This is a genomic window from Effusibacillus pohliae DSM 22757, from assembly GCF_000376225.1.
GTDB classification, from domain to species: Bacteria; Bacillota; Bacilli; order Tumebacillales; family Effusibacillaceae; genus Effusibacillus; species Effusibacillus pohliae.
The window spans coordinates 1-57671 of sequence record NZ_AQXL01000122.1; the positions used below are offsets into that span (position 1 = coordinate 1).

General features: G+C 57.3%; 58 protein-coding genes, 2 tRNA genes and 1 rRNA gene (1 of these 61 running past the window's edge). 56 read left to right on the forward strand and 5 right to left on the reverse strand.

Annotation, left to right across the window (positions count from 1 at the left end):
* The 27 genes from rrf to C230_RS22990 all read left to right on the forward strand — a co-directional run bounded on the left by rrf (window position 1) and on the right by C230_RS22990 (window position 23680).
* Window positions 1–115: ribosomal RNA gene (rrf, locus tag C230_RS0110340) — 5S ribosomal RNA — on the forward strand.
* Between the two features lie 11 nt (window positions 116–126).
* Window positions 127–201: transfer RNA gene (locus tag C230_RS0110345), tRNA-Gln, on the forward strand.
* 70 nt (window positions 202–271) lie between these two features.
* Window positions 272–346 (forward strand) — tRNA-Cys (locus tag C230_RS0110350).
* 586 nt (window positions 347–932) lie between these two features.
* Complete coding sequence (gene acnA / locus C230_RS0110355; RefSeq protein WP_018131966.1) at window positions 933–3641, forward strand: aconitate hydratase AcnA; 2709 nt, start codon at window positions 933–935, stop codon at window positions 3639–3641.
* A gap of 508 nt (window positions 3642–4149) precedes the next feature.
* Window positions 4150–5214 carry a pyruvate dehydrogenase (acetyl-transferring) E1 component subunit alpha gene (pdhA, locus tag C230_RS0110360; protein WP_026174255.1) on the forward strand — a complete coding sequence of 355 codons (1065 nt, stop codon included), beginning with the start codon at window positions 4150–4152 and terminating at the stop codon, window positions 5212–5214.
* Window positions 5211–6194 (forward strand): alpha-ketoacid dehydrogenase subunit beta, encoded by a 984-nt coding sequence (locus tag C230_RS0110365; protein WP_018131968.1) that lies wholly within the window; start codon window positions 5211–5213, stop codon window positions 6192–6194. Before pdhA ends, C230_RS0110365 begins: the two co-directional genes overlap by 4 nt.
* A 41-nt stretch (window positions 6195–6235) precedes the next feature.
* Window positions 6236–7639: a dihydrolipoamide acetyltransferase family protein gene (locus tag C230_RS0110370; RefSeq protein WP_018131969.1), complete on the forward strand. Its 1404-nt coding sequence runs from the start codon at window positions 6236–6238 to the stop codon at window positions 7637–7639.
* A gap of 284 nt (window positions 7640–7923) precedes the next feature.
* Window positions 7924–8919, forward strand: coding sequence for an NADPH:quinone oxidoreductase family protein (locus C230_RS0110375; protein ID WP_018131970.1), 996 nt, complete (start codon window positions 7924–7926; stop codon window positions 8917–8919).
* 186 nt (window positions 8920–9105) lie between these two features.
* Window positions 9106–9258, forward strand: a complete 153-nt coding sequence (locus tag C230_RS22985; protein WP_018131971.1) for a hypothetical protein — start codon at window positions 9106–9108, stop codon at window positions 9256–9258.
* 536 nt (window positions 9259–9794) lie between these two features.
* A complete protein-coding gene (locus tag C230_RS0110385) occupies window positions 9795–10094 on the forward strand; it encodes an EthD family reductase (RefSeq protein ID WP_018131972.1) in 300 nt (99 codons plus the stop codon).
* A 9-nt stretch (window positions 10095–10103) separates the two neighbouring features.
* On the forward strand, window positions 10104–10577 hold the full coding sequence (locus tag C230_RS0110390) for a hotdog fold thioesterase (RefSeq protein WP_026174256.1): 474 nt from the start codon (window positions 10104–10106) through the stop codon (window positions 10575–10577).
* Between the two features lie 67 nt (window positions 10578–10644).
* The gene (locus C230_RS0110395; RefSeq protein WP_026174257.1) at window positions 10645–11037 is read left to right on the forward strand and encodes a PaaI family thioesterase; all 393 of its coding nucleotides are present in this window, start codon (window positions 10645–10647) and stop codon (window positions 11035–11037) included.
* Between the two features lie 44 nt (window positions 11038–11081).
* Window positions 11082–11867 carry an enoyl-CoA hydratase-related protein gene (locus tag C230_RS0110400; RefSeq protein ID WP_018131975.1) on the forward strand — a complete coding sequence of 262 codons (786 nt, stop codon included), beginning with the start codon at window positions 11082–11084 and terminating at the stop codon, window positions 11865–11867.
* 30 nt (window positions 11868–11897) lie between these two features.
* Window positions 11898–13229, forward strand: coding sequence for a phenylacetate--CoA ligase PaaK (gene paaK / locus C230_RS0110405; protein ID WP_018131976.1), 1332 nt, complete (start codon window positions 11898–11900; stop codon window positions 13227–13229).
* Window positions 13230–13256: 27 nt separating this feature from the next.
* Entirely contained in the window at window positions 13257–14030 is a 774-nt protein-coding gene (locus C230_RS0110410) for an enoyl-CoA hydratase (RefSeq protein WP_018131977.1), read from the forward strand.
* A gap of 12 nt (window positions 14031–14042) precedes the next feature.
* Entirely contained in the window at window positions 14043–14819 is a 777-nt protein-coding gene (locus C230_RS0110415) for an enoyl-CoA hydratase-related protein (RefSeq protein WP_018131978.1), read from the forward strand.
* A 59-nt stretch (window positions 14820–14878) separates the two neighbouring features.
* Entirely contained in the window at window positions 14879–15697 is an 819-nt protein-coding gene (locus C230_RS0110420) for a 3-hydroxyacyl-CoA dehydrogenase NAD-binding domain-containing protein (RefSeq protein ID WP_407635578.1), read from the forward strand.
* Window positions 15681–16430, forward strand: a complete 750-nt coding sequence (locus tag C230_RS0110425; protein WP_026174258.1) for a 3-hydroxyacyl-CoA dehydrogenase family protein — start codon at window positions 15681–15683, stop codon at window positions 16428–16430. The genes C230_RS0110420 and C230_RS0110425 overlap by 17 nt, the downstream gene beginning before the upstream one ends.
* Before the next feature lie 12 nt (window positions 16431–16442).
* A complete protein-coding gene (pcaF, locus tag C230_RS0110430) occupies window positions 16443–17642 on the forward strand; it encodes a 3-oxoadipyl-CoA thiolase (protein WP_018131981.1) in 1200 nt (399 codons plus the stop codon).
* A 15-nt stretch (window positions 17643–17657) separates the two neighbouring features.
* Window positions 17658–18077, forward strand: a complete 420-nt coding sequence (locus C230_RS0110435; RefSeq protein WP_026174259.1) for a thioesterase family protein — start codon at window positions 17658–17660, stop codon at window positions 18075–18077.
* A gap of 118 nt (window positions 18078–18195) precedes the next feature.
* On the forward strand, window positions 18196–19026 hold the full coding sequence (gene paaX / locus C230_RS0110440; RefSeq protein WP_018131983.1) for a phenylacetic acid degradation operon negative regulatory protein PaaX: 831 nt from the start codon (window positions 18196–18198) through the stop codon (window positions 19024–19026).
* A gap of 163 nt (window positions 19027–19189) precedes the next feature.
* Window positions 19190–20158 (forward strand): 1,2-phenylacetyl-CoA epoxidase subunit PaaA, encoded by a 969-nt coding sequence (gene paaA, locus C230_RS0110445; RefSeq protein ID WP_018131984.1) that lies wholly within the window; start codon window positions 19190–19192, stop codon window positions 20156–20158.
* Window positions 20159–20169: 11 nt separating this feature from the next.
* Complete coding sequence (paaB, locus tag C230_RS0110450; protein WP_018131985.1) at window positions 20170–20508, forward strand: 1,2-phenylacetyl-CoA epoxidase subunit PaaB; 339 nt, start codon at window positions 20170–20172, stop codon at window positions 20506–20508.
* A 14-nt stretch (window positions 20509–20522) separates the two neighbouring features.
* Complete coding sequence (gene paaC / locus C230_RS0110455; protein ID WP_018131986.1) at window positions 20523–21356, forward strand: 1,2-phenylacetyl-CoA epoxidase subunit PaaC; 834 nt, start codon at window positions 20523–20525, stop codon at window positions 21354–21356.
* A 13-nt stretch (window positions 21357–21369) separates the two neighbouring features.
* Window positions 21370–21855, forward strand: coding sequence for a 1,2-phenylacetyl-CoA epoxidase subunit PaaD (paaD, locus tag C230_RS0110460; protein ID WP_018131987.1), 486 nt, complete (start codon window positions 21370–21372; stop codon window positions 21853–21855).
* Between the two features lie 16 nt (window positions 21856–21871).
* Window positions 21872–23350, forward strand: coding sequence for an aldehyde dehydrogenase family protein (locus tag C230_RS0110465; RefSeq protein ID WP_018131988.1), 1479 nt, complete (start codon window positions 21872–21874; stop codon window positions 23348–23350).
* 174 nt (window positions 23351–23524) lie between these two features.
* Entirely contained in the window at window positions 23525–23680 is a 156-nt protein-coding gene (locus C230_RS22990; protein WP_018131989.1) for a hypothetical protein, read from the forward strand.
* 67 nt (window positions 23681–23747) lie between these two features.
* Here the strand turns inward: C230_RS22990 and C230_RS0110475 are convergent, their stop codons facing one another.
* Together C230_RS0110475 and C230_RS0110480 are read right to left on the reverse strand one after the other, a co-directional pair.
* Window positions 23748–24542, reverse strand: coding sequence for a DUF169 domain-containing protein (locus tag C230_RS0110475; protein WP_018131990.1), 795 nt, complete (start codon window positions 24540–24542; stop codon window positions 23748–23750).
* A gap of 61 nt (window positions 24543–24603) precedes the next feature.
* The gene (locus C230_RS0110480) at window positions 24604–25503 is read right to left on the reverse strand and encodes a DMT family transporter (RefSeq protein ID WP_018131991.1); all 900 of its coding nucleotides are present in this window, start codon (window positions 25501–25503) and stop codon (window positions 24604–24606) included.
* Window positions 25504–25809: 306 nt separating this feature from the next.
* On the opposite strand from C230_RS0110480, the gene C230_RS23605 reads away from it, so the two are divergent.
* The 5 genes from C230_RS23605 to C230_RS0110505 all read left to right on the forward strand — a co-directional run bounded on the left by C230_RS23605 (window position 25810) and on the right by C230_RS0110505 (window position 30175).
* The gene (locus tag C230_RS23605) at window positions 25810–25935 is read left to right on the forward strand and encodes a hypothetical protein (protein WP_018131992.1); all 126 of its coding nucleotides are present in this window, start codon (window positions 25810–25812) and stop codon (window positions 25933–25935) included.
* A 131-nt stretch (window positions 25936–26066) separates the two neighbouring features.
* Complete coding sequence (locus C230_RS0110490) at window positions 26067–26780, forward strand: ABC transporter ATP-binding protein (RefSeq protein ID WP_018131993.1); 714 nt, start codon at window positions 26067–26069, stop codon at window positions 26778–26780.
* Window positions 26774–28018 carry an ABC transporter permease gene (locus C230_RS0110495; RefSeq protein ID WP_018131994.1) on the forward strand — a complete coding sequence of 415 codons (1245 nt, stop codon included), beginning with the start codon at window positions 26774–26776 and terminating at the stop codon, window positions 28016–28018. The genes C230_RS0110490 and C230_RS0110495 overlap by 7 nt, the downstream gene beginning before the upstream one ends.
* Before the next feature lie 293 nt (window positions 28019–28311).
* Window positions 28312–29460, forward strand: coding sequence for a DUF445 family protein (locus tag C230_RS0110500; RefSeq protein WP_018131995.1), 1149 nt, complete (start codon window positions 28312–28314; stop codon window positions 29458–29460).
* A gap of 28 nt (window positions 29461–29488) precedes the next feature.
* Window positions 29489–30175, forward strand: coding sequence for a metal-dependent hydrolase (locus C230_RS0110505; RefSeq protein WP_018131996.1), 687 nt, complete (start codon window positions 29489–29491; stop codon window positions 30173–30175).
* A gap of 91 nt (window positions 30176–30266) precedes the next feature.
* On the opposite strand, the gene C230_RS0110510 is transcribed toward C230_RS0110505, so the two are convergent.
* Window positions 30267–31715, reverse strand: coding sequence for an aminotransferase-like domain-containing protein (locus tag C230_RS0110510; RefSeq protein WP_018131997.1), 1449 nt, complete (start codon window positions 31713–31715; stop codon window positions 30267–30269).
* 130 nt (window positions 31716–31845) lie between these two features.
* On the opposite strand from C230_RS0110510, the gene C230_RS0110515 reads away from it, so the two are divergent.
* The 5 genes from C230_RS0110515 to C230_RS0110535 all read left to right on the forward strand — a co-directional run bounded on the left by C230_RS0110515 (window position 31846) and on the right by C230_RS0110535 (window position 34210).
* Window positions 31846–32757 carry a DMT family transporter gene (locus C230_RS0110515; RefSeq protein ID WP_026174261.1) on the forward strand — a complete coding sequence of 304 codons (912 nt, stop codon included), beginning with the start codon at window positions 31846–31848 and terminating at the stop codon, window positions 32755–32757.
* Window positions 32758–32820: 63 nt separating this feature from the next.
* The gene (locus C230_RS20105; RefSeq protein ID WP_018131999.1) at window positions 32821–33081 is read left to right on the forward strand and encodes a hypothetical protein; all 261 of its coding nucleotides are present in this window, start codon (window positions 32821–32823) and stop codon (window positions 33079–33081) included.
* A gap of 15 nt (window positions 33082–33096) precedes the next feature.
* Complete coding sequence (locus C230_RS0110525; protein WP_018132000.1) at window positions 33097–33714, forward strand: FMN-binding negative transcriptional regulator; 618 nt, start codon at window positions 33097–33099, stop codon at window positions 33712–33714.
* Between the two features lie 96 nt (window positions 33715–33810).
* Window positions 33811–34041: a hypothetical protein gene (locus C230_RS0110530; protein ID WP_156807426.1), complete on the forward strand. Its 231-nt coding sequence runs from the start codon at window positions 33811–33813 to the stop codon at window positions 34039–34041.
* Entirely contained in the window at window positions 34022–34210 is a 189-nt protein-coding gene (locus tag C230_RS0110535) for a hypothetical protein (RefSeq protein WP_018132002.1), read from the forward strand. Before C230_RS0110530 ends, C230_RS0110535 begins: the two co-directional genes overlap by 20 nt.
* A 72-nt stretch (window positions 34211–34282) precedes the next feature.
* Here the strand turns inward: C230_RS0110535 and C230_RS0110540 are convergent, their stop codons facing one another.
* Complete coding sequence (locus C230_RS0110540) at window positions 34283–34528, reverse strand: DUF3243 domain-containing protein (protein WP_018132003.1); 246 nt, start codon at window positions 34526–34528, stop codon at window positions 34283–34285.
* Between the two features lie 340 nt (window positions 34529–34868).
* On the opposite strand from C230_RS0110540, the gene C230_RS20110 reads away from it, so the two are divergent.
* From C230_RS20110 to C230_RS0110560, 4 genes are all read left to right on the forward strand, one after another.
* Window positions 34869–35162 carry a hypothetical protein gene (locus tag C230_RS20110; protein ID WP_018132004.1) on the forward strand — a complete coding sequence of 98 codons (294 nt, stop codon included), beginning with the start codon at window positions 34869–34871 and terminating at the stop codon, window positions 35160–35162.
* Window positions 35163–35303: 141 nt separating this feature from the next.
* Entirely contained in the window at window positions 35304–36905 is a 1602-nt protein-coding gene (locus C230_RS0110550) for a spore germination protein (RefSeq protein WP_018132005.1), read from the forward strand.
* Window positions 36874–38010, forward strand: a complete 1137-nt coding sequence (locus C230_RS0110555) for a GerAB/ArcD/ProY family transporter (RefSeq protein ID WP_018132006.1) — start codon at window positions 36874–36876, stop codon at window positions 38008–38010. Before C230_RS0110550 ends, C230_RS0110555 begins: the two co-directional genes overlap by 32 nt.
* Window positions 38007–39155 (forward strand): Ger(x)C family spore germination protein, encoded by a 1149-nt coding sequence (locus C230_RS0110560; RefSeq protein WP_018132007.1) that lies wholly within the window; start codon window positions 38007–38009, stop codon window positions 39153–39155. Before C230_RS0110555 ends, C230_RS0110560 begins: the two co-directional genes overlap by 4 nt.
* Before the next feature lie 60 nt (window positions 39156–39215).
* Here C230_RS0110560 and C230_RS0110565 read toward each other — a convergent pair whose 3' ends face one another.
* Window positions 39216–40550, reverse strand: a complete 1335-nt coding sequence (locus tag C230_RS0110565) for a phytoene desaturase family protein (protein WP_018132008.1) — start codon at window positions 40548–40550, stop codon at window positions 39216–39218.
* A 176-nt stretch (window positions 40551–40726) separates the two neighbouring features.
* Here C230_RS0110565 and C230_RS0110570 point away from each other — a divergent pair, with 176 nt between their 5' ends.
* The 15 genes from C230_RS0110570 to mdh all read left to right on the forward strand — a co-directional run.
* Window positions 40727–42040, forward strand: coding sequence for a DRTGG domain-containing protein (locus C230_RS0110570; protein ID WP_018132009.1), 1314 nt, complete (start codon window positions 40727–40729; stop codon window positions 42038–42040).
* 53 nt (window positions 42041–42093) lie between these two features.
* Window positions 42094–42906: a prolipoprotein diacylglyceryl transferase gene (gene lgt / locus C230_RS0110575; protein ID WP_018132010.1), complete on the forward strand. Its 813-nt coding sequence runs from the start codon at window positions 42094–42096 to the stop codon at window positions 42904–42906.
* 115 nt (window positions 42907–43021) lie between these two features.
* Complete coding sequence (locus tag C230_RS0110580; RefSeq protein ID WP_407635577.1) at window positions 43022–43606, forward strand: Uma2 family endonuclease; 585 nt, start codon at window positions 43022–43024, stop codon at window positions 43604–43606.
* A 741-nt stretch (window positions 43607–44347) separates the two neighbouring features.
* Window positions 44348–47824: a DNA polymerase III subunit alpha gene (locus C230_RS0110590; protein WP_018132013.1), complete on the forward strand. Its 3477-nt coding sequence runs from the start codon at window positions 44348–44350 to the stop codon at window positions 47822–47824.
* Window positions 47825–47940: 116 nt separating this feature from the next.
* Entirely contained in the window at window positions 47941–48405 is a 465-nt protein-coding gene (locus C230_RS0110595) for a phosphatidylglycerophosphatase A family protein (protein WP_018132014.1), read from the forward strand.
* Window positions 48406–48664: 259 nt separating this feature from the next.
* The gene (locus C230_RS0110600) at window positions 48665–49894 is read left to right on the forward strand and encodes an NAD(P)-dependent malic enzyme (RefSeq protein WP_018132015.1); all 1230 of its coding nucleotides are present in this window, start codon (window positions 48665–48667) and stop codon (window positions 49892–49894) included.
* Between the two features lie 96 nt (window positions 49895–49990).
* Window positions 49991–50188: a hypothetical protein gene (locus C230_RS0110605; RefSeq protein WP_018132016.1), complete on the forward strand. Its 198-nt coding sequence runs from the start codon at window positions 49991–49993 to the stop codon at window positions 50186–50188.
* Between the two features lie 17 nt (window positions 50189–50205).
* Window positions 50206–51078, forward strand: coding sequence for an acetyl-CoA carboxylase, carboxyltransferase subunit beta (gene accD, locus C230_RS0110610; protein ID WP_018132017.1), 873 nt, complete (start codon window positions 50206–50208; stop codon window positions 51076–51078).
* Window positions 51068–52102: an acetyl-CoA carboxylase carboxyltransferase subunit alpha gene (locus C230_RS0110615; RefSeq protein ID WP_018132018.1), complete on the forward strand. Its 1035-nt coding sequence runs from the start codon at window positions 51068–51070 to the stop codon at window positions 52100–52102. Before accD ends, C230_RS0110615 begins: the two co-directional genes overlap by 11 nt.
* 193 nt (window positions 52103–52295) lie before the next feature.
* Window positions 52296–53255 (forward strand): 6-phosphofructokinase, encoded by a 960-nt coding sequence (gene pfkA, locus C230_RS0110620; RefSeq protein ID WP_018132019.1) that lies wholly within the window; start codon window positions 52296–52298, stop codon window positions 53253–53255.
* Window positions 53256–53354: 99 nt separating this feature from the next.
* Complete coding sequence (gene pyk / locus C230_RS0110625; RefSeq protein ID WP_018132020.1) at window positions 53355–55109, forward strand: pyruvate kinase; 1755 nt, start codon at window positions 53355–53357, stop codon at window positions 55107–55109.
* Between the two features lie 136 nt (window positions 55110–55245).
* On the forward strand, window positions 55246–55686 hold the full coding sequence (locus C230_RS0110630; RefSeq protein WP_018132021.1) for an acyl-CoA thioesterase: 441 nt from the start codon (window positions 55246–55248) through the stop codon (window positions 55684–55686).
* A gap of 39 nt (window positions 55687–55725) precedes the next feature.
* Entirely contained in the window at window positions 55726–56118 is a 393-nt protein-coding gene (locus C230_RS0110635; RefSeq protein WP_018132022.1) for an FxsA family protein, read from the forward strand.
* A gap of 148 nt (window positions 56119–56266) precedes the next feature.
* Complete coding sequence (gene icd / locus C230_RS0110640; protein WP_018132023.1) at window positions 56267–57562, forward strand: NADP-dependent isocitrate dehydrogenase; 1296 nt, start codon at window positions 56267–56269, stop codon at window positions 57560–57562.
* 13 nt (window positions 57563–57575) lie between these two features.
* Window positions 57576–57671, forward strand: partial view of a malate dehydrogenase gene (gene mdh, locus C230_RS0110645; protein ID WP_018132024.1) — the start only. Its footprint extends 843 nt past the window's final position; the window shows 96 of its 939 coding nt (coding positions 1–96); its start codon is at window positions 57576–57578; the stop codon falls past the right edge of the window.

Sequence of the window (57671 nt, forward strand, 5' to 3'; positions counted from 1 at the left end):
CTAGTGACAATAGCGGAGAGGACACACCCGTTCCCATCCCGAACACGGAAGTTAAGCTCTCCAGCGCCGATGGTACTTGGGCAGGAAGCCCTGGGAGAGTAGGTCGTCGCTAGGCGAATGTGTCATTGGGGAGTCGCCAAGCGGTAAGGCAACGGACTTTGACTCCGTCATGCGTAGGTTCGATCCCTACCTCCCCAGCCACATTTGGACACGCAGGACTCATTTCCACATCTTGCAAACGCTGTGCATGAAAAGCTGCAGCCATCCATCCGGCGCCATAGCCAAGTGGTAAGGCAGAGGTCTGCAAAACCTTTATTCCCCGGTTCGAATCCGGGTGGCGCCTCCAGATACATTCATTACGGCCAATTGAAAAATCTTACTATTATAAGTCGGAATCGGATGCATTGCCGAAACAGATAAGGGGAGAGTACAATTCTCCGCGTTGCTTCGGTGTGCCGGCCGATATCCGTAGGTGAACTGAGACGGCACGCGAAAGCGTGCTTTTTTGATAGCGTCAGATCTAGGACACAGATTGATCTCAGGGGCACGCGGAAACGCGGGCGAATTGGCTGGCGAAAAAAGAAAGCTACAGCAGCCGCAGCTTCCCGTTCTCCGCTTATGCGGCAGGCATTTTGCGAAAAAATTCGGACCGGCTGCTCAACCGCTGTTCCGTGCATTTTTTTCCTGTGCGGTAGCATCTTAAAAAGGAGTTGACCGGACGGTCGCTCCTTTTTCGATGGGAGGGAGCGAAGCGGCAGGATTTTTTCCAAAAAGCCTATCGAAATTGACAAGAAAATCATCTATAATACAGATGTATACCATTAAATGAAACGTTGTTTCAGTAGATGAAACTATTGGGGTCCCATGAAGAACCGGGGGCGGCTGCATGGGACGACCGGTTCGTCTGCTGCATCAGTGAGGAGGTTGTTGCCGTGGCAAACCAAGACAAATTCTCAGCGCGTCGCACGTTGCAAGTGGGCGACAAAACGTATACCTACTATTCCTTGCCGGCGCTTGAGGAAAGCAAACTGGGGCCGGTCTCGAAACTGCCGTTTTCCATGAAGGTTCTGCTGGAGGCGGCTGTGCGCCAATTTGACGGCGTCGCCATCACCGAGGACCACGTTAAGAAAATCGCCAACTGGACGGAAGAACGCGATCTCAACCAGGAAATCCCATTCAAAATGGCGAGGATCGTGCTGCAAGACTTCACCGGCGTGCCGGCTGTCGTCGACCTGGCGGCGATGCGCGCTGCGATGGAGCGGATGGGAAAAGATCCGAAGAAAATCAATCCGCTGGTGCCGGTCGACCTGGTGATCGACCACTCGGTGATGGTCGACTTCTTCGGCAGCAAAGATTCGCTCGATCAAAATATGAAACTGGAATTTGAACGAAACCAGGAGCGCTACCGTTTCCTGCGCTGGGCGCAAACGGCCTTCAACAATTTCCGCGCCGTGCCGCCGGCTACCGGGATCGTACACCAGGTGAACCTGGAATATCTGGCGTCGGTTGCGATGACCAGCGAAGGGGATGGCGAAACGATCGTGTTTCCGGATTCGCTCGTCGGAACCGACTCGCATACGACAATGATCAATGGTCTCGGCGTCGTAGGCTGGGGGGTTGGCGGTATCGAAGCGGAAGCCGGCATGCTGGGGCAGCCTCTCTATTTTGTCACACCTGAAGTCGTCGGGTTTAAACTGACCGGAACGTTGGCGGAAGGAGCAACCGCGACCGACCTCGCGCTGACTGTCACCAACATCTTGCGCAAAAAAGGCGTGGTCGGCAAATTCGTCGAGTTCTTCGGACCTGGCGTAAGCAAAATGAGCCTGGCGGACCGGGCGACTGTCGCCAACATGGCGCCGGAATACGGAGCGACGATGGGCTTCTTCCCGGTTGACCAAGAAACGCTCAACTACCTCCGTTTGACGGGCCGCAACGAAGAACAGGTGGCGCTGGTGGAAGCCTACTACAAAGCGCAGGGCATGTTCCGCACGGACGACATGCCAGAGCCGGTCTATTCCGATGTGGTGGAACTCGATCTGTCGTCCGTCGTGCCGTCGCTGGCAGGTCCGCGCCGTCCGCAAGATCGGATCGAACTGTCGGCGATGAAGGAAGGGTTCAATTCGGCGATCCGCACGCCGATCGACAAAGGGGGGTTTGGCCTGTCGGATGAAGAAATCAAGAAAGAGGTCAAAGTCGAGCATCCGAACGGCAAAACATCCACCCTGCGCAACGGGTCTGTGGTGATCACGGCGATCACGAGCTGCACCAACACATCGAACCCGAGCGTCTTGATTGCGGCTGGCCTGCTCGCGAAAAAAGCGGTGGAAAAAGGCCTGACCAAACCAGCTTACGTGAAAACCAGCCTGACGCCCGGTTCCCGCGTTGTGACCGACTACCTGATCGAAGCGGGACTGATGGATTCGCTGGAAGCGCTCGGCTTCCATGTAGCCGGTTACGGTTGTGCGACCTGTATCGGGAACTCCGGTCCACTGCCGGAGGAAGTCGCCAATGCGATTTCCGAAAACGACCTGACGGTGGCAGCCGTTCTGTCTGGAAACCGGAACTTCGAAGGACGGATTCATCCGCTTGTGAAAGCGAACTATCTGGCATCGCCGCCGCTTGTCGTGGCATACGCGCTGGCGGGAACGGTCGACATCGACCTGACGAGCGAGCCGATCGGCTACGGCAAGGACAACGAACCGGTCTACCTGAGGGACATCTGGCCGTCTTCGGAAGAAATCAAGGAAGCGATCAACAAAGCGGTGCGACCCGATTTGTTCCGCAAGCGGTATGAAAATGTGTTTACCGGCAACGAAGTCTGGAACCAAATCGATGCGCCGACCGGAACGCTCTACAACTGGGACGAAAAATCGACTTACATCCAGGAACCGCCGTTCTTCAAGGATCTCAGCGAAGAACTCAAGGCAATCGAAGAGATTAAAGGCGCACGAACGTTGCTGCTGTTGGGCGACTCGGTGACCACCGACCATATCTCACCGGCGGGCAGCATTAAACCGGACAGCCCGGCAGGCCGTTATCTGCAAGAGCACGGAGTGGCACCGGCCGACTTCAACTCGTACGGTTCCCGCCGCGGCAACCACGAAGTGATGATGCGCGGAACGTTCGCCAACATCCGGATCCGCAACCAGGTGGTGCCGGGTACGGAAGGCGGCGTAACCAAATACTTCCCGACTGAGGAAATCATGTCGGTGTACGATGCATCGATGCGGTACCAAGAGCAAAACATTCCGCTGGTGGTGATCGCCGGCAAGGAGTACGGCACCGGCAGCTCCCGCGACTGGGCGGCAAAAGGCACCTACTTGCTGGGCGTGAAAGCGGTCATCGCGGAAAGCTTCGAGCGGATTCACCGCAGCAACCTGGTGGGCATGGGCGTACTGCCGCTGCAGTTCACCGAAGGGGTGAGCTGGAAGTCGCTCGGCATCACGGGTGAGGAAACGTTTGACATCCTCGGCCTGAATGACAAGATCCAGCCGGGGCAACAGGTGAAAGTCCGCGCTACCCGCCCGGATGGAAGTTCGTTTGAGTTCGACGCGATCGTCCGCCTGGACAGCATCGTCGACATCGATTATTACCGGAACGGCGGCATTCTGCAAAAAGTCCTGCGTGAGCTGGCGAAATGACATTTTTGTAAAAAATTCCCTCCCGATAGGGCGGGAATTTTTTTTGCGGATCGTAGTTTCGTGATTTAAAGCGGTTATGCGTTTATGCACATATTTGAAACACTTTTTCAAATGAAATTATAATTAGGGTGATTGGTTGAATTTCGATTTGTTGATGAATTCGTGTGAACCGCTCCGGTTTCACGGACGCCCACCGGCGGGACCGGGCGAAATGGCTACGGTCGGCGGGAGGGACTTGCAACCGCTCGCCGCTGGTGGCAACAGTATTTTGAAAGCGATTTCATAAATTTGGCTGAGCGTGAGGAAGCCGGTCATTCTGCAGGGAAGGCACGTTTTGGTGCTCAGCCGGCGCGAGGGTTGACTGACAAGCGCGCACGACGTAGGCAATGGTTTGTTCAACCGATCTGTTATTCCTGCAGGGGAGCGTGGGAACATGTTAATCGAGAAAGATGTGGTGCGGTCGTTCACCGGTATCGAGGAGGGTGCGACGGCGCCGGAAGTGGCGGACATGACGAAACTGTATCAAGTGTTGACGCCGGAGGGGGAACTGGCGGAGGACATCAGCGGGCGAATCACGCCGGATCTGATGATCGACATGTACAAAAAAATGGTGTTGGTGCGGACGTTTGACCGCAAGTGCATCATCTTGCAGCGGCAAGGCAGGTTGGGGACCTACGCCCCGTTTGAAGGACAGGAAGCTGCGCAAGTGGGAAGCGCGATGGCCTTGCGGGCAGGCGACTGGATGTTTCCGACCTACCGCGATCACGCGGCTGCTATTGTGCACGGGCACTCGCTTGTCCGAGTGTTTTTGTACTGGATGGGGCACTCGGATGCCTCCGTTTGTCCGGAGGACAAACGGATCCTGCCGCAGTGTGTGCCGATTGCCACGCAGATGCTGCATGCGATGGGGGCAGCCTGGGCAAGCAAGCTGAAAGGTGAGCAAACGGTCAGTATCGCCTATCTCGGCGATGGTGCCACTTCCGAAGGGGATTTTCACGAGGCGCTGAATTTTGCCGGCGTCTTCCGCGCGCCTGTCCTCTTTTTCTGTCAAAATAACGGGTATGCGATCAGCGTTCCGTTTTCCCGGCAATCGGCTTCGCGGACGATCGCCCAACGGGCGGCCGCGTATGACATTCACGGAGTCCGCGTCGACGGCAACGATGTTTTTGCGGTTTGGCTGACGGTGCAAGACGCCGTCCAGCGGGCGCGGGTGGGAGGCGGTCCGGCGTTGATCGAGGCGGTCACGTTCCGTTACGGGGCCCACACCACCGCTGACGATCCGAAAAAATACCGCGACCAGGAAGTGCTCGCACAGGAGTGGCGCCGCCGCGATCCGGTTGACCGGTTGCGCCGGTTTTTGGAAAAGCAGGGGCTGTGGAACGACGAACAGGAAGCGGCATGGCAACGGCAGGTTGGGGAGACGATCGAATCCGCGCTGGCGGAGGCGGAAGCCTTCCCAAAACCGCAGCCGGCTGACATGTTTGCGCATGTATATGCCGAGATGCCGTGGCACATTCGCGAGCAACAGCAGGAGCTGCAGCGAGTTTTGAACGAGGGTGGGATGCAAGCGTGAGCAGGAAATTGACGATGCTGCAAGCGATCAGGGAAGCGATGGACCAGAAGCTGACCGACGATCCCCGCGTGATGCTACTGGGCGAGGATATCGGTGTCAACGGCGGGGTGTTCCGGGCGACCGAAGGGTTAATCGAAAAATACGGTGCGGAACGGGTGGTTGACACGCCGCTGGCAGAGTCGGGCATTGTGGGGACGGCGATCGGGTTGGCGTTGAACGGGATGATTCCGGTCGTGGAAATCCAATTTTTGGCTTTTATCTATCCGGGATTTGAGCAGGTGGTGTCGCATGCGGCCCGCATGCGGTACCGGACGCGCGGCCAGTTCTCGGTTCCGATGGTCATCCGCACTCCGTACGGCGCCGGGATCCGGGGGCCGGAACTGCATTCCGAGAGCGTCGAGACTTTTTTTGCCCATACGCCCGGGTTGAAAGTGGTGGTGCCTGCCACTCCCTATGATGCAAAAGGGCTGCTGATCTCCGCGATCGAAGATCCGGATCCGGTGGTGTTTCTGGAACCGACCAAAATTTACCGGGCATTCAGTGAAGAGGTGCCGGAGGAGATGTACCGGGTGCCGATCGGCAAGGCGCGAGTGGTGCAGGAGGGAAGCGACCTGTCGATTTTCGCCTGGGGGGCGATGCTCCGTGTGGCGATGAAAGCGGCCGCTGACATCGAACGGGAAAAAGGCTGGTCCTGCGAAGTGATCGACCTGCGCACGCTGTATCCGCTCGACCGGGATTGCATCATCGGTTCCGTGAAAAAAACAGGCCGCGCGTTGATCGTCCACGAAGCGCACAAAACGGCCGGGATGGCGGCGGAAATCATCGCGTTGATCAATGACGAAGCGTTGCTCTATCTGAAGGCGCCGATCAGGCGGATCACCGGGTTCGACGTGCCGGTGCCGCAATTCTCGCTGGAAGATGACTACCTCCCGACGGAGGCGCGCGTCAAACTTGGAATCACGGAAACGATTTTGTTCTAGCGGGCGAAGCTGCAGACGATTGGCACAGGGAGGATCGGAAGATGGTCGAATTCAAGCTGGCCGATATTGGGGAAGGTATGCACGAAGGGGAGATCACCCGCTGGCTGGTGAAAGAGGGTGACCGGGTGGAACGGGACCAGCCGGTGGTGGAAGTGCAGACAGACAAAGTGAACGCCGAGTTGGCTTCGCCCGTAACGGGAACGATCCGCAAGATTTTGCATGCGGAAGGTGAGACGGTCGAGGTGGGTTCGACGCTGTTCATCATCGAGCCGGAATCGGAGGGGGCGGCTGTGGCGGTCCGTCCCGTTATCGAGCAGCCGGCCGGGTCGGCTGTGGCAGCGGGCCAGACAGCCGCCGGGCGGGAAGTTGCCGAGCTGGAGGCCGCGCCTCGTGCGGCCATGGCGGTACAGAGGGAGAGGCGGGTGCTGGCGACACCCCATGTGCGCCGCTTGGCAAGAGAAATGCAGATCGACATTGAACAGGTGCCAGGAACCGGACCGGTGGGCCGGGTGACGGAGGAGGATCTGCGCCGGTTTGTGCAGGCGCTGCAAAGCGGTGTGCAAAGCGGACGCAAAGCGGACGTGGGGCACGTGGGGCACGTGGGGCACGTGGGGCACCAGGGTGAAACGGATGCCGGCAGCGGCCGGGGAACAGCGACCAGCGGCGAAGCGAGCCGGCAGTCGGAGCAAACCGCAGGCCACGCGGTGCCGCCTGTCGCGACAGGCGGGCGCATGGCGGAAGAGCCGGAAGAGCGCATCCCGCTCCGCGGCATCCGCAAGAAAATCGCGGAGCATATGGTCAAATCGGTATCGATCATTCCGCATGTGACGCATGTCGATGAGGTCGAAATGGACGCGCTGATCGCGCTGCGCGACAGGTTGAAAGTATATGCGGAAGAGCGGCAGATCAGGCTGACGTTCCTGCCGTTTTTCATCAAGGCGCTGGTTATTGCACTGAAGGAGTTCGCGATGCTGAACGCTTCGATTGACGATGCAAGCGGCGAAATCGTCCTGAAACGCTACTATCACATCGGGATTGCCACCGACACGGAGGACGGCCTGATCGTTCCGGTGATCAAACATGCGGATCGCAAGACGATTTTTCAACTTGCGGAAGAGATCAGCCAACTGGCGGCCTTGGCGCGGCAAGGCAAGCTGAAGCTTGAACAGATTACCGGCGGTACGTTTACGATCAGCAACGTGGGACCGATCGGCGGGCTGTATGCAACCCCGATCATCAACCATCCGGAAGCGGCGATTTTGGGACTGCACAAGATGGAACCCAGGATGGTGGTTCGCGACGGACAAGGGGTGATCCGGACGATGATGCACATATCGTTGTCGTTTGACCACCGGTTGATCGACGGAGCCACTGCCGTCCGCTTCACCAACCGCATCAAGGAGTTGCTGGAAAATCCGGATCGGCTGTTCCTGGAAATGGCTTAGTATGGCCGCTTTTCCGCGGTCTGCCGTCTCTGTCGGGAAGGGTCCGGCGGTAGACGCGGACTGTCGCGATCGATGGAGGCATTGTGGATGGTACTCACCGCCGTTGAGAAACCACTGTGAATGGTACCCTCTGTCGTGTACGAGCAGGACGGGGCGACCCGCCACTTGATTCGCAGATTGAAAATTTAGTACGATGATCCTGGTTGGAACAGTTTGCCGGCGTAAAGCGAATTGGCGCGCGCCGGTCGAACCGTGAGACGGCGAAAAAAGTGAGGGGGATCGAGATGAGCGGGTTTCGCGCAGTCGTGGTGGACAAGACAGAGGATTCGTTTTCCGTGGGTGTGAAGGAACTCACCCCGGCCGATTTGCCGGCGGGGGACGTGACCATTCGGGTGGCCTATTCGAGTCTCAATTACAAGGACGGGCTTGCCTGCATTCCGAACGGCAAGATTGTGAAGACGTACCCATTTGTTCCGGGGATTGACCTGTCCGGCACGGTGGTGGAATCTCGCGATCCGCGGTTCCGCGAGGGAGACGAGGTGATCGTCACCGGTTACGAGTTGGGGGTGTCCCATTTTGGCGGATTCAGCGAATACGCCCGGGTGCCGGCCGACTGGGTGGTACCGCTGCCGCAGGGCCTGACGTTGAAAGAAGCGATGGCGATCGGCACCGCCGGATTCACGGCCGCCTTGTCGATCCAGCGGTTGGAGGAAAATGGGGTGCATCCCGGCCGGGGACCGGTCATTGTGACGGGAGCCACCGGCGGTGTAGGTAGCACCGCGGTCGCCATGCTGGCGAAGCTCGGCTATCATGTGGTGGCTAGCACCGGAAAAGCCGCGGAACACGACTATCTGCGTCAGCTTGGGGCAAAGGAAATCCTCGGCCGCGACGAGGTGACCGACACGAGCCGTCCGTTGCAAAAGGAGCGCTGGGCCGGTGCGGTCGATCCGGTGGGCGGTAAGACGCTTGCGTATCTGCTCTGCACCATCAAATACGGCGGATCGGTCGCAGTCAGCGGACTGACCGGCGGTTCAGAGGTGGTGACCACGGTGTTTCCGTTTATCCTGCGCGGCGTCAACTTGCTCGGGATCGATTCGGTGTATTGCCCGATGGACGTCCGGGTCAAATTATGGGAGCGCTTGGCGAGCGATTTAAAACCGCCACGTTTGCTTGACAGCATCGGACGCGAGATTACGCTCGACCAACTGCCGGCCGCCGCTGCCTCGATCCTGAATGGCGAGGTGCGCGGGCGCACAATTGTGCGGCTGCAGGATGCCTGATCGCAGTGAGTCACCTGCCAATATGCGTTACGCTCAGCAGAAACCATGGCAAAAGCTGTGGTTTCTTTTTTTTGGCGCTGTTTTTTTGCAGTTTGCAGATTTGTATTAATACAGATATTTACTTTTTCATACTGTTATAATACAATATCTGCAATAAGAACATTCAGATAACAGGAGGCGGTTCGGATGTCGATGGCGGAATTTTACGGATGGACGCACCAACCCTTGAACGGCGGTCAGGTGACGGCGCAATGCACATCGTGCGGAGCGGAATTAAACGATCAGCGGGAAGCGGTGATGTACGAATGTGAACGCTGCATGAATTCCCATGCCGAGTAATGCGTGCCGTATCCACGGTTACAACAGGTACAGCGCGAGCGGACGAAGGGGAGGAATCTGCCGGGAGGGCGGCTTCCACCCCTATTTTTTGGCTCACGGATGATCAACTCGGCGTTGCCCCGCGCATGGAAGCGCTAGTGCCGAACACACGCCGCACTTGGGTACCCATCAAAGTATTCGGAATCAGCTACATGGATCTTGTCACTTTGCGCCCATAGGGCACAAATCTCGCCGGGGCGCTGAAAGCGCCAGGCCTCACTTTGGTGGGAGGTTGTGGCGGCTGTTATGTTCGGCCCCGCACGGATGCGGGTCCCCGGCAAAGTACCAAGCAGGTGCGGAATCACAGCGTTATCTGTGTGGAATTTTTATCTAACCGTTGTCGGAAATGACTGATAAGTCTATTGACGAAAGCGAGTCGGGTAATATACTATTTTCAGTAACAACGTTAAAATAACGTTATATAGAAATTCCGTTATATTCTTTTGTCGACGAGATGGCAACGACTGATCCGGATGAAGCAAAGGGAGGAGACAAACATGGTAAAGTTGGTGGCGATTTACCGGAAACCGGAGAACATGGAGGAATTCGACCGGCATTACAATGAAGTGCATGCACCGCTTGCGGCCAAAATGCCCGGACTGCTGAAGCTGGAGGTGAGCAAAGTCTACGGGACTCCCATGGGCGAAAGCGACCTGCACCTGATCGCCGAGATGTATTTTGAAACGAAGGAAGCGTTGGCCAATGCGCTGTCTTCCCCGGAGGGACGAGCCGCAGGCAAAGATTTGATGGGGTTTGCCGGTAAACTCGTATCGATGCATTTTGCTGAAGTGTTGTAGGTGATCGGTTTGATTCACTTCCGGAATGAAGAGGCGCGGCCAGATGATTCGACAGTTCACGAGCGGTATTACGAACAGATCTGCGAGAAACTGAAGCAGGATCCATTTGGACGGTTGTTGGGCATCCGTTTGCTCGAGGTTGGCGAAGGTACCGCCACCGCCGAATTGGATGTGACGTATGACATGTTGAACGCGCACGGTACGACGCATGGCGGTGTGATTTTTTCCCTCGCCGATTTTGTGTTTGCGGTGGCGTCCAATTCGTACGGCAAGACGTCGGTCGCCCTGTCGATGAATATCGGTTATCTCGCGGCCAGCTCTGCAGGAACCCGGCTGCGGGCGACGGCGGTAGAGGAAAACAGAACACCCCGCACGGCGTGGTACCGCATCCGGGTGGAGAACGAACACGGCACGGTCGCGCTGCTGGATGCGCTGGCGTATCGCAAGAACCACTATTTTGTCCCGGTTGAACCGCACAAATGACAGCGCTTACAAACATGCGACTGACTGGGGGGCAACACAGCTTATGAAAAGTACGGGTGGCAGCGTGATGAGGTACGAAACGAAAAACCGGTTCAACAATTATTTGGGAATTGAGATTCAGCGGATCGATGAGAACGGTTGCACTGCAACCTTAAATATCCGTCCGGAATTTTACAACAGCATCGAGGGAGTCGTGCACGGCGGCGTTACCAGCACACTGGCCGATGTGGCGATGGGACACGGAGCTGCCCCGCATATCGACGGGGTTCAGCAGTGTGTGACGGTGGAAAGCAAAATCAACTACCTCGCCCCGGCAAAGGGGGATCTGCTGATCGCCGAGTCGCGGGTGTTGAAACGCGGCGCCAAGCTGATTGTGATGGAAGCTCGCGTCACGACGGGCGACGGGCAACTGGTGGCGATCGCTTTGGGGACGTACGCCCGCGCAAATCCCAAGCAATAGACTGCCGCAATGGATGCCGGGCACTGGAGGCGAGGGGGAAAGAAATGGAACGGGAGACTGTCTTGTTGGAACGATGGGGGCATATCGGAGTCATCCGGCTGAACCGGCCGGATGAGTTGAACGCGTTGGATTATCCGACTCTCGTGCGGCTGGGCGAAGTGATCGAGGAGCTGCAGCAGGACATCAAGCAAACCCGGGTGGTGCTCGTAACAGCCGCCGGCAAGGCGTTTTGCGCGGGCGCCGATCTGAAGGAGCGGAGAACGCTCAATGAGCAGCAGGTGCGCCGCAACGTGCGCAAGATCCGGGACGTGTTCTGTGCTTTGGAGCGGTTGCCGCAACCGACCATTGCGGCGATCAACGGCTACGCGTTCGGTGGCGGATTTGAGCTGGCGCTCGCATGCGATTTCCGCTTTGCGGTGCGGGAAGCCAAAATGGGCCTGACGGAGGTCAGCCTCGGCATCATTCCGGGAGCGGGCGGCACCCAGCGGCTTCCCCGCCTGATCGGTCCCTCGAAAGCGAAGGAACTGATTTTGACAGCGCGCAAAATTACGGCGGAGCAGGCTGCCGACTACGGGATCCTGAACGGGCTGGCGAATGATGCGGAGCAGTTGCGGGAGATGAGTTTCTCGCTGGCGGAGGAAATTATCGGAAACGCTCCGCTCGCCGTGTACCAGGCGAAATATGCGATCGACCGCGGGTACGGTACCGATTTGCAGAGCGGCCTGGATCTGGAAGCGAACGCGTACGAAGTGATCATTCCGACACGGGACCGGCGGGAAGCGTTGGAAGCGTTTCGCGAGAAAAGAAAACCGGTGTTTCTCGGGGAGTAACAGTTACGCAAAAACGGGGGTCTGGGAACGATGATCTTCAATCCGGAAATGGAAACGATGGCGCGCGGAGAGATGCAAAAACTGCAGTTGCAAAGGCTGCAGGAGGTCGTCAGGCGCTGCTATGAAAACGTGCCGTTTCACCGGCAGAATTTTGATCGGGCGGGCGTCAGGCCGGAGGACGTCCGCAGCCTGGAGGATTTGCAGCGGCTGCCGTTTATGAAAAAATCGGATTTGCGGGAAAATTACCCGTTTAAGCTGTTTGCGGTCGACATGAAAGAGGTCGTCCGCATCCACGGTTCCTCCGGCACCAAGGGCAAGCCGACGGTGGTCGGGTACACGAAAAAAGACATCGAAAACTGGGCGGAGGTGGTGGCCCGCGCAATTTGCTGCGCAGGCGGGCGGCCGGGCGACATTTTCCACAACGCCTACGGATACGGCCTGTTCACCGGCGGGCTCGGGCTGCACTATGGAATCGAATACCTGGGCGCAACGGCGGTGCCCGTTTCCGGCGGCAACACGCCCCGCCAAATCACGCTGATTCAGGATTTTCAGCCGCGCGGAATCGCCGGGACGCCTTCGTATATTCTCAATATTGTGGAAGAAATGGAACGGATGGGCTTGAATCCGCGGGAAACCAGCCTGGAATACGGGATTTTCGGCGCCGAACCGTGGTCGGAAGAAATGCGGGCGCAGCTGGAGGACAAGATGGGCATCAAGGCGGTCGACATTTACGGACTGAGCGAAGTGATCGGTCCGGGTGTGTCGATCGAGTGCCATGAGGCGCAAGACGGGCTGCATATCGCGGTAGACCATTTTTTGGCGGAGATTATCGATCCTGCCACCGGTGAAGCGCTTCCGTACGGGCAGGAAGGGGAACTGGTTTTCACTTCACTGACCAAAGAAGCGTTCCCGGTCATCCGCTACCGCACCGGCGATATCGCGTCTCTGAATCCGGAAACGTGCAAATGCGGGCGCACCACGATCCGCATGTCACGGATCAAGGGGCGCGTCGACGACATGTTAATCATCCGCGGGGTCAACGTATTCCCGACGGAAATCGAGTCGGTGCTGCTCAGCTTCAAACAGCTGGCCCCGCATTACCAGGTGGTGATCGACCGCGACGGCGCGCTGGACCGGTTTGAGGTGCATTGCGAACTGACGAACGAGTTCATGCGAGGCATTGACGATTTGGACAACAGCGAGAGCGTGGTCAACCTGCTGAAAGAGATCGGGCATATGATGAAAAATGCGCTCGGCGTCTCCGTGCAGCTGAAGCTGAACAAACCGAACACGCTCCCGCGCAGCGAAGGCAAAGCGGTACGGATCGTAGACTACCGGAACAAAGCGGGCGCTGTCAAATAAAACGGCAGCGGAAAGCGGGGGAGTCCGATGAACCAAAAATACATTCGGGTGTTACACGAGCCGCCGGTTGGCATCATTACGCTGCATCGGCCGGAGGTATTGAACGCGCTCAACCTGCAAATGGTGGACGAAATTGTGGAAGCGCTGGAACGCATGGACCGGGACGATTCGATCCGGGCGATCGTCCTCACCGGCAACGACAAAGCGTTTGCCGCCGGAGCCGACATTTCCGAAATGGCGGACGAAGCGGCGATTCCGATGCTTTTGAAAGACCAGTTTGCGGTCTGGGACCGCATCGCCAAAATCGCGACACCGCTGATTGCGGCGGTGAGCGGCTACGTGTTGGGCGGGGGCTGCGAGTTGATGATGAATTGCGACATGGTGATCGCCTCCGAAACGGCCCGCATCGGCCAGCCGGAAATTAGGCTCGGCGTGATGCCGGGGGCGGGCGGCACCCAGCGTTTGACGAAAGCGGTCGGCAAAGTGAAAGCGATGGAAATGCTGCTGACCGGGGAACCGATCACTGCCGATGAAGCGCTGCGGTACGGCATGGTGAACAAAGTGGTGCCGGTGGAACTGTACCTGCGGGAAGCGATCCGGCTGGCGCAAAAAATTGCAGAGCAGCCGCCGGTGGCCGTCCGGCTGATCAAGAAATCGGTGCTGAAAGCGCTGGACAATCCGTTGGACGAAGGCCTGGATTACGAGCGCAACTGCTTCTACCTGCTGTTTGCCAGCGAGGACAAGGCGGAAGGGATGCGGGCGTTCGCTGAAAAGCGAAAGCCGAATTTTACCGGACGGTAGGAGGGGATTGCGATGTATGAAACGATCTTGTATGAGGCGGCCGACGGAATCGCCAAAATTACGCTGAACCGCCCGGACAAATTCAATGCGTTCACCGAACAGATGCACCGGGAATTGATCGATGCCCTGAAGCGGGCCGGCAAGCAGGAAAATGTCCGCTGCATTGTGCTGACGGGCAATGGCAAAGCGTTTAACGCGGGGCAGGATCTGGGAGAGGTACAGGGAACGGAGATCGACTTCGGCGAGTTTTTGCGCAAACGCTACAATCCTCTGATCCTGCAAATGCGCAACACGGAAAAACCGGTGCTGGCGGCAGTCAACGGGGTGGCGGCCGGGGCCGGCATGAGCCTGGCGTTGGCCTGCGACATCCGGCTCGCCTCCGACAAAGCATCGTTTGCGAACGTATTCGTCAACATCGGATTGGTGCCGGATTCGGGAGGCTGTTATTTTCTGCCGCGAATCGTCGGCATCGGCAAAGCGCTGGAGCTGGCGTTCACCGGCGAAAAGGTATCGGCCGAGGAAGCGTACCGCATCGGTTTGGTCAACCGCATATTCCCGGCCGAGACATTTGCAACCGATGTGATGGAATATGCGGGCCGGTTGGCAAAGCTGCCGACCAAGGCGATCGGCCTGATCAAGCGCACGATGTACAAGGGACTTGCGTCGACGCTTGAGGAGACCCTTGAATATGAAGCGCTTGCACAGGAAATCGCCGGTTCCACAGAAGATCACAAGGAAGGTGTCGACGCCTTTTTTGCAAAACGGACTCCAGTATTTAAAGGAATATAGCGCAGAAAGAGGTGGAAACCGTGGCCGCGTATCAGATCGGCGTGATCGGGGCAGGCACGATGGGGGCCGGGATCGCCCTGGTTTGCGCGAGAAAAGGGCACCGCGTGCGGCTGCTCGACGCCAACCCGTCCGCGCTGGACAAGGCGCAGTCGTACCTGGCGTCCACCCTGTCGAAAGAGGTGGCCAAAGGCAGGCTGACGGAACAGGAAAAAGAGGAGATTTGCCAAGCGGTCGAACCGGTCCAGGAGATTCAGCGGCTGGCCAGCTGCGACATCGTGATCGAGGCGGTATCGGAGCGGCTGGATTTGAAAAAATCGATTTTCCGCACGCTCACCGAAATCTGCCGGCAGGACGCATTGCTCCTGACGAACACCTCTTCCCTGTCGGTGACCGAGATCGCTGGCGGGTTGGATCACCCTAAGCGGATTTTGGGCATGCATTTTTTCAATCCCGCTCCTGTCATGCCGCTGGTCGAGGTGATCCGGGGCAAACAGTCGGGCGAGCGGGAAGCGCAGCAGGTCTACGAATTTGCGAAGGAGCTCGGCAAAGTTCCGGTGTATGCCAATGATACGCCGGGGTTTATCGTCAACCGGGTGGCGCGCCCCTTCTATAACGAGGCGTTGCGGATTTTGCAGGACCGGATTGCGCCGGTGGAGACAATCGACCGCATCATGAAACAGGCGGGCGGGTTCAAAATGGGGCCGTTCGAGCTGCAGGACCTGATCGGGATCGATGTCAATTTTGCGGTGACCGAATCGGTGTACGAAAACTTTTTCCACGATGGCCGGTTCCGGCCCAGCCGCATTCAGCAACGGATGGTGCAAGCGGGAACGCTCGGCCGGAAGTCGGGGGAGGGGTACTATGAGTATGACAAATAAGACGGTGCTGCTGGTCGGTAAAAGCCCTCTTCACGATGAACTGAAAGAGCTGTTCGGGGAAAGCGGCTACCGGGTGGTGCCGGAACCGGTGCGGGAAGCGGCGGACGGCGTCCGCTTTGCCATCGAAGTGACCAATTACGATCTGGATCTGAAGCGGGCCACCATTGAAAAATTGGACTGCGAACTGCCGCCGGATGTGCCGATTCTGGCGACCTCCCTGGCGGTGACGGCGACCGAGGCGGCTTCCTGGGCGCGGTACCCCCAGCGGATCTGCGGTTTTGGCACGTTTGTACCGGTGGCGGAACGGGGCTTGCTGGAGATCGCTCCCGCTTTGCAGACAGCCCCTGCTGTCGTGGAACAGGCGGTCTGGCTGTTCGAATCGTTGGGCAAGGAGACGGCCGTCGTGGAGGATGAAGTGGGATTGGTGTTTCCGCGCATCCTTGCCTTGATTGTCAACGAAGCCGTATTTACCGTCATGGAAGGCACCGCCACACCGGAAGACATCGACATTGCGATGAAAAAAGGCACGAATTACCCGTATGGTCCCCTGGAATGGGCTGACCGGATCGGGCTGGACGAGGTGTATGCGGTGATTCGCGGCTTGCATCGGGATCTGGCGGAGGAACGCTACCGGCCCGCTCCGCTCTTGCGCAAGCTGGTGCTGGCTGGCCGGGTGGGCGTGCGCAGCGGACAGGGATTTTATTCGTATCAGCTGGCAGCGGCTGTCCGATAGGAGGGGGAAACTGTGAGAAAACCTGTGATTGTGGACGCGGTCCGGACGGCCATCGGCCGTTACGGCGGCGGTTTGAAAGACGTTCGCCCCGACGATCTGGGGGCGGTTGTGATTCGGAAACTGCTGGAACGGAACGCGTTGGATCCGGAACTGATCGATGATGTGGCGTTTGGCTGCGCCAACCAGGCCGGGGAGGACAACCGGAATGTGGCCAGAATGTCGGTGTTGTTGGCCGGGCTGCCGGTCTCGGTGCCGGGTGTCACGGTCAACCGTCTGTGCGGCTCCGGGCTGGAGGCGGTCAACCAGTGCGCCAATGCGATTGCAGCAGGCTGCGGGGACGTGTATATTGCCGGCGGCGTGGAAAGCATGACACGGGCGCCGTTCGTGATGGCAAAACCGGAAACCGGGTTTCCCCGCGGCAACATGGAGATGTACGACACCACGATTGGCTGGCGGTTTGTCAACAAAAAGCTGGCGGAAATGTACTACCCGTACAGCATGGGGGAAACGGCGGAAAACGTGGCCGAGCAATACGGTATCAGCCGCGAGGAGCAGGACCGGTTCGCATTGGCCAGCCAGCAAAAATACGCGAAAGCGTTGGCGGAAGGCAAGTTCAAGGATGAGATTGTGCCTGTGGAGATCCATGGCCGCAAAGGGGAGGTGGCGATTTTTCAGCAGGACGAACATCCCCGCCCCGATACGACACTCGAACAGCTGGCCAAGCTGAAACCGGCGTTCCGGCAAGGGGGAACGGTGACGGCGGGCAACTCTTCTGGCATCAATGACGGGGCGGCTGCTTTGCTGCTGATGGAACAGGCGACGGCCGAGCGGCTCGGCCTGAAACCGCGGGCCCGCATCGTCGCATCGGCGGTTGCCGGAGTGGATCCTTCCGTCATGGGAACCGGTCCCATCCCGGCCACCCGCAAGGTGTTGAAACTGGCCGGGCTGACGCTCGCGGACATCGACCTGATCGAGATCAACGAGGCGTTTGCCGCCCAAGTGTTGGCGTGTGTGCGGGAACTCGGCGTGGATCCGGAACGCTTGAACGTCAACGGCGGCGCCATTGCGCTCGGGCATCCGCTCGGATGCAGCGGCGCCCGGATTTTGACGACGCTTCTGTGCGAGATGGAACGGCGCGGCGCCCGTTACGGATTGGCCACCATGTGCATCGGAGTCGGCCAGGGAATCGCCACGATCATTGAACGGATCTGAAAGGGGGCGGCTGTCATCAAACCGGGGTTGCAGCCGGGCATCACAGAGGAATTCACGGTGACGGTGACGGAGGACATGCGGCCGTCTTTTAACGGCCAGGTCGTGCATGACGTGCTGTCAACGGTGACGATGATTTATTACATGGAATGGGCCGGACGCAAGATCATCCTTCCGTATTTGGAGGAGGGGGAAGAGGGAGCCGGTCTGGCGATCGACGTGAAACATGTCGGACCCGCCGTGCTCGGACAAAAGGTCACGTTCCGGGCGGTCTGCACGGAGGTCACGCCGAAGCGTGTGGTGTGCGAGGTGAGCGCCGAGACCGACCTGAATCTGGTGGGTAAAGGCACCTTCACGCAGGCGATCTTCCGGCAAAAGGACATGCTGCAGCGGATTCAGGAACTGGAAAATCGGGTCCGTGCACAGGTGAAACGATAGCGTTCGATTGTTCGATGTAACGGTTTCTGGCCACTCCGTTCTGCAACTGATATGGAATTTTTGCTATAATAATTCACTGTGTACAAGCAGTTGAACCACGGAGGAACGGAGTGAAAGAATGAAACCGCAATCGATGCTTTTCACAATATACGGTGAATATGTGCGCCGGTACGGTGGCGAAATCTGGGTGGGCAGCCTGACCCGCCTGCTCGGGGAGTTCGGGATGTCCGAGCAGGCGGTGCGGGTGGCCATTTCCCGGATGGTCAGTCAGGGGTGGCTGAAAGCCCGGAAGATCGGCAACCGCTCCTACTATTCCATGACCGCCCGCGGCAAAAAGCGGCTGAACGAGGCGGCCGCCCGCATCTACAAGGATCTGCCGGCAAAATGGGACGGCAAATGGTGTATTATCACCTACAACATTCCGGAAAAACGGCGGGGTATCCGCGACCAGCTGCGCAAGGAGCTGGGCTGGATGGGGTTTGGCATGCTTGCCAACAGCGTCTGGATCAGCCCGCACGATTTGGTGGAACGGGTCAAAGAGATCGCCGAAAATTACGAAATCACCGACTGCGTGGAAATTTTTACTGCCGACTACAAGGGGATTGACGATCCGCAACAATTGGTGGAAAAGTGTTGGAACCTGGATGAAATCAACCAGGCATACGCGGGGTTTATCGAACGATATCAGCCGCAATATGAGGAACTCAGACGGCAGGTCGAACGGTGCGAACCGATTTCCGACAGCGAGTGTTTTGTCAAAAAAACCGAGCTGGTGCACGAGTACCGCAAGTTTTTGTTTATCGACCCCAGTCTGCCGGATGAACTGCTGCCCGATTTTTGGGTGGGACGCGATGCCGACCGGTTGTTCCGGAATTACTACGCGCTGCTCGATCCGGGCGCCGTCCGTTTTTTCCTTAGCGTATTTGAAAGCGCGCCGGACAAGGAATAGTGGTTTTTCAATGGAGGCCCGGTCCAAGCGGACGGAGCCTTTTTTCATGTAACGAAAAAATCCGAAAAATCCTATTGATCGTTATATTACAATATGATACTATTACGTTAGATAAACGTTATACGATTATTTGGTGATGAAAGCACGGGGAGGAGGAGCATTGATGGGCAGCCAAGCGGCTATCAATCGGCACGCGGATTACGACCGGTTGCAGAAGTTTCTGGAACGGATCGACCGGGGGGAAAAAATAGAGGCGGACGATTGGATGCCGGACGATTACCGGCACCAGTTGATCAAATTGATCGCGATGCACGCCGTCAGCGAGATCATGGGCGCGCTCCCGGAAAAAGAGTGGGTGCCGAAAGCGCCAACCCTGCACCGGAAACTGGCGATCATGGCAAAGGTACAGGACGAAGTGGGGCATGGCCAGCTGCTGCTGCGGGTGGCAGAGGATCTCGCGGCGCCGCTCGGCAAAACGCGGGAGGATCTGTTGAACGACCTGTTCAGCGGGTCGCTGAAATTCCACAACGTGTTTCATATGTCGGCACCGACGTGGGCGGACGCCGGGATTATCGGCTGGCTGGTGGACGGAGCGGCGATCATCACGCAAACCATGTCGCTCGATTCGTCCTATGCGCCATACGCCCGTGCGCTGCTGCGGATCACCGCCGAGGAAAAATTCCACATGCAGCACGGCGAAAGCGTGATTCTGGCGCTGGCGGAAGGAACCAAGCAGCAGCGGCAGATGCTGCAGGAAGCGCTCAATCGCTGGTGGCAGGCACTGCTGATGTTTTTCGGTCCGCCGGAAAACGGCAAGATCTCGAGCAACCAGCAAATCAACATGCGATACAAGATTCGCACACAGACGAACGAGGAGTTGAGGCAGGCGTTTTTCACCAAATATGTACCGCACATTCGCCATATCGGCCTGACGATTCCGGACGAAACGATGCATTATGACGAGGCGGCCGGCGTGTGGCATTACCAGCAGCCTGATTGGGACGAATTCAAACGGATCGTCAGCGGCCACGGACCGAAATCGCGGGAACGACTGCTGCTCAGAAAAATGTCGTATGAAGATGCGAAATGGGTACGGGACGCACTGCTGATTCACCAACGCTCGGCCAGTTAGGAGGGATTCGCATGGCGGGACAGACTGATCCAACCAAAGATTTTGCGGTGTTTGAAGTGTTCAGCCAGAAAAATTCGAAGAGCCCCTTCGTGCACCAGTTCAGCCTGCTGGCGCCCAATCACGAAATGGCGATGGCGATGGCGCGGGAAAATTTCCTGCGGCGCGATTCGTGTGTGAACCTGTGGGTGGTCAAACGGGATGACATTTACGTCCTGCCGCCGGAAGAACGAGAATCGCTCGAGCGGATGGACAACAAGGACTACCGGGAGACGAAGGGCTACGCCGAGTTGCAAAGAAGATGGCGCTATCATAGGGAGCAGTACGAAAAAAACGCTGCGACCAAGAGTTAGACGGGGGTGGGAACATGACCGGGTTGCAGAAAGTAGTGGATGCGGGGCAAGCGATGGCGAATCCCGCCTACAAAGCTGCTCTTGTGGAACTGTTGTACCTGTTGGCCGACGATGACTTTATACTCGGCTACCGCGGTTCCGAGTGGTTGGGGTTGGCTCCCCATATCGAGGAGGATGTGTCGTTTTCCTCGATCTCCCAGGACATGATGGGACACGCGGTGGCATTTTTCGACATGCTGGAAGCGCTGGGGGAAGGGAAAGCGGACGATCTGGCGCAATTGCGGCAGCCGGAAGCGTTCCGCAATGCGATTCTGGTGGAGCGGGCCAACGGATCGGGCACGTATCTGGAAAATCCTCAGTTTGACTGGGCCTATACAGTTGTCCGGTTTTATCTGTACAGCCTGTTTAAACAGGTGCGGTTGGAATCGTTGGCAAACTCCTCGTATCTGCCGTTGACTCAGTTGGCGCGCAAAATGATGCCGGAGTTGAAGTACCACCTGCACCACTGGTCGGTCTGGATGAAACAGTTGGCCACCAGTACGGAGGAAGCGCGCAAGCGTCTGGTGGCTGCGCTGCAACAGGCGTGGTCTGATCTGGGCGATTTGTTTGACCTTGGTCCGAAAGCGGAGGAAATCGTCGGGCACGGCCTGATCGAGGGAAGCGAACTGCTGGCGCAGCGTTGGCAGGAACGGGCGAAAAAAAGCCTGGAGGCCTACCGGTTACCGTGGCTGGGAAAGCCGCAGCCGCCGGAGCTGAACGGCCGCGCCGGACAACATACGGAAGAACTACAACAGGCTGTGGCCACTCTGTCCGAAGTGTACCGGTTGGACCCGGCGGCCAATTGGTAAGAGGAGGATTCCGATGAACACGCATGTTGAGGCGATCGAGCAAGCGGTGTGGAACGGGCTGCAGGAAGTCACCGACCCGGAAATTCCCTGCATCAGCGTGGTGGAGATGGGGATGATCCACCGCGTGGAAGTCGAAGGGGGCGATGTGCAGATCGAGGTGACTCCCACTTTCATCGGCTGTCCCGCCGTGAAAATTATCGAACGGTCGATCGTTGAGCGGGTGTCGGCGATTCCCGGCGTCAAGCGGGCACAGGTGAAGTTTGTGTTTGAACCTACCTGGACGTCGGACCGTATCAGCGAAACCGGCCGTGAAAAATTGCGGCAGTTCGGAATCACGCCGCCGCCCCGCCGACCGCAGGACGATTGGGAGATCACCTGCCCGTTCTGCGGTTCCGCCGACACCACGCTGGACAATCTATTCGGCCCTGCGGCTTGCCGCAGCATTGCGTACTGCAGAACCTGCAAAAATCCGTTTGAAGCATTGAAACCGATTTTTTAGAGAGGGGAAATCTTCGGTGCTGAAAGAATCGTACCAACTTTTGATCAACGGGCAACATTGCGACAGCAACACGGGCGAAACGTTTGTCACATACAATCCGGCGACCGGTGAGCCATTGGCGAAAATCGCGTCGGCCAGCAAGGAAGATGTCGACCGCGCGGTGGCGGCCGCCCGGGCAGCGCTTGAGACGGGCAAATGGAGCCGCTATCCGGCGTCGCGGCGCGGCCAGATTCTGAACCGGATCGCGCAGATCATGCGGGAGCGGTTTGACAAGCTGGTGGAACTGGAAGTGCTGAACAGCGGGAAAGCGCTTTCGGCTGCGAAAGGGCAAGTGATGCAGGCGATCGAGGATTTCGAATTTTATGCCGGCGCCACCACCACCCTCAGCGGGGAAACGATTCCGGTGCCGAACGGATTTTTCAACTATACGCTGCGCGAGCCGGTTGGTGTTTGTGCCCAAATCATTCCGTGGAACTATCCGATGATGATGGCCGCATGGAAAATCGCTCCGGCTCTGGCGGCAGGGTGTACCGTCGTGTTGAAACCGGCCAGCCTAACGCCGATCACCGCGCTGGTGCTGGGGGACATCTGCCTGGAAGCGGGTGTGCCGGAAGGGGTCGTCAACGTGATCACCGGCAGCGGCGCGACGATCGGTTCCTACCTGGCGCAGCACCCGGGCGTCGACAAGGTGGCGTTTACCGGCGAGACCACCACCGGCAAGGATATTATGCGCCGGGCGTCCGAAACGTTGAAACGGGTGACGCTGGAACTGGGCGGCAAATCGCCGAACATTGTGTTTGACGACGCGGATCTGGACGCGGCGGTGGACGGGTCGCTGTTCGGAATTTTCTACAACACGGGTCAATCTTGTGAAGCGAGATCCCGCCTGTTTGTGCACGAACGGATTTACAGCCAGTTCGTCGAACGGTTTGTGGAAAAAGCGAAAAAGCTGCGGGTCGGCGATCCGTTCGATCCGAATACGCATGTGGGTGCGGTGATTTCGGCGAAGCAGGAAGAAGTGATCGACGGCTATGTGAAGCTGGGGCTGCAGGAAGGAGCGACGCTCTTGTACGGCGGAAAGCGGCCGGAAGGCGAGGCGTTCAGCAAAGGCCACTGGTACATGCCAACGATTCTCGCGGATGTCACGAATGACATGCGGGTGGCCCAGGAGGAGATTTTCGGGCCGGTTGTGGTGATCATCAAATTCTCGGACGAGAAAGATGTGATCCGGCAGGCGAACGATACAATCTACGGTCTGGCCGCCGCGATCTGGACGAAAGACTTCGCCAAGGCGCACCGGGTGGCGGCTGCCGTCAAGGCCGGCATCGTCATGCTTAACTCGCCGTTCTCCGCGTTCCCTGGCCTGCCGTTCGGCGGCTACAAGCAATCCGGTTACGGACGGGAACTTGCGTTGGAAACCCTCAACCTGTACACGGAAACGAAAAGCGTCCTCTCGTACATCGGGGAAAAACCGCTCAATCCGTTTGGCGTGTGAAACGGGCGAGCAGAAACAACAGTAAAGCAAGGACCAAAGGCACCAGCCATTCTGGCTACCAGCAGAATGGCTGGTTTTTTTCTGTGCAAATTTGTAGTAACACAGATGTTTACTTATCCATACTGTTATAGTACAATATCCACAAGAACATTCAGATAACGGGAGGCGGTTCGCATGTCAATCGCGGAATTCTACGGGTGGACCTATCGACCCCTGACGGCCATCCCACAGGTGACGGCACAATGCAGCGTATGCGGGGAGCAGATGTATGACCAGCGGGAAGCGGTAATGTACGAATGTGAACGCTGCATGAATGACCGGGCGGAATAGCAGGAAGGCTGGCGGGCTTATGTACGCGGACAAAGACCGACACGGAAGGTGCCGGTCTTTGTCTGGCTTATTGAGCTTCCGCTTCTTTTTTGGCTTCCGCAAACAGCCGGGTTAATGTTTGATAGGTTTTTGGAAATTCGGCCTGATAACGCAGAAACGCGGGAATCGGATAGCGGACCCCGCCTTTGTGGGTTCCATCCAGGCCGTAGACCAACTCTTCCGCGTCCCGAAACAGAAAGCTGAACGCCATTTCGGTGTCTTGCGTTTGGGCAAACAGCCGGTCCCCGTAGCACGGCAAGATGACCTGCGGCTGTCCCGTTTTCAACGGTTTGATCGCAATGTCCGCGCAGTCGGCTCGGCTGGAAAAAGTGGACGGGATCGAGCCGCCCCGCTTGTACAGCATGCCGGCCGTCAGCCGCATGACCTGGGCGGAATTGCCGTAAACGACCACCACGTCCGGGTCAAACGGAGCCCGTTCCAACGGGAACGCCACATAAAAGCCGCTTTCCTCCTGTGAGAACTTCGGAACATCCTGCTCGGTCAGCGCCCCTGCTTCCAATGTTTCCGTATACATGCCGCACACGAGGTTCCCTTCCGTGTAATACGGCAGTTCCGGTTCATAGCCAAACGCGACTTGCGCAATCGGGCAGGACAGGTCTTCCCCGTTCATTGCGATCGTCCAGCCGTAGCGGCGGGCGAATCCCACCGCCTGGCAGATGGTGATCTGTATCCCCAGATCTCGCTGCGGCCGTTTCACTTTCGGCGGCAGGTCGTGCGGCTGTTTGACGATTTTGATGCCGACCGGAAACGTGTCCGGCCGGATATGCTTCTGAATCGTTTCGTTCAGTTGCTGGGCGTTCATGCCGATTCCCCCTTGCTTACCAAGTCTTCAGGGCAGAAGCCCCCGCCGTCAGGCGTAGGGGCTACCGCAAATTGGAAACGGACGTCCGGCCGGTCGTTTGCACCGTGGCGATCATCACACCGGCGATAATCAAGCACCCGCCGATGAAAAAATTCCAATGCAGCCGCTCATCCAGCAGCAACCAGCCCAAAAGCGTGCCGACCACCGGCTGGAAGAAAAAGTACAGGGAGCCAATCCCGGCATCCATCAGTTCCATGCCCTTGTTCCAGAGCAGGAACGCGCCCGCCGTGGAGACGATGCCGAGATACAGGATGCCTGCACCAATCAGCGGATCGAGCAGCACCGCCACCCCCGGTTTGCCGCTTTCCAACAGCATGGCGGGCGTTGTGAAAAAAACGGCGAACAGCAAAGCGTAGGTGGTAACCGTCAGGGCCGGATACCTGGCCATTGCCCGTTTGGCAAACACGGACAAGAGCGCCCATGTGACCGCCGCCACGACCAGGCAGATGTTTCCCGGCAAACTGCCTTCGTTTCCACCGTTCCAACCGATTACGGCGATCACACCGGCGGTGGACAGCACGAGCGAGACGCATTTGCGCAGCGTAATCGGTTCGTTCAACAGCCACCGCGCAAACAGCAGAATGAAAGCGGGCGATGCGGATGTCAGCAGGGCGCCCGTGTGGGCATCCGACAGCTTGGTTCCGACAAATTGGGCGCCCACCGACACAAAATAGCCGACAAATCCGATCCACGCCATCAGCAGCCAATCCCGCTTTTCGATCCGGTACCTGCCGGTTTTCCACAGGATCGCCGACAGTACCAGAACGGCGATCACATAGCGAAGCCAAAGCAACGTAAACGGCGGAACCGATTGCAGCACATACTTGCTCACCACATACATGCCGCCCCAGATACTGGCGGCCAGAGCCAAACACACCGCTCCCAGAATCGAATGTTTCATCAACAAGCCCTCCGTTCTTGAGCTGGGATTCAGACATGGATCCCCAAGACGGAGGATGCAAACGCGTTCACCCCCGTCCCAGGTCAGGGATGAACGGGCTGATCGTTTTCAAACAGGGTCAGATACATGCCGGATCGCTCCTTTCGAAAAGAAGTTACAGATTACTTTCAATTCTCGATATGCAAAACCCTGCTGGCCGATTCCGCAAAATCTGCGCATGCACCCCATTTTTCCAATACTGACGACCGCCATACCCCCATATAATTTGGCAATGGAACGAACGAATTTAATAGAAGAAGGAATATTTTGAAAGAAGGGGTTTCCGTGCAATCCGACTTCCTGGCACTTTTCCTGCTTGCAGCTACAGTTGCTTGTGGAATGATCGTCATCGCGCGTCATGCCCTGCAGACAGAAGAGATGGACAGGCAATAATCGGTTGATAAATGATCCTCGGCTGCCGGCCGGGGTTTTTTCTGTTTTGCGGCGCTCCTGTGCAAGCGTGGTGAAGCAGGGCTCTCCTTTATGCTAGAATGGGGGAAAACAGAACGAGAGGACAGTCTGTCATGCAAATGCTGTCGGTGAACATCGTGCGGGCCGGCTATCCGGACAGACGGGATCTGCTGCAAAATATCCGGTTTTCCGTCGGTTCAGGCGAGCTGGTGGGGCTGATCGGACCGAACGGGGCTGGAAAGAGCACCACGATCAGGGCGATACTGGGACTGTTGAAAGAAATGGATGGGACGGTCTCGTTTACGGGGCCCAACCGGAGTTATGCCTACATTCCGGAACGGCCGGTGCTGTACGAGAGGCTCACTTTGTGGGAGCACCTTGAACTGGTGGCTGCGGCGCATGAAATGGAAAGCAGTGATTTTGCGGAAAAAGCGGAGCAACTGCTGGGCCGGTTCCGGCTACAGGATGTGCGGCATCACTTTCCGGCCAGCTTTTCAAAAGGCATGCAGCAGAAAATCATGTTGATCATTGGCTTTCTGCTGCAACCGGATGTGTATATTGTGGATGAACCGTTTATCGGGCTAGATCCGCGGGCGACAAAAGAATTTTTGCAACTGCTGGACGAGGAACGAAAACGCGGAGCGGCTGTCCTGATGTCGACGCACGTACTGGACACGGCGGAGCGAATCTGCGACGCTTTTCTGCTGCTTGCGGACGGGCGGGTGGTGGCGCAGGGCAATCTCGAACAAATCAGGGAACGGTGCGGAATGTCGGGCGGTTCGCTGTTTGATTGCTTCGACCGCTTGCTGGAGGGGGCGGAATGCTGACGGCCGGTCGATTGTTCCGGCAGCGCCTCCGTGCCGAGTGGGCGTTTCACTACCAGGTCTGGAAACTGGCTGTCGATTGGACCGTAGCGCTGTACGTGCTCCTGCCGCTCGCGGCGTTTTGTGTCTATCAGTATGCGACGTGGTGGGAGTCGCTGCCGCGGTGGACGGAACGGGTGCCTGTTCAGGCGGTGGCGGGTCTTTTGTTCCTGTTCGCCTGGTCCGGCACCATCCGGTTGTTTCTGGAAGAGGCGGATCAACTGTTTTTGTTGCAGCGGACCGCATGGGTGAGCACGCTTGTCAGACGGGGAATCGCATATTCCCTGCTCGTGCAACTGTTCGGCACGCTGTTCGTTTTTACCGGATTGGCGCCGTTCCTGTTGTTCCGTTACAAACTGTCACTGTTGCAGGCCGCTGTTTGGGCGTTGTTGGCCTGGTTGGTGAAGGCTGATCTGGCGTTTCTGAAACAGTTTTTGTCCGTTCGGTACCGTTCCTGGCGTCGTACCGTTTGGCTGGGTCTCCTGTTTGGTGCGGGAGCCGCGCTGTTTGCCGGCGGGAGCTGGTTGCTGCTGCGGGATCCTTTGGTTCCGGTCGGGATCTGTGTGGGGCTGGGCTTGCTGCTCGCCTACCTGGTGAACAAGCGGGTCGCGTTCAAAGGCAGTTTCTATGCCGATGTGGCCCGCGAACGGGAGGCGAGGCTGAAATATGCCGCGTTGCTGTTTCGCACGTCCGGCATCACGCAACATACTCCCTGGGACCAGCGCAAAAAGCCGATTTTGTTCCGGAGCTCGAAACCTCTGTTTCGGCGGCGAACGGCAGTCAACCAATTGACGGAAGCTGTAATCAAGTCGGTGCTGCGCAACCGGATTCACTTGTGGAATTACGGGCGCATGCTCAGCCTGTTTTTGTTTGGGAGTTTGCTTGTTCCTTCAGGAGGCAGGTGGCTGGTGGGGGCAGGATTGGCCCTGCTGCTGGCGTTTTGGGCGAAAAGCCTGTGGGAGGAGGCGGAAGCGCATCCCTATTTGCGGTTATTTCCGTGGAAACCGCAAGATCGATGGCACGCCGCCAGGAAGTCGATTTTGCTGCTGACCCTGCCGGGAGTGGTGCTGCTTGGGATGGTAGCGGGGTTTCATGCTTTTTCCTGGCCGGGAGTCGTGGGAGCAATCCCGTTCGCCGGTTTGGCCAGCTATCTGGCGGCAAATATCGCGCTGTTGTCAGTACGGCTTGGGGACAGACAATGATGTTGTATTTCCCAGGCAACAAAATTGGAGCCGATTCGACGGAATCGGCGCGGATGCTTGGAACGGATTGGGTGGTGCAAACCGGTCTCCTACAAAATGCGCTGGAACGGGCGATTGGGTATACTAGAATGAGTGCAGGACATGGAAGCTGGCCCTGTGCAGGTTTCCAATCACGCAAGACCTGCTGTGTCTTGCTGCGGCACACACGGATGTACGAGTAGACGCCGCAGGGATGGTGTTTTGAGCGGAGTTTTTCCGATTGGATGAACCAGTCGGTGTAGGATGGTGATCGGGTGGAAGTGGTTCTTGTTACTACCGTGATCGGAGCGGTGATCGGGTTTGGCACCAATTTGCTGGCGATTGTCATGCTGTTTCGCCCGTGGACCGAATGGCGCCTATTTGGTGTTCGGGTGCCGCTGACCCCGGGGCTGATTCCGAAGCGGCAACCGGAAATCGCCGATAAACTTGGCGAAGTGGTGGAACAGCATCTGCTGACTGACGAAGGGATCGTAGCGTCGCTCAGCCGACCGGATTGGATCGAGGAGATGCGCTCCCGCATTCTGAACTGGCTGGAGACCATCCTGGCGCAAGATCGCACGGTTCGCGCATTGCTGGTCCGTGTCACCGGCAAGACAGCAGATGAACTTACCGAGCAAGCGGAAAAATGGGCCCGGGCAGCCTGCGAAGCGAATGTGCTGCCGCTGATCGGATCGAAGCGGATGCGCGAGCTGATTCCCACAGCGTTGCGGGAACGCATCGGCGAACGGATCGACCGGTTGGCGGGAATGCTGCTGGAAAAGGGAAAACAGTGGGTGGACTCGCCTGACATGCGGCAATTTATGGCCTTGACGATTCAAGAACGGCTGCTCGCGGGCGGGATGCTGGGCCGCATGGCGGTCATGTTCGTGCAGGAGGACAAGCTGGTCGACGAGATCCTTCCCCACCTGAAAAAATGGCTGGCAAGCCCCGACACGTTGCGGTTTGTGCAAGACAAGCTGCAGGCGGAGTGGCAATTTTTGTTGGACCGGAATGCAGGCGAGGTGCTGCAGGAGTTTGCCGGTCAACGGGAGTTGGGAACGGCGCCGCAATTCGATTTGTGTTCCGGGGTCATCGCCGGTTCGGTCCGGTACTTGACCGAGTGCATTCTCGATTGGGACGTGTATGAACAGTTTCAAAAACAACGACTGGGGGCAGTGGACTTCCTCGACCGTTGCCTAGGGCGCCTGCAGCAGTCTTCGGTGCAATGGGTGGGGCCGATTTTGCGGTCGCTTGGGATTCGCCGGATTGTCGAACGGCAGGTGGCCAGTTTTCCCATCCCTAAACTGGAAAAACTGGTCGTGGATGTGGTCAACAAAGAACTGAAAATGATCACCTGGCTGGGTGCGCTGCTCGGTGGACTAATCGGCTTGATTCAGGCATTATTGATAGTGAAGTGGCACTGAATACCAAAACCGAGGGAGGCGATTCAAAATGAGGCTTACCTATCACGGCCACTCCTGTTTCCTGGCGGAAGCGGGAGGCAAATCGGTGATCATCGACCCGTTCCTGACCGGCAATCCGACGGCGGTGGCCAAGCCGGAAGAGATCCAAGTCGACGCGGTGTTGGTGACGCACGGACATTCGGACCACCTGGGGGACTCGATTGAGATTGCGAAACGCAACAACGCACCGATCATTGCTCCCTTCGAATTGGCGATGTATTGCAGCCAAAAAGGAGCGCCTGTGCATCCGATGCACCTGGGCGGCGCCCATCAGTTCGAGTTTGGCCGCGTCAAGCTGACGATCGCGTTCCACGGATCGGCTGTCGTTGCGGAAGAGGAAGGGATCGTCTACACCGGCAATCCTTGCGGATTTTTGCTGACAATGCAGGGAAAAACGTTCTATCATGCGGGGGATACGGCGCTGTTCGGAGACATGAGGCTGATCGGCGAGTTCGCCAAAATCGACGTAGCCGCCCTGCCGATCGGGGACAACTTCACCATGGGTCTGGATGATGCGGTAATCGCCGCCAAGTGGGTAGGCGCCAAGAAAGTGATCCCCATGCATTACAGCACGTTCCCGTTGATCGAGCAGGATGCTGCCGCATTTGCCGCCCGCCTGCAACCGGCCGGCATTGAAGGTGTGGTGTTAAAAGCGGGAGAATCGATCGAGGTGTAACGATATTTTTCTAGTATGGAAGGGTCCAGCGCCTGGTATCAATGCGCACCGGGCGCTTCTGTTTTTGCTACAAAAGCGGCCGCCTTCTGTTTTAGGGTGTCTGAATCGCTTGCAACGTCTCGGAGAACCGTTTGATGCCTTCGATGATGGCCGATCCGGTTTGTCCCGCATACGTTAACCGGACAAAACCGGGCCCCGCCCCAAATACGCTGCCCGGCATAAACAAGACCCCGTTTTCGATCCCCGCTTCCAATAGTTCCGCATCCGGGATTGCACGCCGCAACCTGCACCAAACATGATAGCTTCCCTCCGGCACCGTCCAATTGGCTTGTTCCCTCACATATTGCTGCAATGCTGCAAGCATCACGTCCCGGCGGACTGAAAGCTGCTCCCGGATTTGCCGCAGATGCTTTTCCCATTCTCCGGAAGACAAATACAGTTGGACCAGTTTCTGCACGATCACGCTGGTCCCAAAATCCATCTGCTGTTTGGCGTCCGCCAACCGGTCCGTGACGGAGCGAGGGCCGACGATCCAGCCGGTACGCAGTCCGGGAGCCGCCGTTTTCGACAAACTGCCGATGTAGATGACCGAACTTCCGCCTTGATTCAGCGTTATCAACGGCGGAGGCGGAGCCGGCGCTCCGGGCAGCGTGAGAGACGCATAGGCGTCATCCTCGACAATCGGCAGCCGCAACTCTTCGCAGATCTGCAGCAACCGCTTGCGCCTTGCCAGCGACAGGGTGGTTCCCGTCGGATTCTGGTAGGTGGGATTGGTGAACACCATGCGGATTTTGTGTTTCTGGTAAAGGTTCATCACTTCGTCCGGCTTGAGTCCCTGCTCATCGAGCGGGATGCGGAACAGCCGCAAGCCTGCCGAAATGAACAAAGGCAACGAATAGGCGTAGGAAGGCCCTTCCATCGCGATTGCGTCTCCCGGCCGCAGAATGCATTGGGTGAGCAGATGCAGGGCTTGTTGGGCGCCGGATACGATCAAAATTTGCTCGCAGTCCACCTCGATCCCATAGTGCCGCTTGAGATGGGCTGATAATGTGCGCCGCAACGATTCGTCCCCTTTTGGATCCGGATAACTGAGCGATCCGGTGAGCGACCGGTCGGCCAGCAAGCTGGCCAAAGTTTCTGCAGGCAGCAAATCGGGGGACAATTGCCCTCTCGCTAAACTGATGATCCGGGGATCGGCGCTGGCCTCCCGAATCCGCCTGACAAGCGGCAGTGTGGGCAAGAAGGAGCCGCCGTTGGTGTACTCGTGCCAGTTGGGCAGGCGTTTTGGCGACACTCCCCAAAGATCGTCGCTTACTCTGGTGCCGCTGCCTTGCACCGATTGGACAAGACCGGAGGCGCGAAGCTCCTCATAAGCTGCGGCAACGGTACTGCGATTGACGCCAAGCTCCTCCGACAGCTTCCGCTCGGGTGGGAGCGGGGCGCCGGGGGGCAATTTTCCCGTGCGGATCTGATTTTCAAAGTAGCGGGCAATCTGCCGGAAAATCGGCTCCCGGCTGCTCCGGTCGACACGGCAATGCATAGGCTGCACCTCTTTCTTACTCTTAACGATACACAAATTGGCTGGCGAACGAAACCTCCAATTGGCTGGGGAAAAACTGCAGATTGCCGTTTATGATGGTGTCGATACCGGCAAGAATTGGGGGGAGAACATGAGGGAGCGATGGAATCAAGATACGGTCGGGTTCCTGTACGGGTTCCTCGGAGTGGTCGGGTTCAGCCTGACGCTACCTGTCACCCGGCTGGCGGTTGAATCGTTCAGTCCGACTCTGGTTGCGCTCGGTCGGGCATTGGCTGCGGCCGTGCTGGCAGCGGCTAGTTTGTGGATCCGACGGGAAAAATGGCCGTCCTGGCAGCAAATCAAGAGTCTCGCGATCGTCGCGTTGGGCGTGATTGTCGGTTTCCCCCTGCTGTCCGCCTGGGCAATGGAGCGGTTGCCCGCTTCGCACGGGGCGGTCGTCTTGGCTTTACTGCCTTTGGTCACGGCAGGGGCCGCCGCATTGAGGGCCGGAGAGTATCCGTCCCGCCGCTTTTGGTTCGCCAGCGTGGCTGGCAGCCTGACTGTGCTTGGGTATGCGTTCAGCAGGGGGCTCGGGACTTTGCAACAGGCTGATCTCGCGTTACTGGGGGCGGTGGTGGCGGCAGCGATCGGATACGCCGAAGGCGGCAAACTGTCCCGCGAGCTTGGCGGCTGGCAAGTGATCGCCTGGGCGCTGGTGCTGACGGCTCCGTTTTTGGTGTGGCCGGTTGCCGCATCCGTCACGCCGGATGTACGGACCGCTCCTCCGATCGCTTGGGTGAGCTTTGCGTATCTTAGTCTCGGCAGCCAATTTGCCGCATTTGTGGCTTGGTATACCAGACTCGGGATCGGCGGTGTGGCGCGAGTCAGCCAACTGCAGTATCTGCAGCCGTTTTTGACGATTCTTTGGGCCGCCTGGTTGCTTGGCGAAGCGATCACACCCGTCACCATCGTGGCCTGTCTCATCGTGGTGATCGTTGTAGCACTGGCGAGAAACGCAGCGGTCGCCCGCAAGCCGCTGGGAAAATTCAACACTAAGAGCTGAGTCTTCTTTCGCGTGGGGTTGTTATCGGGGAACAATTCGGTATCCGGAAAGAGGGAGGGACAGATGGAAACAAAGGCAGATTTTTGGGCAAACGGCGAGTTCGTCATTTCAACCGACAAATTGTATCTGGATGAGGAGTTGATCTGGCATTTTTTAAGCCGGGAATCGTACTGGCCGAAAGGAATCCCGCAAGAGCTGGTGAAAAAATCGATTGCCAACAGCCCTCTTTGTTTTGGCCTCTACGTGAGGAATCCGCAGGCGGGGGAAAGTACCCAAAGGGCACAAGTCGCGTCACGGCAGCAAAGCTGCCGGATCGCGCTATGAGGGGAGGTTGTCGGCATGTATGTTCCGAAACCGTTTGAAGTAAATGACCGGGGCAAACTGATCGATTTTATCCGGGAGCACAGTTTCGGCATCTTGTTCTCGGCGGCGGATGGAAAGCCGTTTGCGACGCATCTCCCCTTTTTGTATCAGGCAGACGCGGACGGCGACGGCCTCCTGGTCGGCCATCTGGCGAAGGCGAATCCGCATTGGAAATCGATTCACGACCAGGAAGTGCTGGTCGTGTTTCACGGTCCGCACGCGTATATTTCCCCTACTTGGTATGGAGAACCCAACACGGTTCCCACATGGAACTATGTAGCCGTTCACGTGTACGGCACGTTTGGTTTGGTGCAGGACAAGGGCAGCCTGAAACAAATTTTGACCGATTCGATGCGGTTTTATGAGCCGTCGTTGGCGCTTGCCGACCGATTGGACGAACCGCATCTGGAGAGTATGATGCAAGCGATTGTCGGATTTAAAATTCGGATCCACAAAATCGAGGGCAAATGGAAACTGAACCAAAACCATTCGATAGAACGCCAGCGGCGGGTGATTGAGGCGCTCAAGCAAACGGAGGATCCGCACGCAAAAGAAATCGCCCGTTTGATGGAACTGAATTTGCCAATCGCTTAGGAACTGCCGGGAACCGAAGGGGAACGGGGGACAGGGGGAAAATCAAGCCGGGATGATTTTTGCATCACATGGAAAATGATGGTGATCTATGGTATCATGGAACAAATTACAATGGAAAAACTGGGCGGACAGAAAGAATATATCATGTGCGTGCCGATTGCGAACCTTTACATTTTAACGTTACATTTTTTGGTGGATCTGGAATACAAACAGGAGTACGACGAGCAAGTGATCATCCGGGCGATCTATCACAAAAACAAGCAGCTGTTCGATCTCTTCAACTTCTATCTGGAAAAGGGTGAGGAACATGAAGCACAAACCGAATGAACAAACGTTTCGAACGGATTCGGCGGAACAGCTTCGGCCGCGTAACCCGGAAAAAGTCAGCCGCGGAAAGCGTCCTCCACTGTTCGGCCCGTCCGTATTGAAATCGAAAGGTGCGATCCGGGAAGTGGCCCGAATGAAAATCCAGTTTGACAAACCACGCATGGTATAAAGTAACCAACAAAACAGCCGGCTTTTCGCGAGCCGGCTATGAGGTCATCGACGATCTACTCCGCGTTCCTCATCAATGCTTGGTGACCAGATTGATCATCATCCGAGCCATATTGTGTTTCTGATCCGGGTTGGCGTCCCACAATTGCTTGAGCAGACGCTCTTGCGGATTTTCCGGGTCCACCTTGTTGGCCAGGAACTCCCCCATTTTGACAGCGACTTCTTCGATTTGTTCATTGGTTAAGCCGGCCGCTCTCGCCTGTTCGACGCGGTCACCGAGAAATTCTTTCCAACGGTCAAAATTGTCCAGGACTGACATGCGAAAAAATCCCTCCTGCACTGAGATTTTGGGAAGATTACGTGAGTACTATTCCACGCAGCCAGGAAATCTATGCATTGTCACAGATACGTAAACACCACGTAACCTGCCTGTAACATATGGGCAATATAATGACATCATCGACATAACCCCCTTTCTATATCAGTGGCTGCGGCCACCTTTTTTTTGATCATGGACGATCAACTCCGCGTTGCCCGCACGGACACGGGCGTATTTAGCGGAGTTTCCTTTATCGATCGGCTTTCCGGAGTTTCCTGAGTCATACCTGTCCATGTTCCCTCATACAATGTTCCAACGCATTGTGTGGAGGGTGTGAAAGATGAGGCGAAAACAGGCACTGCGTTCATTCGTGTATATGGGATTGGGGTTGGCGATGCTGTTTTACGCGATTCCCCAACTGCCCAAGCTGTCGTGGTCGCTCGCCGGGGCATTTTCCGTAGTCTGGCTGCTGTTTGGTGTGTTGGCGGTGGGCGCCAACCTGTATTATTTGATCGGAGTCGACAAGGAGCGGAAACGACGGGAACAGTTCCGGCGGGAGTGGGAGCGGGAAGTTATCCGGACGGCCGCCCGCCTGCAGTACGAACGGAGGCGCCGCCGCATGTTCTCGAGGTAAAAGCAATTGGGTTTGGACTTTGGCCAAACCCGATTTTTTATGGGCTGGTGGGGCCCTCGGAAGCGTCTGTTTAATTTTTCCTCGCAATGCACAATCTATCCACAAGACCTCCTTGCGAGACTGGCAAAGGATGGGTTGGGCTTGATCCGCAAACGAATCAATCGCAAAAAAGAAGTGTTGGCGAACCACTTTGAACAAACGACCTTGGTCTACCGGGGGCAAACATTCTCCGGCGTTTTTGATCAAGATTTGAAGCAGATACAGGATGAATTGGGAAACAGCGACGATGTGATTTTTCATGAATTTAAGATCGATCACGAGAAATCACGAAAGGCCGCGATCGTTTATATCGACGGGCTGGTCGATACGGAAATGGTCAACAATTTCATCCTGCGTCCCCTGATCAACCAGCCACTGCCCGGAGGAGAGCGGATCGACGGGACGGATGTGGTTAACTACCTGCCGATGAGCGAAGTACGCAAGCTGGACGATATGGAGAAGGCGGTGAAAGCGGTTCTGTCGGGAGATACGGTGTTGCTGATGGACGGAGCCTCCCATCCGCTGTCGATTTCGACGAAGGGGTGGAAACAGCGGTCAGTCGAAGAACCGGACACAGAATCGGTCATCCGGGGACCGCGCGACGGGTTCACGGAAACGCTGCGGGTCAACACTGCGCTGGTCAGGAGACGGTTGAAAGACCCAAAGTTGCGCGTGCAAAATCTGAAAATCGGCGAGCGCACCGAAACGGATGTCGCTCTTTTATATATCGATGGGATCGCGAATGATGCGATTGTGCACGAAGTGAAAGCCCGTATCGACCGCATTGAAATGGACGCTGTGTTGGAAAGCGGGTTTATCGAGCAGTTCATTGAAGACAACCATTGGTCGCCGTTCCCGCAGATTCAAAATACGGAACGGCCGGACAAAGTGGCCGCATCCTTGCTGGAAGGGAGGATCGCCGTTTTGGTTGACGGATCGCCGTTTGCGCTGATCGCGCCGGCCACTTTTTCGCAGTTTTACAACAGCCCGGAAGATTACTACGAACGCTTTTTGATTGCAACGCTGATCCGGATGATCCGGGTGCTCAGCATGTTTATGGCGCTGCTGCTGCCGTCTTTGTACATCGCTTTTTCATCGTTTCATCCAGAAATGATTCCGTCAAAACTGGTAATCGCAATGGCGGCCGGGCGGGCGACGGTGCCGTTTTCATCGGTGTTGGAAGCCTTGCTGATGGAAATCACGATGGAGATCCTGCGGGAAGCGAGCGTCCGCTTGCCCGGCCCGATCGGTCCGACCATCGGCATTGTCGGGGCGCTGGTCGTTGGCGAATCGGCCGTGCGGGCGGGCATTGTCAGCCCGATCATGGTAATCGTGGTCGCCTTGACGACGATCGGATCGTTTGCCACGCCCAGCTACAGCGCGGCGATCTCTTTGCGCATGTTGCGGTTTCCGATGATGCTGTTTGCCGGGACGTTGGGATTGTACGGAATTATGCTGTTTTTGATCGTGATCATCATTCACTTGTGCACGCTCGAATCATTCGGCATCCCGTATTTGTCGCCGATGGCGCCGCGGATTTTTACTGAATGGAAGGATACGATTCTGCGGGCTCCTTTGTATCGTATGCTAAGGCGGCCCGCGTCCTCGCTGCCGGCCGATGAGCAGCGGGTGGTTCCTGCCAGCGCTGAAACGATCAGGAAAGGGGAGCGTCATGACAAAGCAGACTCTTCGGATCACAACTGACCGGATGACATCCAGCCAATCGATGTCGCTGATCACCAGTACCGTGATCGGCGTAGGAGTGTTGACGATGCCGAGAACGACCACTTTTTATGCGGCTCAACAGGGATGGATCGCGGTTTTTCTCGGTTTTTTTGTATCGTTGGCGGCGGTATGGATGCTGACGGCGCTTTTTGTACGGATGCAGGGACAGAAGTTTTCCGACTTTGTCATAGACACGCTCTCCTCCCGACGGTTTCCGTGGTTGGGGCAGCTGTTGGGGATCCCGTTTTTGCTGCTGTATGTCGCATATTGGCTGTTGGCGGTCGCGATGGTGGCCCGCACGTTTGGAGAGGTGGTGGTGACGGCCGTCCTGGTGGAAACGCCACTCGAAGTGATTGTCGGGAGCATGCTGTTGGTGTCTCTCTATCTGTGTTTCACAAAGGACGTCACGGTCCTCCGTGTCAACGAATTTTTGTTTCCTTTAATGGTGGTGCCGCTTCTTATCTTGGGCGTGCTGCCGTTTCAAAACGCCAACTTCACCCGCTTGCTGCCGTTGGTTCCGGTCGAGACAAAGGGGATCTTGCGGGCGCTGATGCAGACGATCTTTGTGTATCAAGGGTATGAGATTATTTTGCAGTTTGCATCCTGCTATTCAGACAAGGTTCGGTATATGCGGGCCAATTTGCTAGGGATCGGTTTTGTCGGCCTGGTGTATCTGCTGGTCGAGATCGCAGCGATCGTTGCGTTCGGGCACGAGGAGTTGCAGCGTCTGACGTGGCCGCTCTTGGAACTGGTGAAAACGGTGAACGTTCCCGGGCTTGTTCTCGAGCGGGCGGAAGCGGTGTTTATCGGCGTGTGGGTGGCAGCTGTGTTCACGACCGCTGGCAATTGGTATTATGCGGCCTCGCGATTGATTTGCGACATGTTTGGCGTTCGGAAACACAGCTATGTGACATTACCGCTGCTTCCTGTCCTGTATCTGATTGCGATGCATCCCCGCAATCAGTTTGACCTGTTTGCGGCTCTTGACAAAATTTCCTGGCTGGGGCTGCTGATCGGTGTTGGGATTCCCCTCGTCCTGCTCGGACTCACCAGTTTGAACTGGCAAAGGGGAAGTGCAAGATGAGACGAGGTGCGAAAATTCTGCTGGTATGTGTCCTGGCGGGCAGTTTTCTGACCGGATGTTGGGACCGCAGGGACTTGGAGAACCGCACGTCGGTCATCGCGATTGCAATCGACCGGAACGAAGAAATTCCGGAGCTCGTTGATGTAACCATTCAGATTCCGATTCCGATCAAAATCGTCGGTGCGGGCGGCGGCGGCAGCACCGGAGAAGGAGGTCAGGATGCGGTCAAAGTGTTATCCGGATCGGGACGAACATTGAACGAGGCGGTGCAGAACATCCAAAAAAGGCTGAACCAGCAGTTGTTTTACGGACATACCCGGGTGATTGTCATGAGTGAAACTGTCGCAGAAACGGACATAAGCAATTTAATCGATGTGGTACGGCGGTCGCCGCAGGTTCGCCGTCTGCAGTGGCCGATCGTTGTCCAGGGCAGGGCGTCGAAAATTTTGGAAGTCGATCCGAAGCTGGAGCAGATTCCGATGATGTTCATCAAAGAGATGATCGAGTCGGGAACGCGTCAGGGGACGATTCCGGACATTTCGCTTGGCGAAATGTTTATCGCTTTGTCCGATACGTCCGTGCAACCGTTGCTCAACTACATTAAATTGACCGATCATGGGGTTAGGTGGGCGGGGGCAGCCGTATTTTTAGGATCCAAAATGGTCGGGAAGATGACGGAACCGCATGTCTGGGCGTTGATGAACCTGCGGGAAGCAAAGCGAGGGGGAGATGTGCTGGTTCCCTGTCCGGATGATCCCACCCGGTTTATGACGTTTCACCCGCGCAACGTATCGACAAAAGTCAAAATCGAACATCACGGCCAGATTCATGCCACCTATCATGTCCGGGTGGAAGGCGATATCCAGGAATCGGAGTGCAATCTCGATTTTAACAACGAAGCGGTAATCAACCGGGTACAGGCGGCTACGCAAAAAGTGCTCGAGCAGCGGGCGAACGGGATGATCGATTTTTTGCAAAACAACGTTCGTTCCGACGTGCTGGGGCTGGGATTTCAGGTGCGGGCGCATCATCCGGAAATCTGGCGGCAGGTTGACTGGGACAAGGAATTTCCCACCGTCAGAATCGATGTCAAGTATCATGTGAACCTGCGGCGGTTCGGCATGAGCATGGGCAAACCGCGCTGATCCAAACAAAGACCGCCGCAGCCGGAGACGCCGCTTTCGACGGTCTTTGCTTACGGTGCGCTATCCGATTTTCATCGAATGAGCGGACAGGTGTTCTTTTCTTTGCTGCCTGATTTTTTGCAGGATGCGGTTGCCCGCCTCATAGGCTGACGAGAAGGACAGTTCGGATAGCATGCCGACCCCTTCCACCCAGTCTCCGGCAAAATAGGCGTTCGGGCAGGCGTGGAAGCGAACCGGCAGCAGCCGTTGGTCGTCCTCCACTTTGATCTCCTGAGCGGACGCCCGTTCCGTATAGCGCTGTGCGACCAGTTGCTCCCGCCAGCCGGGCAGATGTTTGTTAAATAGCTGCTCGATCGTCTGTTTCAGTTGCAGCGCATACTCCCGATTGCCCGCCTCTGCGCTCCTTAAATAGGCGATCGCCTGGATCAACTGGCCGCCCGGCGGCGTGCAGTCGGTGTACGCCGAGATGTCGGTCAGGAAGACGCGGCTCGTTTTGTCGTAAATGTAGGTGTAGGGGATGTCGATCCTGTTTTTTAACCCGATATCATATACGAGCACCGTATTCGGGTAATACAGCAGGTAAGGCGCGATCGATTGTTCCAGCGGCGTACCCGCAAAAATTTTCCCGAGCTCTTTGGGGGGGATGGCAAACACAAACTCGTCCCCTTCGATCAGACCGTCCGCCGTTTCCACTCCGCGAATCCGGTTTTCGTCAAACAGCACCCGTTCGATTTTCGCTTTGGTCAGGATCTGCGAGCCGGACTCGCGGACCACCCGCTCCAGTTCGCCGACCAGGCTTTGCCAGCCGCCGGCGATATAGCTGACCGCCTTTGATGTCCGGAACATCCGTTGATAATAGGCAAAATAAACGGTCGACGGGATCCGCTCCGGTTCTTTCGTGAAGAAATTGCTGGATGCGAGCGTCAGCATCAAATCCTTCACGTCATCGTGCAGGTTGGAGCGGTCGAGCCACTCGCCGATCGTCACTCCTTCCTTGCCGCGCTCCAGGCGGCAGATCGTCTTGATCACCTCGATCGCAAACAGCGCCTTGCCCGAACCGGACAGCACTTTCGTTTTGAACAACCCTTCCAGTGTGGCCGGCATCTCTGTCAATTCATTGCCCAAATCATAGCGGGCTTTTGCCGGATCAAAATCGACCCAGCCGATGTCCAGGCCCAGTTCTTTTTCCAGTTTTCGTATATAAGAAGAATCGCGGCTGTAGATCGCGTGTGCGCCAAAGTTAAAAGCAAATCCTTTCAGCGGGATGGTGATGGCCCGCCCGCCCAGTTTCGGTGCTTTTTCCAGCAGCGTCACGTCGAGCCCGTTTTTCGCCAGTCTTGCGGCTGCGCTGAGACCGGCCAGTCCTCCTCCGATTACGATGATTCGTCGGTTCATAGCGGATAACTCTCCCATGTCCAGAATGTCCGCTATATAGAATATACCTTTCCGGCGGAAAAAGAAACTGGTGAACGATTCCTCCGGCGCCAATATCGCAGCACATTTCGCAGATTGAAACGCCTGGCTGAAACAGTTTATAATCTTGCTATATAACACATGTCTGGAGGAATCCCATGTCTGCAACAAAACACGAGCAAATCCTCGAATATATAGAAAGCCTGGAAATCGGCTCAAAAATCTCCGTTCGCCAGGTCGCGAAACACATGGGAGTTTCGGAAGGAACAGCCTACCGCGCGATCAAGGAGGCGGAAGCCCGCGGCATCGCGTCGACGATCGAACGGGTAGGCACGGTGCGGATCGAGAAGCAGCAAAAGAAAAACATCGAGCGCCTGACCTATTCGGAAGTGGTCAACATCGTCGACGGCACGGTGCTCGGCGGCCGTAGCGGACTGCACAAGACGCTGCACAAGTTTGTGATCGGCGCGATGAAAGTGGATGCGATGGTCAAGTACATCGATCCGGACAGCCTGCTGATCGTCGGCAACCGCGACCAGGTGCACCGGATCGCGCTGGAGCAGGGGGCGGCCGTGCTCATCACCGGCGGTTTTGACGCGAGCGACGAGGTAAAAGCGCTGGCCGACCAACTGGAGCTGCCGATTATCTCTTCCGCCTACGACACATTCACGGTGGCGAGTCTTATTAACCGTGCGATTTTCGACCGCCTGATCAAAAAGGAAATCGTGATGGTCGAAGACATCCTGCAGGGCCGGCCGGAGCCCGACGTGATGCGGCCCGACCAAACGGTGAAAAATTGGCACCAGCTGGTCGAACAGACGGGGCATGCCCGGTTTCCGGTGGTCGATGCGAATATGCGGGTGCTCGGCATCGTCACATCCAAGGATGTGTCAGGACAGGCGGACGATGTACCGATCGAGCGGATCATGACGAAAAATCCGATCACCGTCACTCCGAAAACGTCGGTCGCCTCGGCTGCCCACAAGATGATCTGGGAAGGCATTGAGCTGCTGCCGGTAGTCGACGGCCGCAGGCTGATCGGCGTCATTTCCCGGCAAGACGTGATCAAGGGGCTGCAATATGCGCAAAAACAGCCGCATACCGGGGACACGATCAAGGATTTGATCCTCCGCCATTTTCGGGAAGAACGGCATGACGACAAATCGGTGTCGCTGGTGGGCGAGGTGACGCCGCAGATGACGAACTCGCTGGGCGGTGTCCTGTCGGGTGTGCTGATGACATTGATCAGCGAGGCGGGCAAACTGGCGATTCGCCGTTTTAAAAATACGGACATGGCGGTTGAGAACGTGACCGTATTTTTCATGAAACCGATTCAAATCGATTCGGAGATAACGGTTCGCGCGGAAGTGATCGATCTCGGACGTAAATTCGGCAAGGCGGACATTGAGATCTATTGCGAGGGAGAGCGAATGGCCAAGGCATTGCTCACCGCTCAGGTACTGGACAGGTAAGCCAAACTTTTACTTTAACCGTTTAGTCGACTCGACTAAGGAAAGGAGTTCCTATGCAGGTTATTTTGTTTCACATCGGCAGCTTTCCCGTGCGGTCGTACGGGCTGATCGTCGCCATCTCGATGCTCTTGGGGATCGGCGTCGCCGCCTATTTTGCCAGGCAGGCGGGCAGGTATGCGGATCACGTGTCCGGCGTGGCGGTCTACGCGATCGTCGGGGCTTTGATCGGCGCCCGGTTGTGGCAGGTGCTGTTTTTTGAATGGGGCTATTACTCCCAGCACCCGCTGGAGATTCTGGCCATCTGGCATGGCGGCATGTCGATCCAGGGCGGGCTGGTCGGCGGATTTGCCGGCGGCCTGTTGTACACCTGGAAGTATCAAGTTCCGTTTTGGGATTTTGCCGACATCGTGGCGCCGGCGATCGTGCTGGCGCAGGGCATCGGGCGGGCCGCCTGCCTGATGAACGGCGATGCGTTCGGCTCTCCGACCGGCGGCAATTTCGGGCTTGTCTATCCCCCTGGCACGTATGCGTACGACACGTACGGGTCGCAGCCGTTATGGCCGGCGGAAGTCTGGGAAGGACAGTGGGACATCGTGGTGTTTGCGCTGCTGCTGATCCTCAAACAGCGGAAGTGGCCGGTTGGTTACATCTTCCTTTTTTACAACATCCTGTATTCGATCGGCCGGTTTTTCCTCGAGTTTCTGCGGGGGGACACGGCCCGCACCCTCGGCTTGACGGCGGCGCAATGGACAAGCCTGGCGGTGATCGCGGCGGCGCTCGGGTGCATGGTCTATTTGAAAATCCGCCAGGCCAGGGGCGGCACTTCCCACGATTCCGGCCAAGAACCGGAAGTGGTGGAATCGTAAAAGTGGTGAAACAGGGGGGGCATTACCCCCTCCCATTTTTTGTCTGCCGCGTCCGGGGTTTAAGGTATAATGAACGTAAAGGGCAGGAAGCTGCAGCTGTGAGTTCCTGCAGGGGGTGGATCCATTGGCGATAAAAAGAGAGGAAGTTCCGAAACGGCCGGCCAACTATGCGGAATATCTGCTCACTCCGGAGGGCGAGCGGTGGGAGATCATCGAGGGAATCCCCTACAACATGACTCCCGCGCCGTCAACGGAACACCAACGAATCATTGGCAATCTTCACGGCGAGTTTTATTCGTACCTGAAGGGCAAACCATGTTCCGCGTTTGTCGCTCCGTTTGACGTGCGGTTGTTGGCGGACGGCAAAGCCGACGATCAGGTCAAAAACGTGGTGCAGCCGGATATTTCGATCATTTGCGATCCGAACAAGATTGACGAAAAAGGATGCCTCGGGGCGCCGGACCTGATCGTGGAAGTACTCTCCCCGTCGACCGCCAAAAAAGACCGGTCGGAAAAGCTGCGGCTCTACCGGCTGGCGGGCGTTCGCGAATATTGGATCGTAGATCCTCTCAACAAGACTGTGGAAGTGTATGACTGGACGCAGCATCGTTTCGCGGAAGCGCAGGTCTATGGCGCAGAGGACAGGATTCAGGTAGCGATTTTTGACGATCTGGTGATCGATTTGGGAGATGTTTTTTGAAGTCCAGATTCGAAAAGATTTTCTTGCACAATTCCGACGCCCATTCCCGTTACTTCGGTGAAAAATCGCTCTGCCTGAAACGAAAAAAAAGCTGTCCCCTATAGAGAAAAATAGGGGGCAGCTTATCTGTTGACCGGGAGTTCTGCCCTGCGGCACCAATCATCAAGTACCAAAAAACCTCTGCTGCTATTGGCGTTTGGGTTATCCACTATCCCGACCCCGTTTTGGCAGCGGGCGCTGGTGGGGCCGAGCTGTATCCGGAGCGGGCGGCTTCGAGGCCGTCAGGCTGCCGGAATCGGTTGGCCGGGAGCGGATGGGGCTTCCGGGCTCGGCACACTCTGTTTGGGCCGAGCCGTCGTACGTGGTGTGCCGGGGGCCGGTTGGGCCGCCGCATAGAGAGGTAGCGTCCGTTTGCCGAATCCGCTGCTTGCTCCGCTTCTCCTGCTTTTTGTTTGGATCGAAAATATCATCGTGGAAAATCACCGGTTTTGGCGACGGGTTTCGTGAAGATTTTCGCGAGGCTTTTGGAGAGGAGTATCCGGGTTTTTGTTCCATAACGCATGCCACCCCCATTCAGTATATGCGAGGCCGCCGGAAAATGTGATACAATAGACCCAAACATATGATCGTATGTCCCATCAAAGTGAAGTTGTGCTGTGAAGTCGTGCTTTGCCGTGTATTCCGATTACTTTGATGGGGTCCCAAATGATGGAATCCAAATGATTCAGGGGAGAGCGCGCGTTGAGTTCGTTTGTTCATTTGCATGTTCATTCCGAATACAGTTTGCTCGACGGTGCTTGCCGAATCGATGCGTTGCTGGACCGCGTGCAGGAGCTTGGCATGACGGCGGTCGCCCTGACCGATCACGGGGTGATGCACGGCGCGGTCGAATTTTACAAAAAAGCGAAGGCGCGCGGCCTGCACCCGATCATCGGCTGCGAAGTGTATGTGGCGAAAGGCTCGATGAGGGAAAAAGGCGGCCGCCAGGACCGGCCGAACCATCTGATTTTGCTGGCGGAAAACGAGACCGGCTATCGGAATCTGCTGAAGATCGTGTCTGCGGCCCAACTGGAAGGATTCTATTACAAACCGCGTACCGACAAGGAATTCCTACGCGCCCACAGCGAAGGGCTGATCGCGCTGTCGTCCTGCCACAGCGGCGAAGTGGCAGCCCGCGTCCTGCAGGGAGATCTCGCCGGGGCGCGGCAGGCGGCGGCCGAGTACAAGCAGATTTTTGGGCCGGATCGCTTCTATATCGAACTGCAGGATCACGGCTTGCCGGACGAAAAATTGGTCAACCAGCACCTGGTCCGCATCGCCCGCGAACTGGAACTGCCGCTTGTGGCGACAAACGATGTGCACTACATTCGGCGGGAAGATGCGGCGGTGCACGATGTTTTATTATGCATCCAGACCGGCAAAACGCTGGATGATGAAGATCGGATGCGGTTTCCGTGCGACGAATTTTATCTGAAAAGCGGCGAGGAAATGGCGGAACGGTTCCGCCACCTGCCGGAAGCGATCGAGAACACGTGGAAAATTGCGGAGCGCTGCCGGCTGGACCTGAACCTGGGCGCAACCCATTTGCCCAGGTTTGATCTGCCGGAAGGGCATGATGAGAACTCCTATCTGGCGCTTTTGTGCGAGCAGGGGCTGCGCGAGCGGTACGGCTCGCCGTCCGAGCAGGTGAAAGAGCGGCTGCGGTACGAACTGTCGGTGATCGCCCAGATGGGGTTTGCCGGGTATTTTCTGGTGGTCTGGGACTTTATGCGGTTCGCTCATGAAAATGGGATCTCCACCGGACCGGGACGGGGCTCGGCCGCCGGCAGCCTGGTGGCGTACGCGTTGCGGATCACCGATGTCGACCCGATTCGCTACAACTTGCTGTTCGAGCGGTTTTTGAATCCGGAACGCGTGTCCTGGCCGGATATTGACATCGATTTCGATTATGAGCGGCGGCAGGAAGTGATCGACTATGTCACCCGCAAGTACGGCGCGAACCGGGTGGCCCAGATTGTCACTTACGGAACGATGGCTGCAAGGGCAGCCATCCGGGACGTCGGACGGGCGCTGGGGATGCCGCTGCCGGTGGTCGATCGGGTGGCCAAGCTGGTGCCGCAAACGCTTGGCATGACGATTGACAAGGCATTGGCGCTTGAACCGGACCTGCAGCGGATGTATGACGAGGACCCCGCCGTCAAACGGCTGCTTGACACGGCGAAAGCGATCGAGGGATTGCCCCGGCATACGTCGATCCACGCGGCCGGTGTGGTGATTTCCAAAGAGCCGCTGACTCGCCATGTCCCGCTCCTGCGGGGGGCGGAGGGGGGCGTCGTCACCCAGTACGCGATGGAAGACCTGGAAGCGGTCGGGCTTTTGAAGATGGATTTTCTCGGATTGCGCAATTTGACGATCATCGACCACACGATCGACGCGGTGAAACAAAACCGCGGGGTGGAGATCGATTTTACGCGCATGGGGATGGACGACCCGGCCACCTACGAACTGCTGGCGCGCGGGGACACGGACGGCTGCTTCCAACTGGAATCGAACGGCGTCAAGAACGTGCTGCGCGAATTGAAACCGACCGAGTTTGAAGATATCGTCGCGGTCATCTCTCTCTACCGGCCTGGCCCAATGGAAAACATTCCGAATTATATCGCCGCCAAACACGGCAAGGCTCCTGTTTCCTACCCGCATTCGGATCTTGAGCCGATTTTGCAGGATACCTACGGCATCATTGTTTACCAGGAGCAGATCATGCAGATCGCCTCGAAGATGGCCGGTTTTTCACTGGGCCAGGCGGATTCTCTGCGGCGGGCGGTCGGCAAGAAGAAACGCGATGTGCTGCAGCAGCAGCGGGAATTGTTTGTGGCAGGCTGCCAGCGCAACGGATACGACGAAACCATCGCCCACGAGGTCTACGATTTGATCGTGCGGTTTGCCGACTACGGATTCAACCGTTCACACGCCGTCGCGTATGCGGTGGTCGCCTACCGCACCGCCTATTTGAAAGCGAATTATCCGGCCGAGTTTATGGCCGCTTTGCTCACGTCGTGGCTCCATTCCAGCGGCAAAATCGCCCAATACGTGGACGATTGCCGAAAAATGGGAATCGCCGTTCTCCCGCCGGACGTGAACGAAAGCTCGCACCGGTTTACCGTGACCGACGGGAAGATCCGGTTCGCCTTGTCGGCGATCAAAAACGTCGGGGTGTCGGCGATCCAGGCGATTTTGCAGGCGAGGAAAAATGGGCCGTTTGCCGACCTGCTCGATTTTTGCCGGCGCGTCGACTTGCGCGCCTGCAACAAGCGGGTGATCGAGAGCTTGATCCGCTGCGGCGCGTTCGATTGGACCGGGCGCGGGCGCCGCTCGTTGCTGCTCGCGCTCGATGATGCGGTGGAAAAAGGTGCAATGCTGAAAAAAGAGCGGGAAGCTCCCCAGATGTCCCTGTTCGGCATGATGGAGCAGCCGCAGCAAACGGAGCCGTTCGTCTATCCGGAAGTGGACGATCTTTCGGAACCGGAACGTCTGGAAATGGAGAAGGAACTGCTGGGGCTGTATGTGTCGGGTCACCCGCTCGACCGCTATCGCGCCGCCATGCGGGAACACGCGCGCCACCGCATCGCCGAACTGCAGGAGGCGGAAGACGGAAGCGCCACCACGGTGGCTGGCCGGGTGCGCAGCATGCGGCTGGTGCAAACGCGTAAAGGGCAGCAGATGGCGTTTGTGGAGCTGGAAGACCTGACACAGTCGGTCGAGGTGGTCGTGTTTCCGGCCGTATTCGCCGAGGCCCGGCCCATTTTGCAGCCAGACGCAAGCCGCTCCGGCACAGCGAGGCTGTCAGATGGCGCTTTGCAGCAGGAGCCGGTTGTCCTGGTCAAGGCGAAAGTGCAGGTGCAGGATGACGGGGTCAAGCTGCTGGCGGATGCGATCCAGCTGCTGCCACCGGCCGGAACCGCTGCCGCAGAACGTCCGCGGGGGCCTGAAAAACAGCCGATCCTGTTTATCAAAATCGAACCGGACCGGGAGGATCCTCCCCGGCTGCGAGAGTTGAAGGCCTGCCTGTTGCGGCACCCGGGCACGACACCGGTCGTCCTGTATTACGTGAAAAACAGGTCCACGCGAAAAATCACGGAGCGTGTCGACGCGAAACCCGAGTTGCTGGCGGAAATCGAGTTGATCATGGGGGCTGGCAGCGCCGTTGTGAAAAAATAGGTTGCAAAACTGCACCCCTTTTTTCATAGCGCGACCTGGCAGCTTTGCCGCCTTGGCGCGACTTGTTCCTGTGGTGCATAGCATGGTACTATCCTTACAGCTTGGGAGGTACCACCATGCATGAAACAGTTGTCGCCTTGTTGGAGCAGCGCGGGGTAACGGTCGACGATATTGTCGAAATCGTGTACACCTTGCAGAAACCGTATCATCCAAATCTCGGACCGGATGAATGCAAGGAAAGCGTGATTCGCGTTCTGGGCAAGCGGGAAGTGCAATACGCATTATATACTGGGATCACGTTGGACATATTGGCCGAACAAAAGCGGCTGCCGGAGCCGCTGCAATCGATTTTGCAGGCGGACGAACCGCTGTACGGCGTCGACGAAATCCTGGCGCTCGGCATCACCAATGTGTACGGGTCGATCGGCCTGACTTCGTTCGGCTATCTGGACAAGGAAAAATTGGGCATCATTTCGAAGCTGAACAAAAAGGGGAACAGTGTTCATGTGTTTCTTGACGATTTGGTGGCAGGAGTGGCCGCGGCCGCCAGCGCCCGCATCGCCCACCGCAACAAACCTTAAAATTTTTCGAAAACATTCCGTGTTGCGAATTGGGATCTCGGACCGCCTATGGGCGGTCTTTTCTGCTACAATATGGGTATGGGAGCGTGAGTCCCGCATCGACTTGGCGGTAGTAATCCCATGTTTTTCCGTGGTATAATGGAAACTAAACCTTGGGGAACTGCAGCGGTTCACACAAGTGCTGGGTCCCCGCAGTACCCGGAATAGGCTGCAAAGCTGTTCGTCACTTTCGCGGCATCCGGTATAGGATGGTGTATATATGACATTGCGGGAAGATGCACTGGAGTTGCACCGAATTCATCGGGGGAAACTGGGCATCGTGTCGAAAGTGGAGGTCAATGACGCGCGCGATCTGAGCCTCGCCTACTCGCCGGGCGTGGCGGAGCCGTGCAAGGAAATTTATCAGCAACCGGAGCGCGTGTACGAATACACCAGTAAGGGCAACCTCGTGGCGGTCGTCAGCGACGGGACGGCGGTGCTGGGCTTAGGCAACATCGGACCGGAAGCAGCGATGCCGGTGATGGAAGGAAAAGCGGTGCTGTTCAAACAGTTCGCCGGCGTCGATGCGGTGCCTTTGTGTTTGAATACGACAGACGTCGATCAGATTGTCGAAACGGTCAAGCTGCTGGAGCCGACTTTCGGCGGCATCAATCTGGAGGACATCGCCGCTCCCGCCTGTTTTGCGATTGAAGAGCGGTTGAAAAAAGAGATGAACATCCCGGTGTTCCACGACGACCAGCACGGCACGGCGATCGTCACGCTGGCGGGATTGATCAACGCGCTGAAAGTGGTCGGCAAAACGATGCAGGACATTCGCGTCGTGGCAAACGGAGCGGGAGCGGCCGGCATCGCCATCATCAAGCTCTTGCTGTCGATGGGCGTGCGGAATGTGATCATGTGCGACACGAAAGGCGCGATCTATGACGGCCGGGCGGAGGGCATGAACCCGATCAAGGAATTGATCGCCAAAAATACGAATCAGGAGAAACAAGCGGGCACATTGGAAGAAGTGCTGGTTGGGGCCGATGTATTTATCGGCGTGTCGGTCGGCGGCGCCGTCACGCAGGAGATGGTGCGTTCCATGAACCGCGATCCGATCATTTTTGCGATGGCCAACCCGGATCCGGAAATTTTGCCGGAGAAAGCGCTCGACGCCGGGGCGAAGGTGGTCGGTACCGGTCGTTCCGATTTTCCCAACCAGGTCAACAATGTCCTCGCGTTTCCGGGGATTTTTCGCGGTGCGTTGGATGTCAGGGCGACGATCATCAATGAAGAAATGAAAATCGCTGCCGCGCACGCAATTGCCGATTTGATCAGCGACGACGAACTGCGCAGCGATTATGTGATCCCCCGTCCGTTCGACCCTCGCGTGGCACCGAGCGTGGCGGCGGCCGTCGCGAAAGCGGCCATGGAATCGGGCGTCGCCCGGATTCAGGTGGACCCGGCCGATGTCGCCAAGCGAACCCGCGAATTGTCCGGCATTCGCTGAAAACGGGAGGATGCAGGCACCCCATCCTTGCTTCCGTCAAAACGGCTATGTTATGATGTTTTCAGTTTTTCCCGGATGATAGGAGGAACTGAACCGATGTGGACCGTCATCTATATTGCATCAGGGGAAAAAACGGCTGAATCGATCAAGCAAAAACTGACACAGGAAGGATTTCTGGTCAAGTTGCGGCAAACGAACATCGCCAAGCAGCAGTATGAAATTCTGGTGCCGGAATCCGAGTTGGACGAAGTGCAAGAGGTGTTGAAGGATATTCTGCATTCCTCCCATTCATAAGCTGGAGAGGTGAAACAGTGCTTAAGGATCTTTTCCATAAAAAACGCAAATACGCAACCATCACCACGCAGGAATTGGCTGAACGGCGGGATCACATCCCGGAAGGCATCATGACCAAGTGCAAAAAATGCTCCGAGCTGCTGATCAGCCGCGAACTGGAAAAGAATTTGAAGACGTGCCCGCGCTGTGGCTACCATTTTCCGATGTCCGCCCCGGAACGGATCGCGGCCACGCTGGACGAGGGACGTTTTTTTGAGTATGACCAGGGACTTGCTTCCGCCGATCCGCTGCAGTTTGAAGAGTACCCGGCCAAGCTGGAGCAGGTGCAGGCGGCGACCGGGCTGACGGAAGCGGTCGTCACCGGAGAGGGAACGATCGGCGGTCATCCGGTTGTCATCGGCGTGATGGATTCCCGGTTTATCATGGGCTCCATGGGGTCGGTCGTCGGAGAAAAAATCACCCGCGCGATTGAACGGGCGATTGACAATCGCTATCCGGTCGTTCTATTTGCCGCATCCGGCGGTGCCCGTATGCAGGAAGGCGTTTTTTCGCTGATGCAGATGGCCAAGACGAGCGCTGCCTTGCAAAAGCTGAGCCGGGAAAAGCTGCTGTTCGTGTCGGTGCTCACGCATCCGACAACCGGCGGGGTGAGCGCATCATTTGCCAGCCTCGGCGATATCAACATCGCAGAGCCGGGGGCGCTGATCGGATTTGCCGGCCGCCGCGTCATCGAGCAGACGATCCGGCAGAAGCTGCCGGACGATTTTCAAACGGCAGAGTTTCTGCTCAAGCATGGGATGATTGATCTGGTGGTGCCGCGCAAAGAGATGAAACAAACGCTTGCCAAGATTCTCGATATTCACGCGGGAGGTGTGCGTCATGGCCAATGAGCTGCAGTTCGAAAAGCCATTGACGGAACTCCGCGCAAAAATTGAAGAACTTCGCCGGTTGGCGGATGCACAGGGGATCGATCTGTCTGATGAGATCGGCAAGTTGGAGCGAAAAGCGGCCGAATTGGCCCAATCGATTTACGGTGAGTTGACGCCCTGGCAAAAAGTGCAGATCGCCCGCCATCCGGAGCGGCCCACCACGCTCGATTACATCCGCGGCATGTGCACCGATTTTATCGAACTGCACGGGGACCGCACGTTTGGCGACGATCCGGCGCTGGTTGGAGGCATCGCGAAACTGGAAGGGATTCCGGTGACCGTGCTGGGCCATCAAAAGGGGCGGGACACGAAGGAAAACATCTACCGCCGCTTCGGCATGCCGGAACCGGAAGGCTACCGGAAAGCGCTCCGTTTGATGAAACAGGCGGAAAAATTCGGCCGGCCCGTGATCTGCTTCATTGACACTTCCGGTGCCTATCCCGGCGTGGCGGCGGAAGAGCGCGGGCAAAGCGAGGCGATCGCCCGCAACCTGCTTGAAATGGCCGGACTGCAAGTCCCGATCGTTTGTGTGGTGACCGGGGAAGGCGGGTCAGGCGGGGCGCTTGCGCTCGGCGTGGGAGACCGGATTTTCATGCTGGAACATGCGGTGTATTCGGTGATTTCACCGGAGGGGGCGGCCGCCCTGCTATGGAAGGACGCCACCCAGGCCCGCCGCGCTGCGGAAACGATGCGGATCACGGCGCAGGATCTGCACCGGTTCGGGATTGCCGATGACGTGATCGAGGAACCGATGGGCGGAGCCCAGAAAGATCCGGCACTGACCATCGCCCGTGTTAAGGAAAAAGTGTTGGCGGCCGTGCAGGAGTTGCTGCTGCTGCCGCCGGAACAGTTGGTGGCGGAACGATACAACAAATACCGGGCGATCGGACAGTTTCGGGAAACGGCCGGGCACCCGGCGGCATCTGCCAAGCCGGACACGGAACCGCCCAAATCGGATATTGTTGAAAGTGGAAAGGTGCGATAAACTAGGAGTGTGCTCATCGATTGAGCACCTCCTTTTCTTGTTGACAGGGACAAAAAATGTCCCTGCGGGACATTGTGGATCATAGAGGGCACAAGGCGCAGAACAAGTCGAACGATTCACAACTGCCAGTGAACAGCAGGTGTCGCAAGTTCGCATCACTTTCGTGGGATAATGGGTTAGGAGGTAGAACCACATGAAACGGATTGGCATTTTGACGAGCGGCGGCGATTCTCCGGGTATGAACGCGGCGATTCGGGCGGTCGTGCGGAGCGCGATCTATCACGGGATTGAAGTGATCGGCGTCAAACGGGGATACCAGGGGTTGATCTCCGGCGACCTGGAGCCGATGGATCTCGGGTCGGTGGCCGACATCATCCATCGCGGCGGCACCATCCTGCACAGCGCTCGCTGCGAGGAATTCAAAACGGAAGCCGGGCAAGCGAAAGCGGTGGCGACGATCCGCGAGCAAGGGATCGAAGGAATGGTCGTAATCGGCGGTGACGGTTCCTACCGGGGGGCGAATGCGCTTACGCAAAAAGGCGTGCCGACAATCGGTCTGCCGGGTACGATCGATAACGACATTCCCTGTACGGACTTTACAATCGGTTTTGATACTGCTATTAATACAGTCATCCAGGCGATCGATAAAATCCGCGACACTGCCACGTCGCACGAGCGAACCTATGTCGTCGAAGTGATGGGGCGCGATGCGGGTGATATTGCGTTGTGGGCCGGCGTGGCCGGTGGCGCGGAGTCGATCCTGATTCCGGAAGAGCCCGCCAACATCGACAGTATGGTGGAAAAACTGCAGCGCGGCGCTGCCCGCGGCAAGAAACATTCGATCATTCTGGTGGCGGAAGGGGCCGGCAAGGGATTTGAAATCGCCGAACAGATCCGGGAAAAAACCGGCTGGGAAACTCGCGTCACCGTCCTCGGCCACATTCAGCGGGGCGGTTCGCCGACTGCGTTTGACCGGACGCTCGCTTCCCGCATGGGAGCGATGGCGGTCGATCTGCTGCGAAGAGGGGAAGGGGGCAAGGCGGTCGGCATCGTCGGCGGCGTGCTGCAGGCGAACGACATCGGCCGCGTGTTGGCAACGCCCCGCAAGCCGAACATGGCGCTGTATTCCCTCGCTTCCATTTTGTCGATTTAACCATGTTGCCTCCCGTGCTAGCGGCCGGCAGCGGGTTCCCGCCGGCGCCGCTTTGACGGGAGGCGGTTTGGATTCAAACAGACCAGACGGGAGGATATCATGAGGCGCACGAAAATCGTTTGTACAATCGGACCGGCCAGCGAGTCGGTCGAAGTGTTGACGCAACTGATTGAAAACGGCATGAATGTCGCCCGGCTCAATTTTTCCCACGGTACATACGAAGAGCATGCCAACCGGATTCGCAACATCCGGGAAGCGGCCGTCGTCACTGGCAAAATGGTGGCGATTCTGCTCGACATCAAAGGACCGAAAATTCGCACCGGTCTGATCGAAGGCGGCCAGGTCGAATTGCGCCAGGGAGCGCTGATCACGCTCACCACCGAGGAAGTGACCGGCACGGCGGAACGGGTCTCGATTTCCTATAAGGGGCTGCCGGAAGATGTCGAGCCCGGTTCCCGCTTGCTGATCGACGACGGGCTGATCGGTCTGGTGGTGGAACGGGTGGCGGGGAATGACATCGTCTGCCGCGTCGTGAACGGCGGCATCCTGAAAAATCGCAAGGGCATCAATGCGCCCGGAGTCCGTTTGCGAATTCCGAGCGTCACCGAGAAAGACGTGGCGGACATCCGGTTCGGCGTCGAGCACGGGGTCGATTTTATCGCCGCTTCGTTTGTGCGCAAGGCGAGCGACGTTCTGGATGTGCGGCGCGTGCTGGAAGAGGCGAATGCCAATTTGGATATTATTGCGAAAATCGAGGCGCAAGAAGCGCTCGACAAGCTCGATGAAATCCTCGAAGTGGCGGACGGCCTGATGGTGGCTCGCGGCGATCTCGGTGTCGAAATCCCGACGGAAGAAGTGCCGTTGTGGCAGAAAGTGATGATCGAAAAATGCAACCGGGCGGGTAAGCCGGTGATCACTGCGACACAGATGCTCGACTCGATGGAACGGAACCCCCGTCCGACGCGGGCCGAGGCGAGTGATGTGGCAAACGCGATTTTTGACGGAACCGACGCGATCATGCTGTCCGGCGAAACGGCGGCCGGCAAGTACCCGGTGCAGGCGGTCGAGACGATGGCGCGGATCGCCGAACGGGCGGAACGGGCGCTGCGGGAAAATATCGTCCCGGCCAAACAGCGGCTCTGGGAAGGCGATCACACGGTGACCGACGCGCTCTCGCAGGCGGTTGCCACGATCGCCCGCGACCTGCAGGCGAAAGCGATCGTCACGCCGACACAAAGCGGCCACACCGCTCGCAAGGTCTCGAAATACCGTCCGGAGTCGGTGATCATTGCGGTCACGCCGCGGGAGGACGTCGCCCGCCGGCTGTGCCTGTCGCACGGCGTGTATCCGGTAGTCGTGCAGGAGACCCGGACGACAGACGAAATGCTCGAGGTGGCGGTGGAAGGCGCGCTCCGTTCAGGCCTGGTGAAACACGGCGATTTGGTCGTGATCACCGCCGGCGTGCCGGTCGGCCAGCCGGGAACCACCAACCTGCTGAAAGTGCATACGATCAGCGATGTGATCGCCCGCGGACAAGGTATCGGGCAACGGGCGGTGACGGGACGGGTGGTCAGCGGCAAACGGGCAGCCGATGTTATGCAGCGGATCCAGCCAGGGGATATCCTGGTCATGCCGGCCACCGACGCGGATGTGGTACCGGCGATGGAAAAAGCGGGAGCCGTCATCGTTGAGGAGGGCGGACTCACTTCGCATGCGGCGGTGGTGGGGATCTCCCTGGGCGTGCCTGTCGTCGTTGGCGTTGAAAACGCAACGGCCGTGTTGGAAGACGGCTCGATCGTCACCGTCGATCCGGTGACCGGACTCATCTACAAAGGACAGGCGCAAGTACTGTGACCAGCAAGCCCCTGACGGGAGCGGCAGGCTCCGGCAGGGGCGTTTTGCTTGCGATTGGCGAGGGGCTGGATGATTATGGTATGCTACGGTTGACGAGTTCCTCATTTTAGCGGGGGAATGAAAGGGAGGGAATCGGGTGACACACAACTGGAGCGAAACGGAGCTGCGGGTACGCTATTCGGAAACGGACGCCATGCAGGTCGTCCATCATGCGAATTATCTCAGCTGGTTCGAAGTGGGCCGCACGGAAATGATGCGCAGAGCAGGCATTCCCTACCGGCAGTTTGAAGACCGGGGGATTTTGTTGCCGGTCATCGAGGCGCGAATTTTTTTCCTGGCATCCGCCCGTTATGACGATGAGCTTGTGGTCAGAACCCGTTTGGCAGAGGCGCGGGTGAAGGTACGCTTTGAATACGAGATTGCCCGAAAATCGGACAGGCAAATCCTTGCCAGAGGGTATACGGTGCACGCGTGGGTCAACAGGCAAATGAAACCGATTCAGCTGCGAAAGCTGGCGCCCGAATTGGAGCAGGCGATGCAAGCTTACCTATCGGCAGAAGGGGAATCACAAGCATGACAGATGTTGACGGGATTTTGTCGGAGGGAGGGATCGCTCTTGTTTCGCATTTTGTTCTTGCTGTTCATCGTCGTCCCGATCGTTGAACTCTACATCCTGATCCAAGTCGGGAAGGTGATCGGGGGCTGGCAGACGATTTTGCTGGTGTTGCTGACCAGCGGATTGGGCGCTTACCTGGCGAAAACGCAGGGACGGACTGTCTGGCGCCGGCTGCAAACCGAACTCTCACTCGGAAGACCGCCGGGCGACGCGCTGCTCGACGGCGTCTGCGTGTTGCTGGGCGGCCTGCTGCTGCTGACCCCCGGTTTTGCCACCGACGTTTTGGGGCTGATCCTGCTGCTGCCGCCGACCCGAGTGCCGATCAAGCGAATCGCCAAACGTTGGATCGCAAAGCGATTGTCGAGAGGTACGTGGATTGTGTATCGGCGATGACTCGTTTCACACCATGAAACCAAGGTTCAATAGACGGAAAATTTGCTTGTTGCATATTTTGCATGTATGGTATGATGAAAACGGCTGCAATCTAGTAGTTGCGGAAACTACCGGTGATTGATACATACGTGTCGAGGGGGAACGTTCAATGGCGCTGTTCGAGAAGTTTCCGATGCCCGCCGAAGGCGAAAAAATCAAAGTAGACAATGGGAAATTGATGGTTCCCAACAATCCGATCATCCCGTTTATCGAAGGAGACGGCACCGGTCCCGACATTTGGGCTGCCGCTTCCCGCGTGTTGGATGCTGCGGTCGCGAAGGCATACAAGGGCGAGAAAAAAATTGCCTGGTATGAAGTGTACGCCGGTGAGAAAGCATTTCACAAGTTTAATGAGTGGCTTCCGAATGATACATTGACCGCTCTGAAAGAATACATCGTCAGCATCAAAGGGCCGCTGACCACGCCGGTCGGCGGGGGCATCCGTTCGCTCAACGTCGCGCTGCGGCAGGAACTGGACCTGTATGTTTGCCTGCGTCCCGTCCGCTATTTTAACGGAGTGCCTTCGCCCGTGAAAAATCCGGAACTGGTCGACATGGTAATCTTCCGCGAAAACTCGGAGGACATCTACGCCGGGATTGAATATCAGGCGGGCACGCCGGAAGTGAAAAAGGTCATCGAATTTTTGCAGAACGAGATGGGCGTCAAGAAAATCCGCTTCCCCGAAACGTCCGGCATCGGCATCAAGCCGGTTTCGCAGGAGGGAACGGAACGGCTCGTCCGCGCGGCGATCGAATACGCGCTTTGTCACAAGCGTAAGAGCGTGACCCTGGTACATAAGGGCAATATCATGAAGTTCACCGAAGGCGCATTCAAAAACTGGGGCTACGAACTGGCGGAACGCGAGTTCGCCGACAAAGTGTTCACCTGGGCGCAATACGACCGGATCAAGCAGCAGCAGGGCGCGGAGGCGGCCAACAAGGCGCAGGCCGAAGCGGAAGCTGCAGGCAAGATCATCATCAAGGACAGCATCGCCGACGCATTCCTGCAGCAAGTGCTGACCCGTCCGGCCGAATATGACGTGATCGCGACCATGAATCTGAACGGCGATTACATCTCTGACGCCTTGGCGGCACAAGTGGGAGGCATTGGAATCGCTCCGGGGGCAAACATTAACTACGTCACCGGCCACGCCGTGTTTGAAGCTACGCACGGCACGGCACCGAAATACGCTGGACAAGACAAAGTCAACCCGGGTTCCGTCATCCTGTCCGGCGTAATGATGCTGGAACATCTCGGCTGGCAGGAAGCGGCAGACCTGATCATCCGTTCGATGGAAAAGACGATCGGCCAAAAAATCGTGACATACGACTTCGCCCGTCTGATGGAAGGCGCGACCGAAGTGAAATGTTCCGAATTTGGCGATGCGCTGATCAAGAATCTGTAAGGGGGAACCAGACATGACGATCAAACGCAAAAAAATTTCTGTGATCGGTGCCGGCTTTACCGGCGCGACGACCGCTTTGTTCCTGGCGCAGGAGGAACTGGGCGACATC

Bases quoted from the DNA above. Each gene is read 5' to 3' on its own strand.
- pdhA (WP_026174255.1), top strand. From the start codon at position 4,150: ATGACGAAACTGTATCAAGTGTTGACGCCGGAGGGGGAACTGGCGGAG.
- C230_RS0110370 (WP_018131969.1), top strand. From the start codon at position 6,236: ATGGTCGAATTCAAGCTGGCCGATATTGGGGAAGGTATGCACGAAGGG.
- C230_RS0110375 (WP_018131970.1), top strand. From the start codon at position 7,924: ATGAGCGGGTTTCGCGCAGTCGTGGTGGACAAGACAGAGGATTCGTTT.
- C230_RS22985 (WP_018131971.1), top strand. From the start codon at position 9,106: ATGTCGATGGCGGAATTTTACGGATGGACGCACCAACCCTTGAACGGC.
- C230_RS0110385 (WP_018131972.1), top strand. From the start codon at position 9,795: ATGGTAAAGTTGGTGGCGATTTACCGGAAACCGGAGAACATGGAGGAA.
- C230_RS0110395 (WP_026174257.1), top strand. From the start codon at position 10,645: ATGAGGTACGAAACGAAAAACCGGTTCAACAATTATTTGGGAATTGAG.
- C230_RS0110400 (WP_018131975.1), top strand. From the start codon at position 11,082: ATGGAACGGGAGACTGTCTTGTTGGAACGATGGGGGCATATCGGAGTC.
- paaK (WP_018131976.1), top strand. From the start codon at position 11,898: ATGATCTTCAATCCGGAAATGGAAACGATGGCGCGCGGAGAGATGCAA.
- C230_RS0110410 (WP_018131977.1), top strand. From the start codon at position 13,257: ATGAACCAAAAATACATTCGGGTGTTACACGAGCCGCCGGTTGGCATC.
- C230_RS0110415 (WP_018131978.1), top strand. From the start codon at position 14,043: ATGTATGAAACGATCTTGTATGAGGCGGCCGACGGAATCGCCAAAATT.
- C230_RS0110420 (WP_407635578.1), top strand. From the start codon at position 14,879: ATGGGGGCCGGGATCGCCCTGGTTTGCGCGAGAAAAGGGCACCGCGTG.
- C230_RS0110425 (WP_026174258.1), top strand. From the start codon at position 15,681: ATGAGTATGACAAATAAGACGGTGCTGCTGGTCGGTAAAAGCCCTCTT.
- paaX (WP_018131983.1), top strand. From the start codon at position 18,196: ATGAAACCGCAATCGATGCTTTTCACAATATACGGTGAATATGTGCGC.
- paaA (WP_018131984.1), top strand. From the start codon at position 19,190: ATGGGCAGCCAAGCGGCTATCAATCGGCACGCGGATTACGACCGGTTG.
- paaB (WP_018131985.1), top strand. From the start codon at position 20,170: ATGGCGGGACAGACTGATCCAACCAAAGATTTTGCGGTGTTTGAAGTG.
- paaC (WP_018131986.1), top strand. From the start codon at position 20,523: ATGACCGGGTTGCAGAAAGTAGTGGATGCGGGGCAAGCGATGGCGAAT.
- paaD (WP_018131987.1), top strand. From the start codon at position 21,370: ATGAACACGCATGTTGAGGCGATCGAGCAAGCGGTGTGGAACGGGCTG.
- C230_RS22990 (WP_018131989.1), top strand. From the start codon at position 23,525: ATGTCAATCGCGGAATTCTACGGGTGGACCTATCGACCCCTGACGGCC.
- C230_RS0110475 (WP_018131990.1), bottom strand. From the start codon at position 24,542: ATGAACGCCCAGCAACTGAACGAAACGATTCAGAAGCATATCCGGCCG.
- C230_RS0110480 (WP_018131991.1), bottom strand. From the start codon at position 25,503: ATGAAACATTCGATTCTGGGAGCGGTGTGTTTGGCTCTGGCCGCCAGT.
- C230_RS0110490 (WP_018131993.1), top strand. From the start codon at position 26,067: ATGCAAATGCTGTCGGTGAACATCGTGCGGGCCGGCTATCCGGACAGA.
- C230_RS0110495 (WP_018131994.1), top strand. From the start codon at position 26,774: ATGCTGACGGCCGGTCGATTGTTCCGGCAGCGCCTCCGTGCCGAGTGG.
- C230_RS0110505 (WP_018131996.1), top strand. From the start codon at position 29,489: ATGAGGCTTACCTATCACGGCCACTCCTGTTTCCTGGCGGAAGCGGGA.
- C230_RS0110510 (WP_018131997.1), bottom strand. From the start codon at position 31,715: ATGCATTGCCGTGTCGACCGGAGCAGCCGGGAGCCGATTTTCCGGCAG.
- C230_RS0110515 (WP_026174261.1), top strand. From the start codon at position 31,846: ATGAGGGAGCGATGGAATCAAGATACGGTCGGGTTCCTGTACGGGTTC.
- C230_RS20105 (WP_018131999.1), top strand. From the start codon at position 32,821: ATGGAAACAAAGGCAGATTTTTGGGCAAACGGCGAGTTCGTCATTTCA.
- C230_RS0110525 (WP_018132000.1), top strand. From the start codon at position 33,097: ATGTATGTTCCGAAACCGTTTGAAGTAAATGACCGGGGCAAACTGATC.
- C230_RS0110530 (WP_156807426.1), top strand. From the start codon at position 33,811: ATGGAACAAATTACAATGGAAAAACTGGGCGGACAGAAAGAATATATC.
- C230_RS0110535 (WP_018132002.1), top strand. From the start codon at position 34,022: ATGAAGCACAAACCGAATGAACAAACGTTTCGAACGGATTCGGCGGAA.
- C230_RS0110540 (WP_018132003.1), bottom strand. From the start codon at position 34,528: ATGTCAGTCCTGGACAATTTTGACCGTTGGAAAGAATTTCTCGGTGAC.
- C230_RS20110 (WP_018132004.1), top strand. From the start codon at position 34,869: ATGAGGCGAAAACAGGCACTGCGTTCATTCGTGTATATGGGATTGGGG.
- C230_RS0110555 (WP_018132006.1), top strand. From the start codon at position 36,874: ATGACAAAGCAGACTCTTCGGATCACAACTGACCGGATGACATCCAGC.
- C230_RS0110560 (WP_018132007.1), top strand. From the start codon at position 38,007: ATGAGACGAGGTGCGAAAATTCTGCTGGTATGTGTCCTGGCGGGCAGT.
- C230_RS0110565 (WP_018132008.1), bottom strand. From the start codon at position 40,550: ATGAACCGACGAATCATCGTAATCGGAGGAGGACTGGCCGGTCTCAGC.
- C230_RS0110570 (WP_018132009.1), top strand. From the start codon at position 40,727: ATGTCTGCAACAAAACACGAGCAAATCCTCGAATATATAGAAAGCCTG.
- lgt (WP_018132010.1), top strand. From the start codon at position 42,094: ATGCAGGTTATTTTGTTTCACATCGGCAGCTTTCCCGTGCGGTCGTAC.
- C230_RS0110595 (WP_018132014.1), top strand. From the start codon at position 47,941: ATGCATGAAACAGTTGTCGCCTTGTTGGAGCAGCGCGGGGTAACGGTC.
- C230_RS0110600 (WP_018132015.1), top strand. From the start codon at position 48,665: ATGACATTGCGGGAAGATGCACTGGAGTTGCACCGAATTCATCGGGGG.
- C230_RS0110605 (WP_018132016.1), top strand. From the start codon at position 49,991: ATGTGGACCGTCATCTATATTGCATCAGGGGAAAAAACGGCTGAATCG.
- C230_RS0110615 (WP_018132018.1), top strand. From the start codon at position 51,068: ATGGCCAATGAGCTGCAGTTCGAAAAGCCATTGACGGAACTCCGCGCA.
- pfkA (WP_018132019.1), top strand. From the start codon at position 52,296: ATGAAACGGATTGGCATTTTGACGAGCGGCGGCGATTCTCCGGGTATG.
- pyk (WP_018132020.1), top strand. From the start codon at position 53,355: ATGAGGCGCACGAAAATCGTTTGTACAATCGGACCGGCCAGCGAGTCG.
- icd (WP_018132023.1), top strand. From the start codon at position 56,267: ATGGCGCTGTTCGAGAAGTTTCCGATGCCCGCCGAAGGCGAAAAAATC.